The following is a 56,234-nucleotide window of genomic DNA, read 5'->3' on the forward strand; positions in this document are numbered from 1 at the left end:
ACCGGTCGAGGCGGGCCGGGGGCCGGGCTACCGGTCGAGGCGGGCCGGGGGCCGGGCCTGGCGGTCGAGGCGGGCGCCCGGTCCGGGCGGGGCAACCGGCCAGCGGTAGCCGGTCCCTGGGCAGCCGTCAGGGCGGGGCCGACTCGAAGTCAAGCCATCGTGCGCACAGTTCGCGCACAGTCATCTCCCGATTCCGCTTCGTTGTCAGTACCGTGGTGCAGACTCCCCGTCGTCGGCACTTCGTCTGGGGGAGGACAACGTGTTCAGGGGGATGGACGAGGTCGACCGGACCTCGCTGCGCCGCGCGTACGGCAGCGCGGAGGACGTGCCCGGGCTACTGCGGGGGCTGGCCTCCTCCGACCCGGCCGAGCGACAGACCGCGCTCGACGGGATGTACGCCGCCGTGCACCACCAGGACGATGACGTCCACGACTCGACGCTCGCCTGTGTTCCGTTCCTCCTCGCGCTCGCCGGCCGCGAGGAGGTGCGAGACCGGGCGGGCGTGGTGGAGCTCCTCGTCCGCATCGGGGACACCGCCGGTGCCCGCGACGACCGCGCGGCGAAGGTGCGGGACACCCTGCGCGCGGGTGCCGACGTCTTCGTGCGTCTCACCGGGGACCCGGACGCCGCGGTGCGACGGGTGGCCCCGGGCGCGCTGGTGCGGTCCGTGGACCAACCGGGGCGGGTGCTCGCCCTGTTGCGGGAACGGGTCACCGTGGAGCGGGACGACGGTGTCCTGATCGCCCTCGCGGAGAGCCTCGGCCTGTTCGCGCAGCTCCACCGCCCGGCCGGGAAGGCCCACACAGCAGAGGAGGCTCCCACAGCCGGGGAGGCTCCCACAGCCGGTGAGGCTCACGCAGCCGAGGCGGTGCGCTTGCTGACCGAGCTGAGCAGGCCGCCCTACGACCCCGGTCTCCGGCTCGCCGCACTCGGCCAGCTCGCGGGATGCGCCCCGGATCTGCTCCCCGCCGATCTCGTACCGACCGTCGTCGGGCTGCTCAGAGACAGATCAGGGAGGCGGGCCCGGGCGGGGGGCCCGGACGACTGTTCCGGTCCGGACACCCTCGCCGCCCGGCTGCGGCGGCTGCGCCCCTCGGACGAGGAGGGCTCCCGGCTGCTGCGGACCCTGCACGCCGCGCTCGGCAACCGGGTCGCCGACCGTGTCGCCCTGTTGTGCGGGCAGTTGACCAGCCCGGATCCCGTCGACCGGTGCAACGGGGTGTGGATGTCGGCCGGGCTCTTCCGTGAACGGCGCACCGGCCACACGGAGCCGGTCCTCCTCATCGGCAGTCAACTGGGCGCGGAGGAAGGCCGGTTGCATGACGCGGCGGTCACGGTCCTGGTGGAGCTCTCCGAGCTTGCCGCACCCGCCGCGGACCATCTCCACGCGTTGGTGACGTACCGTCCCGAGCTGCGTATACGGCATGGGGAGCGGGGTGGGCCGACCCTGGGCGGCCCTCTCAAGGCACTGGCCGGGACGGGGGACGCGCGGGCCGCACCGGTGCTGGCCGAGGTGCTGGCAGGTCCGGTCGTACCGCACGATCTGGGGCTGGTCGTACCCCACCTGGGACGCGCGGCCGTGCCGCTCGTCCCCGCGCTGCGGCGGTTGCTCGCCCGCCTGCCGCTCGACGCGTACGACACCTGCGAACGGGCCGTTCCCCTGCTGTCGGCCCTCGCCGCGCTGGGCGACCAGGCCTCCATACCCGCTGTGCTGCGTCTGCTGCGCGGCATGCCGGACGGGCTGCGGCGGCGCGACGCCGTCACGGAGGCAGCGGTTCGTGCCCTCGGCGCGTTCGGCGGCGCCGCACGCGCGGCGGTACCGGATCTGCGCGGACTGCTGGAGAGCGCCTGCGCGGTCGCGGCGGCGGACGCGCTGTGGTCGATCACGGGCGAAGCCCATGCCGTGCTGCCCGTCCTGCTGCGCGCGTTGACGGACACGCCGCCGGACGCGGACAGCGGTCGCCGACGCCGTGCTGCGGCCGTACTGGGGCGGCTGGGCCCGGCCGCGCGCCCCGCCCTGCCCGGGCTGCGCGACCTGGCCGACCACGGTGACGCGCGGACAGGGGTCACCGCCGCCTGCGCGGTGTGGCGGGCGACGGGGGAGCCGGAACGGTTCCTCCCCGGCCTTCGCTCGGCGTGGCGGGATCACCCGCGCACGCGCGCGACGATCGCCGAGTGCGTCTCGGCACTGGGACCGTCGGGAGCGCCCCTGCACGACCTGCTCCGAGCGGAACTCGCCTCTCCCCTCCGGCATCGCACCGACGCCGGAGGCAACGGCATACGCGAGGACCTGACGCTGCTCCAGGTGTGCGGTCAGGCGCTGGCCGGAGCGGGGCACCGGTAGGGCCGGCACCTGCGGGTGGCCGGTCGGGGCCGCCGGCAGGACCGGCACCTGCAGTTCGCCGGACGACGCCGCCGGCAGGGCCGGCGCCTGCGGAAGGACCGGACTGGCTCCCAGTAGGGCCGGCGCCTGTCAGTGGCCGGAGCGGGGTGGCGCGACGGCCTCACCCCGCCGTGCGCCCCGACGGCCTCACCCCGCCGCGCGCCCGACACCCGACGGCCTCACCCCGTCGTGCGCCCCCACATCGGGCCGAAGCGGGCCCACTCCGCGTCCCACTGGTCGATGCGGCGACGCTCCAGGCGACCGCGAAGGGAACGGCCGGCGACCCAGGGGACGGCCGCGGCGCAGAGACCTGCCGCGCCACCGATCAGGGAGGCCCGTACACGGGCCTGGGACTCGGTGACCGGCCTGGTGACCTGCCGGCCCTCGGGATCCGTCCACACGGTGATCGGGGCCCCCACGGCGCTGCCCGCCGGGACCCGCAGCTGGCCGGAGTGCCCGGACCCGTCCGCGGCGGTCCACCGTGCCGTCGCCCACACCGTCTCGGTGCGGGACACACGGCCGTTCGCGGGGGCCGCACCGGGCGCGCGTTCGGCGAGCCGTGCCACGAGGGGGCGCCACTCGGCTCGTTCCCGGGCCAGTCCGTCCTCGACGGAACGGCTCACCGTCGTCCCGGCGAGCAGCCCGGCGAACACGGTGAGCATCCACACGCCCAGGACGACCCAGGCCTCCACCCGGTCGCCACGGCGCTTGAGCGGATTGCGCCGCCAGCGCCACAGCCACACCTTCGGACCACGTAACGCCATCGAAGGCCTCCTCCTCACGAGCCCACGACCAATCCGCCGCCCTCCCCATACGGACGGCGGCGCCTGGATGCTCACTGCACCTACCCGGCGTGACGATCTCCACGGTCCCCCGCCCCGGCGAGCGCCCGGCCGGGGCGGCCCGCGAGACCCCGCGCCCGCCTTGCCGACACCCCGCTGACCTGGGACGCAGCGCACTCCGGGGGTGACTGTCAGTGGTCGGGTGCAAACTGGCCGGTGTTCGGGACGAGGGCGTCAACGACGACGCCGCGGAGGTGATCGGCATGACCGAGGTACTGCTCGCCGTGGGCACGCGCAAAGGCCTGTTCATCGGGCGCCGGCGAGGTGGTGGGGCCTGGGAGTTCGACGAGAGCCCCTACTTCAACGCGCAGGCGGTGTACTCGGTCGCCATCGACACCCGGTCCGGGACCCCACGGCTGCTGGTCGGCGGCGACAGCGCGCACTGGGGCCCGTCCGTGTTCCACTCCGACAACCTCGGCCGGACCTGGACCGAACCGGCCCGCCCGGCGGTCAAGTTCCCCAAGGACACGGGGGCGTCCCTGGAGCGCGTGTGGCAGCTGCACCCGGCCGCCGCCGAGCCGGACGTGGTGTACGCGGGCACCGAGCCGGCCGCGCTGTACCGCTCGCAGGACCGCGGGGAGACGTTCGAGCTGGTCCGGCCCCTGTGGGAGCACCCCACGCGCTCGAAGTGGGTGCCGGGCGGCGGCGGTGAGGGCCTGCACACCGTGCTCACCGACGGGCGCGACCCGAAGGCGGTGACGGTCGCCGTCTCGACCGCCGGCGTGTTCCGCACCCTGGACGGCGGCGCGAGCTGGGCGCCCTCCAACTCGGGTGTCTCCGCGGTGTTCCTGCCCGACCCGAACCCTGAGTTCGGCCAGTGCGTGCACAAGGTCGCGCGCGACGCGGCCACCCCGGACCGGCTGTACCTGCAGAACCACTGGGGCGTGTACCGCAGCGACGACGCCGGTGCGCACTGGACGGACATCGGCGAGGGCCTGCCGTCCACGTTCGGCTTCGCCGCGGCGGCGCATCCGCACCGGGGGGACACGGCGTACGTGTTCCCGATCAACGCCGACGCCGACCGGGTCCCGGCCGACCACCGGTGCCGGGTCTACCGGACGGCGGACGCGGGCAAGAGCTGGGAGCCCCTCTCGACGGGCTTGCCCCAGGAGGACCACTACGGCACGGTGCTGCGCGACGCGATGTGCACGGACGACGCCGACCCCGCGGGCATCTACTTCGGGAACCGCAACGGCGAGGTGTTCGCGTCGGCCGACGACGGCGACAGCTGGCAGCAGCTCGCCTCGCACCTGCCGGACGTGCTGTGCGTGCGGGCCGCGCTCGTCGGCTGAGGCAAGGGCGAGGACGGGGGACGAGGCAGAGCAACGGGCGGGGGACGAGGGTGCACACAGGCGTTGGCCACCGGTTGATCGCCGCTGTCCGTACGGCAGTAGGGTGACGCCCGTGGCACCACGACCCTTGCATGAGATCGTCGAAGCGGGCTGGGCGAAGGCCCTGGAACCGGTGGCCGAACGCGTCGCCGCGATGGGGGACTTCCTCCGCGCGGAGATCGCCGCGGGACGCACCTACCTCCCGGCCGGGCCGAACGTTCTGCGGGCCTTCCAACAGCCCTTCGACGACGTACGCGTCCTGATTGTCGGTCAGGACCCTTACCCCACTCCGGGGCACGCGGTGGGGCTGTCGTTCTCGGTGGCGCCGGAGGTGCGGCCGCTGCCCGGCAGCCTCATCAACATCTACCGCGAGCTGAGCGCCGACCTGGGGCTCCCCCAGCCGTCCAACGGCGACCTCACGCCGTGGACCCGGCAGGGTGTGCTGCTGCTCAACCGGGCGCTGACCACCGCCCCGCGCAAGCCCGCCGCACACCGGGGCAAGGGCTGGGAGGAGGTCACGGAGCAGGCCATCCGGGCCCTGGCGGGGCGCGGCAAGCCGCTGGTGTCCATCCTGTGGGGCCGTGACGCCCGCAATCTGCGCCCGCTCCTCGGCGACCTGCCCTCCGTCGAATCCGCCCACCCCTCCCCCATGTCGGCAGACCGGGGTTTCTTCGGTTCCCGCCCGTTCAGCCGGGCCAACGACCTGCTGATCCGCCAGGGCGGCCAACCGGTGGACTGGCGCCTGCCGTGACCGGGGCGTCGGAGGGTTCCGGGTTTCTCGCCGTGGACTCCGGCGGCTCCGGGCTCCGGGCCGTGATCGGGACCGCCGAACGCGGACCGCTGGCCCGCAGGGCGTCCGGTGAGCCGGTGCGCACGGGCGAGCGGGGCATCGATCCCGAGCACTTCATGGCGCAACTCGTGCCGTTGGTGAGCGCGTTGACCGCGGAGGCGGGAGCGGTGCCGCTGACCACCGTCGCCGTCGGCGCGGCCGGGATGGCCTCCCTGGGGGGCGGGCTGCGCGCCGAACTGCCCGGTGCGCTGGCCCGGGAGTGGGGGGTGCGCCGGGTCGCGCTGGCCGCCGATGCCGTGACCGCGTATGTGGGTGCGCTGGGGCCGCGCCCCGGTGCCTTGGTCGCCGGCGGTACGGGGCTGATCGCGGTGGGCACCGATCTGACCAGCTGGCGGCGTGCGGACGGCTGGGGGCATCTGCTCGGCGACTGCGGGGGCGGTGCCTGGATCGGCCGGGCCGGCCTCGAGGCCGCGCTGCGCGCCCACGACGGGCGCCAGGACGGCTCGGCCCGCCTGCTGGCCTGCGCCGAGGAGCAGTTCGGTCCAGTCGCGGGCCTGCCCGGCGCGCTGTATCCCCGTTCCGACCGGCCCGCCGTGCTCGCCTCCTTCGCACCCCGTGTGGCCGCCTGCGCGGACGAGGATCCCGTCGCCGCGGGCATCCTGCGTACCGCCGCCCGGCACATGGCGGACTCCGCGGCGGCCGTGTGCCCCTCCGGCGGTGAGCCGTGCGTCGCCGTCACCGGCGGCCTGTTCGAGTTGGGCGACCCGCTGCTGGGGCCCCTGGACGAAGAACTGGCCCGGCGGCTCCCGCGGGTGCGGCGGGTACCGCCCGAGGGCGATCCGCTGCACGGCTCGGTGCGCATCGCGGCCGAACTGAGCACCGGTTCCCTCACGCTGCCGGGTGACGAGAGGATGCTGTCCGTGACCATCAGTTCGGGTGATTGATCCGATCGCGTCCGATCCGTACGTAAGTCAATAGACAAAACGGGACGGATACCGCTCACCTGCACCCTCCCCGAACAGAGGAACCCAGGAAGCCAGTAACATGCGGCGCCATGAGTTCCCCCACTGGGCCCGCGGATGGCCTGCCCGTACGAATGCCGCGCCCCCGCCAGCCCGGACGGCACCGCCGTCCCGAGCCGCTGGTTGCTCCCGAGGGCGCGCCCGCGCTCGTCCTCGCCGTGCCGGGGACGCCCAGTAACACCACGCGCAGCCTCGCCGAAGAGGTCGTGAGCATCGCCCGCTCCGAGCTGCCCGGCCTCGACGCCCGCATCGGATACCTCGACGGGGACAATGCCGAGTTCCCCTCGCTGCAGGCCGTGCTCGTGCACACGGCCGAGGAGCGCACGGCCCGTTTCGAGCAGGCCCGTGCCGCCGGCCTGGACGTCAGGATGCCCGACGGCCCCGTCGCCGTCGTCGTGCCGCTGCTCGCAGGCCCGGACGGTTCGCTGCTGCGCCAGATCCGCCAGGCCCTCATGGAGAGCCGTGTCGCCGCCGAGCTGACCGACGTCCTCGGCCCGCACCCGCTGCTCGCCGAGGCGCTGCACGTGCGGCTGTCCGAGGCCGGTCTGGCCCGTGCGGACCGTGCCCGCCTGTTCACCGTGGCGACCGCCGCGGACGGCATCATCCTCGCTTCGGTGGGCGGCGACGAGGCCGTGCAGGCCGCAGGCATCACCGGCATGCTGCTCGCCGCGCGTCTCGCCGTTCCGGTGATGGCCGCGGCGCTGGACCAGGAGGGCTCCATCGCGTCCGTCGCCGAGCAGCTGCGCTCCTCGGGCTCGCAGCAGCTGGCGCTCGCGCCGTACCTGATCGGCCCGGAGATCGAGCAGGTCCTGCTGGAGGAGGCCGCGAAGGAGGCCGGGTGCTCTGCCGCCGAGCCGCTCGGCCCGTACCCGGCGATCGGCAAGCTCGCCCTGGCCAAGTACACGACGGCGCTCGGCATCGCGCCGCAGCAGCCGCAGGGCACGCCCGTGCGCTGACACCGGGCGCCGCGCAGGACACCGAGAAGGCCCGCTCCGGTTCGGAGCGGGCCTTCGTCGTCGAGGGGCGCGGGGGTGCGGGCGGCTCGGTGGCTCCCGCTCAGCCGAGGGTCACGTACGAGGCCGCCGTCACCCTGATCGAGCCGCCTCGTCGTGGGACGCCCGTGAGCGGGTCGACCGCGAACCAGGTCACGTCGCCGGAGCGCTCGTTGGCGACGTACAGAAAGCCGCCGTCGGCGGTGAGGGCGCGCGGCCAGTGGCCGCCGCAGGGCACCGTGGTGACGAGCCGCAGCCCTTCGCCCTCGACGGCGAGCACGGACAGGACATCCTCGCCGCGGGTGGCGGTCCAGACGAAGCGGCCGTCGCGTGAGGCGGCGATGCCGGACGGGTAGGCGTCGCGCGCCGGTGCGCCGGGCAGGACCGGGGTCTCGGACAACGGCGTCAGGGCGCCCTCCGCCGCGTCCCAGCGGCACACGGTGACGGAGGGACTCAGTTCGTTGACGATGTACGCGTGGCGGCCGTCCGGGTGGAAGGCCAGGTGGCGGGGCCCCGAGCCCGGGCGCAGGGCGGTCTCCCGGTGCAGAACCAGGGCACCGTCCGTCAGCGTGCACACCCGCACCGAGTCCGTGCCGAGGTCCACGCTGACGGCCCAGCGGCCGCTCGGGTCGGGCTGCACCTGGTGGGCGTGCGGCCCCTGCTGGCGGGGCGTGTGCGGACCGGCGCCGCGGTGCCGGAGCACGCGGGACGCGGACCGCGCGAGCGTGCCGTCGGGGCGGAGGGGGACCGCGGTGACGCTGCCTGAGCCGTAGTTGGCGGTCAGGACGTGCCCGGCGTACAGGCTGAGGTGGGTCGGGCCGCTGCCGTCGACCGGCACGGGCCGCCCGGCCGGCTCGGGCTTGTCCCCGTCCACCCGGTACGCGGCCACCGCACCCTCGGCGGTCTCACTGACCGCGTACAGCATCTCCCCGTCCGGCGAGAGGGTCAGACAGGAGGGGTCCGGGACGGCGTTCACGCTGCTCAGCACGGTCAGCGCGCCGGTGTCGGCGTCGACCTCCGCCGTCACGATGCCGGGCCCTCCGGCCGCCGTGAACGACCCGATGAACGCCCGCCGCCTGCCGTCCGCCACCGCTGTCCCCTCTCGTCCGCGCGGCCGGGTGGACCGCGCAGCCGATCATGCGCGGTCTAGACCAAACGGTCAAGGGTGCGTCGCCCGGTCGGCCCCGGGCCCGGCGGAGCGCGCAACGGCAGCGTGCCGGCGCAGGCCAAGTACGTCCTCACGGTCCCGTCAGGCGCCCACCAGCGGTGAGCCCGACGGGGCGCGCAGGGGGCGGGCCAGGTCGGCCAGGGCTCGCTCCAGGCCGTGCAGATGGGCCAGGGCGGGTTCCGCGTGGGGCGGGCCGTCCGCGTGGACCGCGATGTCCCTGCCCTCGGTGAGGGCCTCCACAGCGGCCTCCACCCGTCGGCAGGCCGTGGCGAGGCGGGCGTCGTGGGAGGCCTCCGGGTCCGCCGCGACGGCGACCAGACCACGGATCTCGCGGGCGCAGTCGTCGAGGAGGGCCAGCACGTGACGGGCCCGCCGCTTGCGGCCGAGCATCGGGTTCAGGGGGTGCACGAGCGGGGCGACCGAGAGCCGTACCCGGGCGAGGAGCTGCTCGAGCTCCGCCACCCGCGGGGCCGGGTCGGCGTCCCCCGCGCCCGCCAGGCGCCGGGCGGTCTCGACGGCGCAGGCGTGCACGCAGCGCAGGGCCCGCCGGATCCAGGCGTCGGTGATGCTGTGGGTGGTCACGGGCAGGACGAGGACCACGGCCAGGGCGGCGCCGAGCGCCCCGACGCCGGTCTCGGCGAGCCGCAGGGCGAGCAGGCCGGGGCCGAGCACGCCGAGGAGGCCGTAGAGCAGTCCGGCGAGGAGGGTGACCCAGAGCATCATCCAGGTGTAGGACACGGCGGCGGTGTAGAAGATGCCGAACACACAGACGGCGGCCAGCGCGGCCGTGACGGCCGGGTCGCCGTGCACGGGCATGGCCACCAGCAGGCCGAGGGCGATGCCGATGACCGTGCCGAGCAGCCGCCGGAAGCCGCGGACCAGGGTCTCGCCGCGCGAGGTGGTGTTGACGAAGATCCACCAGGTGGCGCCGACGGCCCAGTACCAGCGCTGCCCGGACACCAGCTGACCCACGACGAGGGCGAAGCCGGCCCCGGCGGTGGCCTGGATCGCCTGCCGGGTGGTCACCCGGGCCAGGCCGGTGCCGCCCGGCGGTACGGGCACGGCGGGCGGCGGCAGGCGGCGCTCGTAGCACCACAGGCCGAAGCGCACCGCGGCGGCGACCAGGACGGACAGCAGGACCGCGACGTACAGCTGGGGCAGCTGGTCGGTGGTGGCGTGCAGGAACTGCGCCACGAAGAAGGTCATGAACGCGAACACGCCGAGGCTGTGGCCGCGCGGGCCCCAGCGGCGCGCGTACACGCCCGCGCCGACGACGGCGAGGAAGGTGAGGTCCCTTGCCACCGGGTGGTCGTGCAGCTCGGCCGCGGCGGTGAGCACGGGCAGGCCGACGGCGGGCAGCAGCGCGGTCGTGACGGCCTGGCCTCGGACCGTGGCGTCGGTGACGGTGAACAGGGCGAGCAGGGCGGCGAGACCGCCGGTGACGGCACCCGCGAGGGAATGCCCCGCGAGGCCGCACACGGCGACCGCGAGCGCGATGCCGAGCACGGCCCGCGCGGCGAACCGCAGCCGCGTCCGCCCCGGATCCGGAGCCATGAACACCCTCTTCAGCACCGCTTACCGCCCCTCTCGCCGCACCGGCCATTTGCCCGCATGAAGCACGCATGAAAAAGGCGCCGCGGGGTCCGCAGCGCCATCGACGCACCCATATCAGCATCCCGGAGGCCAGTGGCTCAACCGGATCCTTCTAGACTGGGCCATTGGCGCAGTCCGAGCGGCCGATGACCGGCCGCAGCAGAGCCAACGGACGAGGAGGAGGCGTCATGCCCGTGGACGAGCTCGACACCCGCATCCTGCGGCTGTTGCTGGAGCAGCCGCGCACCAGCGTGCGCGAGTACGCCCGGATCCTGGGCGTCGCCCGGGGCACGCTGCAGGCCCGGCTCGACCGGCTGGAGCGCGACGGTGTGATCACCGGCACGGCACCGGCCCTCTCCCCCGCCGCACTCGGGCATCCCGTGCTCGCGTTCGTCCACATCGAGGTCACCCAGGGCCATCTCGACGAGGTGGGGGACGCTCTGGCGGCGGTGCCGGAGATCGTGGAGGCGTTCTCGATCACGGGTGGCGGGGACCTGCTGGCCCGGGTGGTGGCCCGGGACAACGCACATCTGGAGGACGTCGTCCAGAAGCTGATCAGCATGCCCGGGGTGGTGCGCACCCGTACCGAGGTCGCCCTGCGCGAGCGCGTGTCCCACCGGATGCTGCCGCTGGTGGAGTCGATCGGGCGGTCGGCGCGCGGATGATCTTTGAGAGCATGGCGACATGAGCAAGCTCCGCGGAATGTCAGTCATCTTCGATCTCGACGGAACACTCGTGGACAGCGAGCCGAACTACTACGAGGCAGGCCGCCGGACACTCGCCGAATACGGCATCGCGGACTTCACCTGGGCGGATCACGAGCGGTACGTCGGCATCAGCACGCAGGAGACGGTCGCGGACTGGAAGGACCGCTACGGCCTGCCCGCCTCGGTCGAGGAACTGCTCGCCGTGAAGAACCGCCACTACCTGGAGTTGGCCCGCAGCGCCACGCGCGCCTACCCGGAGATGCGGGCGTTCGTCGAGCTGCTGGCGACGGAGGGCGTGCCCATGGCCGTGGCCTCGGGCTCGTCGCCGGAGGCCATCGCGGCGGTGCTGACCGGAACCGGGCTGGACGCGCGGCTGCACACCGTCGTCTCCGCCGACGAGGTCGCGCACGGCAAGCCGGCTCCGGACGTCTTCCTGGAGGCGGCCCGCCGGCTGGGCGCGGCCCCGTCCGACTGTGTCGTGCTGGAGGACGCCGCTCCGGGCGCCGCCGCCGCGCACGCGGCCGGCATGCGGTGCATCGCGATCCCGTACGTCCCGGCCCAGGCGGACGCACCCGAGTTCGCGACCGCGGGCCTGCTCCTGCCAGGCGGCCAGGGGCAGTTCACGGCACGGTCGGCGTACGACTGGCTCGCCGGCTCGGCCGACCTGTCCTGATCTGGCCTCTCCCGTCCCGTGCGTGGAGCATGACGGGCGGGTTCTGACGAACTTTTTTGCGGCAGGGGTGATTGTTTCGCCCCCGGCGTCCGTACCTCTTGGTGTTGGGCCGTTCATATCCCAGGAGGCACGATGCGCATCTCGCGCAGCACGGCAGGAACCGCGTTCGTGGGCGGTGCGTTGATCCTTACGCTCACCGCGCTCGCCTACCCGAGCATGCTGGGCGTGCAGAACGCCGCTTCCGGCCAGGACCGCATCATCGCCAACACCCAGTGGGGTCCGCTGACCGAGGCGGACCGCGACTTCGTGGTGCGCGTGCGCGCTGCCGGACTCTGGGAGTACCCGCTCGGACAGATGATCAAGGAGCGGAGCACGTCGCCGGAGATGCAGGAAGTCTCCAAGCACCTGCTCGTGGGTCACGGCCGGCTCGACGCCGGCTGCCGCAAGATCTCCACGGACCTGGGCATCACCCTGCCGAACGAGCCGTCGCCTCAGCAGCAGCAGTTCGTGGCGACGGCCGAAGGCAGCACCGGCAAGGAGTTCGAGTCCACGGCCGTGACCATCATGCGCGTCGCGCACGGGGGCATCTTCCCGACGATCGCCAAGATCCGGGCGACCACCCGGAACAGCCTCGTGCGGGAGCTCGCCGACACGACCAACGACACCGTTCTGGACCACATCACGGTGCTGGAGAAGACCGGCCTGATCAACCAGGAGCAGGTCAGCTTCCAGATCACCGCCCCGCCCAAGCTGCCCGGGGACCAGACGACACCGCCGCCGCCGCAGCAGGGTGCGCCGGTCCGCGTGCTGCCGATTCCCGAGGACCTGAAGGATTTCCAGACGGTCGCCCCCAATCCGTCCTACGGGGCGCCGGCGCCTTCTCCGTCGGCAGGCTAGGCAGACCCGGGTACGCGTCCGGGGCTGCGGTCCGTCCGCCGGCCCCGTGTCGCGAACCACTGCCGTCCCGGTGTCAGGAACGACGGTCGGCGCCGTACCTACGAACGGCGGCGGGGCTTTCCGCGCCTGGTGCCCTTGGGCGCGCCGCTCCCGCTCTTCCCCGTGCGCTTCGCCCCCGCCGACTTGCCGGGCACCGGCTTCCGCCGGGCGTCGCCCCGGGCCGCGTCCGTGGACCGGGTCCCCGCCGGAGGCTGCTGACGGCCCCGTGTGCTGTTGACCGTGCGGCCGCGGACGATGCCGATGAAGTCCTCGACCTGGTCCGTCTTCGCGTCCTCGGGCCAGGCGAGGACCACGCTCGACTCGGGTGCGTCCGTGAGGGGCCGGTGGGTGAGGTCCTTGCGGTGGTGCAGCCGGGCGAGCGACAGCGGGACCACGAGGACGCCGATGCCCGCCGCGACCAGTTCGACGGCGTCGGCCGTGGTGGCGGGCCGCTCCAGGGCGGGACGCCCGGGGAGAGTCTCCCAGTCGAGGACGTCGTCGAGCGGGTGCAGCACGATGTCGTCGGCCAGGTCCTCCGGCGCCACCTCGTCAACCGCCGTGACCAGGTGGTCCTTGGGCACCACGACGACCGTCTGCTCGGTGTAGAGGGCAATCGCGCTGAAGGCCGTCCGGTCCACCGGCGTGCGGACGAGGCCCGCGTCGGCGTCCCCGCCCAGCAGTCGCTCGGCCACCTCTCCGGCGGGCACCTGCGTGAGGATCAGCGGGACATCGGGCTGCCGCTCGTTCCAGATGCGCACCCACTTGTCGGGCATCACCCCGGGGACGTACGCGAGCCGGAACGAGGGGGTTTCATCCGAGCCTGTCACCTCGCCAGGTTACCGGGCGTGGTCAGGGGTCGTGCACACGCTCGATACCCTGGGAGCCATGACGTCGCACCAGAGCACCCAGACGATGAAGCCCGCGACAGCGGCGAAGAAGCTGGGTGTGTACCTCGAGGCCACACCCACCGAGTTCCAGGAGGGTGTCGTTTCGCGCGCCGAGCTGAACGAGCTCCAGACGAACCCGCCGCAGTGGCTGCAGGACCTGCGGCGCAACGGCCCGCACCCGCGCCCGGTGGTCGCCGCCAAGCTCGGCGTCTCCATCGCCGGTCTCGCCCGCGCGGGCGTCACCGAGCCCCTCACCACCAAGCAGATCGAGGCGCTGAAGCAGGAAGGCCCCGAGTGGCTGGAGCGGGAGCGCGCCACCCAGGCGGAGGTCCGCAAGGAAGCGGAACGGATCAAGAAGAAGAACGCCGAACGTCAGGCCTGACCTCAGCACCCTTCGTTTTCGGACGGCCCCCACCGGATGATCCGGTGGGGGCCGTCCCTGTTCCCCCGGCGTTCCCGGGCGTCGTGTGGCATCGGTGAAATGTTTCGGCCATGTCTTGACATGGCGAGGAAGCGATCCGTAGCTTGGCCGATCATTTAGATTCGTGAAGCGGGTTCACGAATATGAACGGAGAACCATCCATGCGGGATCGCCGACGAAGTCTCCGCCTGGCTGCAACGCTCACCGTCTCAGGACTCCTGTTGGGAACGGCCGGCTGCGGCTCCGGTTCCGGCAGCGCCCGGGCCGGCGACCCGAACACCCTGGAGGTGTGGACCCGGAGCGATCCGGAGTCCGCCAAGACCTACGACCGGGTGTTCGCCGCCTTCACCAAGAAGACCGGCATCAAGGTCGACTTCCAGCCGGTCATGAACTTCGACCAGCAGTTGCAGAGCCGCGCGTCCGTCAAGGACCTGCCGGACGTCATGATCAACGACACGGCCCTGATGGGCAGTTACCAGTCCCAGGGACTGCTCAAGCCCATCACCCCGGCCTCGATAGCAGGCCACGACGAGATCACCGCCAAGTCCTGGGCGTCCACGGTGGGCCTGGACGGCAGGCACTACGGCATCCCGTACTCCCGCCAGGCCATGACGCTGTTCGTCCGCAAGGACTGGCGCGAGAAACTCGGCCTGCCGCAGCCGAAGACCTGGCAGGACACACTCGCGCTCGCCAAGGCGTTCGCCACCCGTGACCCGGACGGGGACGGCAGCAAGGACACCTACGGCATGGTCGTCCCGGGCAGCGCCCAGAACGGCTACGTCGCCTGGTGGGGCGCCAGCTACCTGTGGCAGGGCGGGGTGCGGATCCTGAAGAAGGAGGGATCGGGCTTCCGGCCCGCCATGGACTCGGCCGCCGCCGTGCGCACCGTCACCTGGATGAAGAAGAACCTCTTCTGCGGCGACAAGGGCGTCATCCAGCCCAGCGCCCTGACCTCCGTCACCGCGAACACCACCAACTTCCAGGACGGCAACGCCGGGATGTACCTCACCGGCCCGTACAACATGTCGACGTTCGACGAGGCGCTCGGCAAAGGCAAGTACGAGGTGCTGCCGGCTCCCGCGGGCCCGGCCGGCAACAACGACGTGCTGGCCGACGGCGAGAACATCTACTTCGGCGCCAGGACCGGCAAGGCGAAGCAGGAGCAGACGCTCGCCGCATTCCTCGTCTCCCCCGAGGGCCAGGAGCTCGCCATGACCGGCGACCACCAGCCCGTCGTACGCATCCCGGTCAACTCCACGCTCGACGCGGCGAAGGTGCGCCACGACCCCCGCTGGAGCGTGGTGCAGAAGGCGTACGAGACCGCCTCGGTGCAGTTCCCCAACGCGCCGAACTTCGCCCCGATCAAGCAGGACACCGCCGACGCGCTCAACGCGATCTTCACCTACTGCGGCAGCGACGTCCGCTCCGGCCTGAAGGAACTCAACGACACCCTCGCCGGTGACCTCAAGGACCAGGACCTGTTGAAATGACCGCGACCGTGACGACACCCGGGCCGCGCAGAGCCCGGATCATCAGCAAGAAGGCCGTACTGCCCTGGCTGTTCCTCGCCCCGGCTCTGCTGCTGGCCCTCGTCTTCAAGTTCCTGCCGATGGGCAAGGGCGTCTGGCTCAGCTTCTTCGACGTGCGCCCCTTCCTCGGTGACAAGTGGGTCGGCCTCGACAACTACACGCGGGTCCTGACCGATCACCGCTTCCAGGACGCCATCGGCCACACCCTGCTCCTCGGCGTCGGCATGTCCCTCGGCGGGATCGTCGTCGGCTCAGCGCTGGCGCTGCTGCTGGAGGGTCAGGCCCGCTCGCTGAAGATCATCCGAACCGCCGTGTTCCTGCCCGTCGTCACCGCCACCGCGGTGGTCGGCGAGATGTGGCGGCTGATGTACTACCCGACCTCCGACGGCCTCATCAACAGCGGTCTCGGTCTGTTCGGGCTGGGTCCGGTGCCCTACCTGGACAACCCCGACACGGCACTGTGGGCCACGATGGCCATGGGCATCTGGATGCTCGCCCCGTACAACATGGTGATCATCCTCGCCGGCCTCGCGGGCGTGGACCGCTCGCTGTACGAGGCCGCCGCGATGGACGGCGTCTCGCTGTGGCAGCGCCTGCGCCACATCACCCTGCCCGCCATCCGTCCCGCCCTCGGCATCGTCCTCACCCTCGCCGCCATCCGCGGACTGCGCGTCTTCACCGAGGTGTACGTCCTCACCGGCGGCGGTCCGGCCGGCTCCACCGACGTGTGGATGACCCGCGCCTACACCCTCGGCTTCACCCGTAACGACATCGGCGGCGCCTCCGCCGCCTCCGTGGTCCTGCTCTGCGTGACGCTGCTGCTCACCGTCACGGTCAACTACCTCCGCAAGAGGGGAGACGTGAAATGAGCGCCCCTGCCATCGATTCCGTCCGGACCCCGGTGACCGCCTCCCCCGCGCGCAAGTCCGGCGGCAACCAGCGCACCACGCCCGCCCGCTTCGACACCGCCCTCGGCTGGAACGACCGGCCGGGACCCGCCTGGGCGCTGCGCGTCCTGCTCTGTCTGCTCGCCCTGGGGGTCTTCGCGGCCCCGTTCCTGACGATCTTCTCCGGTTCCTTCAGCGAGAAGGCCAGCGGTTCGACGCTGTCGTTCCTCCCCCATCACCCGACCCTGCTGAACTTCGAGGTGGCGGGCGAGCGCGGCATCTGGGACTACTTCGGCAACTCGCTGGTCATCGCGGGCGGGGGGCTGCTGCTCCAGCTCGCCGTGTGCACACTGGCCGCGTACGCGCTGGCCCGGCACCGGTTCCGCGGGCAGGCGCTGGTCCTGACCCTGTTCATGCTGACGATGATGCTCCCCGAAGAAGTCATCGCCATCCCGTTGTCGCTCGTCCTCGGGCACGTGCCCGTGCTCGGCCTCGACCTCAAGGGCACCGTCTGGGGCGTGATCCTGCCGCTCGGCGCGTGGGGTTTCTCGGTGATGCTGCTGACCGAGTTCATGAAGGACATCCCCACCGAGATAGAGGAGGCGGCCCGCATCGACGGCGTGGGCGAGCTGCGGATGCTGTGGCAGGTCGTCCTGCCGCTGTGCAAGCCGGCCCTCGGTGTGGCCGGAGTGCTCGGCTTCATCATGATCTGGGACCAGTACCTGCTGCCCCTGATCGCCGCCAAGGACCCCACCGACTACACGGTCACCGTCGCCCTGTCCATCCTGCGCACCGACCCCCAGGTTGGCTCCGGGGTGGTGCTGGCCGGTGCGGTCATCGCCCTGATCCCCAGCCTGATCGTCTATCTGCTCCTCCAGCGCTCGCTGGTCACCGGCATCGCCGCCGGGGCCACCAAGGGCTGACCACCCACCCCCCCCCACGTTTGAGGGAGACATGAAGTTCCACGGAGTGCTGTTCTTCCCGGTCACGCCGTTCGCGGCGGACGGTTCACTGGACGAGGAACGGCTGGCCCAGCACATCGAGTCGGGTGTCGCCGCGGGCGCGGGAGGTGTGTTCGTCGCCTGCGGCACCGGCGAGTTCCACGCGCTGTCGACCGAGGAGATCGAGCGGGCCACCCGGGTCGCCGTGCAGACCACGGCCGGACGCGTGCCCGTCCTCGCGGCGGCCGGCGGCCCCACACCGGTCGCGCGCGACCAGGCCGCCCGCGTCGAACGCGCCGGCGCCGACGGCATCCTGCTGCTGCCGCCCTACCTCGTCAGCGCCCCGCAGCAGGGCCTGGTGCGCTACGTCGAGGAGGTCATCGCCGCCACGGACCTGCCGGTGGTCTTCTACCAGCGGGGCACCGCCCGGCTCAGCGCGGAGACGGCCGCCGAGATCGCCGCCCTGCCCGGTGTCGTCGGCTTCAAGGACGGTATCGGGGACATCGAGCGGATGCACCGCATCGTCCGCGCGGTGCGAGCCGTGCCGGGCACGGAGGACTTCCAGTTCTTCAACGGGCTGCCCACCGCCGAGATGACCGCGCCCGCCTACCAGGGCATCGGCGTGGAGCTGTACTCCTCGGCGGTGTTCGCCTTCGCCCCGGAGATCGCCCTGGCCTTCCACCGGGCCCTCGCCGAGGACGACGACGCGCTGGTCTCGCGGCTCCTCGACGAGTTCTACGGCCCGCTGGTCGCCCTGCGCGACGAGGTCCCCGGGTACGCCGTGTCGCTGGTCAAGGCCGGTGTGACCCTGCGCGGACTGGATGTCGGCGGTGTACGGGCGCCCCTGATCGACCCGACGCCGGAGCACATCGCCCGGCTCGCGGAACTCCTCGACCACGGCCTGGAGGTGGCCGCCGCATGAGTGCCACGCGCATCCGTGAGCTGATCATCACCCCGATCGCCTTCGGCGACCCGCCGCTGCTCAACTCCAACGGCGTGCACGAGCCGCTCGCCCTGCGGATCATCCTCCAGCTGGTCCTGGAGGACGGCACGGTGGGGATCGGCGAGTCCCCGGGGGGCGCGGCCCGCCTGGAGCGGCTGCACGCCGCCGCGAAGGTCGTCGTCGGCATGGACGTCTTCGACACCACCGCCGTGTCCGCCGCGATCGACGCGGCGCTGCTGCCGACCGTACCGAGCTCCCACGAGCGCGGCTGGACCACCTCGGCGGTCGAGGTGGCCTGCCTGGACGCGCAGGGCAGGCTGCTCGGCCGTCCGGTCAGCGACCTGCTGGGCGGGAAGGTCCGTGACGCGGTGCCGTTCGCCGCCTACCTCTTCTACAAGTGGGCGGAGCACCCCGCGCTCGACGGCCGTGCGGCGATCGGCGACGACTGGGGCGAGGCCCTCGATCCGGCCGGCATCGTCGAGCAGGCCCGGCTGATGCAGGAGCGTTACGGGTTCCGGTCGTTCAAGCTCAAGGGCGGTGTCTTCCCGCCCGACGAGGAGATCGCCGCGATGCGCGCCCTCGCGGAGGCCTTCCCCGGGCAGCCGCTGCGGCTCGACCCGAACGTGGCCTGGACGGTGGAGACGTCGAAGTACGTCGCCCGTGAACTCGACGGCGTGCTGGAGTACTTGGAGGATCCGACCCGGGGCATCCCCGGGATGGCGGAGGTGGCGAAGGACTCCCCCATGCCGCTCGCGACCAACATGTGCGTGATCGCCTGGGAGCATCTGAGGCCGAGCGTCGAGCAGGGCGCGATCCAGGTCCTGCTCACCGACCACCACTACTGGGGCGGGCTGCGCCGCACCCGGGAACTGGCCGCCGTGTGCGAGGCGTTCGGGCTCAGCCTGTCGATGCACTCCAACTCGCACCTGGGCATCAGCCTCGCCGCGATGACCCACGTCGCCGCCGCCATCCCGAACCTCGACCACTCCTGCGACACGCACTACCCGTGGAACTCCGCGGACGACGTGATCGTCCCCGGCGCGCTGGAGCTGCGCGACGGGGAGGTCAAGGTGCCCACCGGGCCGGGATTGGGCGTCGAACTCGACCACGACCAGCTGGAGCGACTGCACCGGCGGTACGTCGACTCGGGGAAGCGCAGCCGGGACGACACCGGTTACATGCGGCGGTTCCGGCCGGAGTACGAGTTGAAGCTCCCCCGCTGGTGACAACCGTGCGTGACGCGCACGAAGTTGAACGCGGTTGTGCGGAACGTGCCTTCCGCTGCCCTCGTTCGACCGGGACCGGCAGGCCCCAAACGCCACACCGCGCCACCCCTTCCGACGCGTAGAAATATCTACGAGCATGGCTACGTCCGGGCGGCACGCGGAACCCCGCGGGCCACCGGCCGTGTCCAGCGCGCGCCCGACCGCGGCGCCACCGACTGTGCCTGGGGTGGCCATGCAGAGCGTCATGTGGAAGCAAGCCGTCGAGTGGCTCGCCGCGGCCGCCACGGACCCCAAGGAGTGCAAGCGGGAGTGGGACTACGGCGCGGGGACCATGCTCGTGGAGGCCGGGCGGTACTGGGACGTGCTGAGCGTCCCCGACCGGCTCGGCCTGCTCGCGTTGGACATCCTGTGGCGCGATCCGCTGAAGGTGCCGGGCCCCACTCTGGTGGACTGCGCCGCGCGCAGAGTGGGGTTCTTCCTGCCGCCCGATCCGGTCAGCGAGTGGATCGGCTTCGGCGTACGGCATGTCGGCCGGGGCTCCTGGGTCGCGGTGCCGCCGCCGTACCGTCCCGCCGGCCGGCTGGAGTGGCTCGTGCCGCCGGACGGGACCGGCGCCCTGCACACCCCCGGCCCGCTCGAATCGGCCCTGCGGGAGGCCAGCGGAACCCTCGCGGTACTGGCACCGGTCAGCGCGGAGCCGGTGGTGACGGACGGCTGGTGAGGCGAGCGCCGGACGACGGCCCGGCTGCCCCCGGGTGCCGATCGGAGGCGGGGCGGGTACCTGCGGGCGCTGCCGGGCCCGGGCGCCGGCCGGCCGGCGGGTGAGGGGTGGCAGCCGGGTGAGGGGTGGCAACCGGGTGAGGGGTGGCAGCCGGACGGGAGGGGCCGGGAACGACCGGGCCCATGTGCCGGCCGGCGGTCCATGAGGGAACGGCGGTCCAGGTTTCGCTGTCGGCCGGCGGGCCCATGTGCCGGCCGGCGGTCCACGAGGGGACGGCGGTCCAGGTTTCGCTGTCGGCCGGCGCGGCGAAGGAGACCCACTGGCCGTCGCGGTGCTCCGGGACCGCGTGGCCCCGCGCCACCCACTCGGCGACCAGAGCCGCGTAGATCGGCGGATGTCCCGCGTATCCGCTGGTGAGTTCGGCGTACGAGCGGGGCACCGCGTCGTTCCCCGGACGGCGTCGCGCCGTCTCCGTGCTGTCCATGCCAGGGGAACGCGGCGCCGCGCACCGGTGGTACGCGGGCCGGACCCCGTCCGTCGGGTCGAGTGAACCCGTCACCCGGACGGCGGCATGCGGGCACCGGACAAACATCCAGTCAGGCGGTCGCCCGTTCAGAACGTCTCACCCCGGCCGCGACGGAGTTCTCGACCGGGGCCGACGCGTCCGGTAACACTGACCTCACCCCGAGAAACCGGTACGACGGCAGGGAGAGGCCATGTCACAGCGCCCTGACCTCATGCAGCGCAGGGCCGTGCTGGAGCACGAGTGGTCCCGCTGGGTGCCGCGGCTGAGCGTCCCGGGCACGCGGCCCGGCGGCACCGCCGCACTGCGCCATGAGGTGAGCGAGTCCTGGGCGCGTTCGCTGGGCAGCGTCGACCCGGGCCGCGACAGCGCACCCGTCACCGACGACGGCCGGGTGCACCAGCGCTGGACCTCGTCACCGCTGTACGGGCCGGTCTCCGCTCTCACCGGGGAGCTGCACAGCATCGCCGAGGACGCCGGGTTCGTCTCGGCGGTCACCGACGAGTCCGGCACCATCCTGTGGACCTGCGGCGGCCCGACCATGCGCCGCAGGGCCGAGCGGGTCAACTTCGCGCCGGGCGGCCGCTGGGACGAGCAGGCCATGGGCACCAACGCGCTGTCCCTCGCCCTGCGCACCGGCCGCCCCAGCTCCGTGTTCTCGGCCGAGCATCTGGTGTCGGCCCTGCACGGCTGGGTCTGTTACTGCGCGCCCGTGCACGGCAGGGACGGCAGCGTCCTCGGCGTGCTGGACCTGTCCACGACCTGGGACCGGTCGCACCCGCTGGCCATGTCCACCGTGCGCACCCTGGTGTCGACGATCGAGGCCCGTCTGACCACGGAGGTGTCCCGCCCGGCTCGGCTGCGGCTCACGTGCCTGGGCACCGAGCGAGCCGTGCACGACGGACGGTCACTCCCCCTGCGCCCCCGGCAGTTGGAGATCCTCACCCTCCTCGCGCTCGAACCCGACGGCTTCTCCCCGGAACGGCTGCGTGCGGCCCTGTACGGCGACCGGCCGGTCACGGCGTCCACCTTCAAGGCGGAGATCTCCCACCTGCGCCGGGCGCTGGGCGGCGCGATATCCCCCCGCCACTACGCCCTCACCGCCCCCGCGTCCTGCGACGCCGCAGACGTCCTGCGCGCGCTGGAGCAGGGCGACACGGACACCGCCCTGGGTCACTACGGCGGCCCGCTCCTGCCCCGCTCCGCGGCCCCCGGCGTCGAGGAGTGGCGCACCCGCCTCGAAGTGGCGGTACGCGAGGCCGTTCTGGCGAGCACCCGCCCGGAACACGCCCTGCGCTACGGCGAACGGGCCCCGTACGACGCGGAGATACACGAGCACGCACTGCGGCTGCTCGGCCCCGAAGACGCACGCCGCGCCATCGCGCAGGGCCGGCTGACGACGGCCCTGCGCGACTGACGCCCTGCGCGACTGACGGCCTGCGCGACCGGCACCCTGCGCGGCTGCCGTGTCGTCTCCGCACGCCAACCTTGCGCCAACCTCCCGGGAGCACAGTGAGGGACGTCGCGACCGTCCCGCACCGTCCTTCACCGAGGAGAGCCGCCATGGTGTACGCGCAGCCAGGAACCGAGGGCAGCATCGTTTCCTTCGCCCGCCGGTACGACAACTTCATCGACGGCGACTGGGCAGCACCGGTCGAGGGCCGCTACTTCGAGAACCCGACACCGGTGACCGGCAAGGCCTTCTGCGAGGTCGCCCGTTCCACCGCGGCCGATGTCGACCTCGCCCTGGACGCCGCGCACCGGGCGGCCGACGGCTGGGGCCGTACGTCCACGGCGGAACGCGCGAACGTCCTCAACAGGATCGCGGACCGCATCGAGGAGAACCTGGAGAAGATCGCGGTCGCCGAGACGTGGGAGAACGGCAAGCCGGTCCGCGAGACCCTGGCCGCCGACATCCCGCTGGCCGTGGACCACTTCCGGTACTTCGCCGGAGTCGTGCGCGCGCAGGAGGGCAGCATCGCGGAGATCGACGCCGACACCGTCGCGTACCACTTCCACGAGCCGCTGGGCGTGGTCGGTCAGATCATCCCGTGGAACTTCCCGATCCTCATGGCCACGTGGAAGCTCGCGCCCGCGCTGGCCGCCGGCAACTGCGTGGTCATCAAACCGGCGGAGCAGACCCCGGTCAGCCTGCTCTACGTCATGGACCTGATCGCCGACCTGCTCCCGCCGGGCGTGGTCAACGTGGTCAACGGCTTCGGCGTGGAGGCGGGCAAGCCGCTGGCGTCCAGCCCGCGGGTGGCGAAGGTGGCGTTCACCGGCGAGACGACGACCGGCCGCCTGATCATGCAGTACGCGAGCGAGAACATCATCCCCGTCACCCTGGAACTGGGCGGCAAGAGCCCGAACATCTTCCTGCCCGACGTCATGGCCGCCGACGACGACTTCCTGGACAAGGCGGTCGAGGGCTTCGTGATGTTCGCCCTCAACCAGGGCGAGGTCTGCACCTGCCCGTCCCGCGCCCTGATCCCCTCCTCCATCTACGACGACTTCATGGCCCGCTGTGTCGAACGCACCGAGGCGATCGTCGGCGGCGATCCGCTGGACCCGGCCACGATGATCGGCGCGCAGGCGAGCAACGACCAGTACGAGAAGATCCTCTCCTACCTCGACATCGGCAGGAAGGAGGGCGCGGAGGTCGTCACGGGCGGCAGGCCCCGCGCGGTGCCCGGCCTCGAGGGGGGCTACTACATCGAGCCGACCATCTTTCGCGGCACCAACGACATGCGGATCTTCCAGGAGGAGATTTTCGGCCCGGTCGTCTCGGTCACGACGTACGACTCGGTCGACGAGGCGCTGAAGATCGCCAACGACACGTTGTACGGCCTCGGCGCGGGCGTCTGGACCCGCGACGGCAACACGGCCTACCGCCTGGGCCGCGAGATCAAGGCGGGCCGCGTCTGGACCAACTGCTACCACGCGTACCCGGCCCACGCGGCGTTCGGCGGTTACAAGAAGTCGGGCATCGGCCGCGAGACGCACAAGATGATGCTGGATCACTACCAGCAGACGAAGAATCTTCTGGTGTCGTACGCGCCGAAGAAGCTGGGCTTCTTCTAAACACCTGCGAAGGTGTAGTCGTGGGAGGAGTTAGGAGTTAGGAGTATCCAGGTGGCTCGACTCAGTCATTGAGACTCCTCATGATCGATGCGGGCCAGGACCAGGATGTTGTCGGCGGCGGCGCTCCAGTCGGCAGCCTCCAGAGCCATGAGAGCGACGTGGGCCTGGCTGCCGGTTAGGACGGCCTGCACGGCGCTCGGGTGAGTGGGGTGGGTGTCGAGGCGGACGTGGGCGTCGATGGCGGGAGTTCCCGGGGCGGACCCGGCCGAGTGCGCCCGCCGCGCCGGCCAGAGCATCGGGTTCTCTTTCTGGTCTATCGAAGAGCACCGAGGCCCTTGTCTTGCCTGTGCAGCTACCGTCGCCTCGCCGTGCAACGGCGGTTCCCCAGTGATTTCGCCGCCGAAGATCGACGATGATGGAGCCCCTCTCACCAGACGACGACAAGGGGTGGGGACGTGGCTAGCCTGATCAGGCGCCAGGAGTATCCGGTGAATGTCGACTACCACGGGTGGGCCTTGCAGGACTTCGACGACACGCAGGTTCCTGTGCTGTTCCCCGAGGGTTTCGAGAGCGGCACGTTCCTCACTGATCATCCTGGGCGCCTTGATTTCTACAGTGCCGGGCACACCCACACCGCGTCCCTGACGGTGGAGGTCTGGGACGGAGAGCCGGCAGTGCCGGCCGGAGAGTGGGACGAGACAGCTCTGGCGAGCATCGTTTGTTCGGGCAAGTTGCGCGCCAGAGGTATGGCGGCGGGACCGATGCCAGAGGTGATCGAGTTGTCGGACGGGCCGGGTGTCTGGACGGTGCGCGTGGTGTGTACCGGCCGTGAGGCGGCATCTGCGCAGACCCGGCACGCGGTGGTGCACGGAGTCGAGCGCTACATCGCACAGTTCTGGCCGAACGCCTGAAGTGCTGGGGGCGGCTCCTCTCTCCGAGCCGCCCCCGCACCTGTCAAAGTCGCTCCGAAGTAATCTCGACCCAGAAGCCGTCGTCCGGTCCGTCTATGACCCTGTTCTTGCCACTCGTGGTCGGGGAGACGGTCGTGTAGCCCCCACGTCAACCGGACGTGTGATCCTGCGTGCTCGGCAGCCAGGGTCAAGTCGTCCTCAAGAGAGCGCCAGATCTTGGTTCCGTTCCATCCTCGGAACTCCTCTGCCAGTTCGGCAAGGAAGACGTCGAGGCCGTCACCGTCCCAGGTCCTCACCATGACCTCGATCCGCGCCGACTTACCTTGAGCTGTCACGAGGAAGTCGTGCATCAGGTCATCACGCTCTTCCGGGAAGGAACGTGTCAGCTTGTGGAAGCGCAGGCTGATTGTTCGATACCGGTCACCTCCGACGCGGACAACCGGGTTGGTCTCGTCTTCCTCCATCACGTGTGCAGGCTACGGGCACGGGATCCCCTGTGACCAGGAGTTTTGCCCCTCCTGCCTGACACCGGACGTCGGAGGAAGCCGAGCACAGCTGCGACGCGGTCATTCCGTTAGGAGCTATGAGTGGAGTTGGAAACCCTGATCACGGTCGCTCTGCAGCGGGAAATCTCCTCAGAGAGCGCGGCACAACTCCTTGCCGTAGCCGTTGATTGAGGCACCGGCGTCGAGGACGAGAACACACTGCTCTACTGCAGGGTCTGATCTTCATTGAGGCGAGGCAGTAAACAGTCCGGTACGGACAAACCCATACGCGGGCCGCTGTGCCCGGTCCGGCGCAGAGGGTCGCGGCAGAGGCCGGCGTACTGCTCCGCAGTGTGTGGGGTGGCTGGGTGATCTACCACCCGTCTCAAGCCCCGACCGCCGACCTGGACGGCTCTACGTCGGACACATCCGCGATGCGCTCCGATCAGCGGGAGGGCTGGGGCGAGAGGCCGTTGACGACGTACGTGATGTGGTACAGGAAGCGTTTCGGATTCTTCCAGGGTGCTTGGAGTGGGCGCCCTAGCTGGCGATTCGCCAGCTAGGGCGCCGTCATCTCCGTCGCGCGCACAGCACCCCGGCCGACCTGGTCAGCCGACGAACTCGACCATGGCGGTCGCCGTGCCGGGCACATGCCGGGCGTCGCCCGCGTAGGTGACCGTGTAGTGGGGATAGGTGTTCCAGTCGGGCGGGATGTCACTGAAGCCGAAGGTGCCGTCCCGTCGGACCTTCACGTCCGGCAGTTTTACGCCGTCGCGCGTCACCGTGACCGCCCTGTGCTTAGGGAAGGGGAGCAGCGAGGTCAATTTCCCCGTCACGGTGACCGGCGTGCCAACGGGGTTCGTCGGCGGGGCGGACAAAGTGATCGTGCTGGATGCCTTGGCGACGTCGGTGACGATGTCGAGAACGACGTCGCCCGAGTAGGGGAAGCGGGTGGTGAACAGCCTGTTGCCGTCAGGCGCCCAGGCCACGCCCCGGTCGAGCAGATCCGCGTACCCCTGCGACAACGCGACCGTGCGGTATGCGGCAGTCTCTCCCGGGCGGTAGACGTAGACGTCCCACTCCCCTCCCGCCACAATCCCCGCGGCAACCGTGCCGTGGGAGTCGACGGCGACGGAGTTGGGGTAGGGGCCGGTGTCGTACTGCGCCTCCTCCACCAGGTCCGACAGGCGCCACCGCTGGTGGTAGTAATTGGAGCCGTTCGCGGTGATCACACTGCTACCGTCCGGCGTCACCGCAACGTCCTCGACATCGGCGACGGCGTCGCTGTAGGCGGTCTCCTTGAGCGTGCCGGAGCCCACGTCGTACACGCGCATGCCCAGCGCGCCCTGGCTCTCAGCAGCGACGAGGCGGTCGGGCGCGCCCGGCGACGAGGCGAGTCGCGGCTTTCCGTACCAGACAGGGTTGTCGTCCAGGCTGACGGTCGGGGTCGCCTCGGCGATGGCGACCGAACCGATGCCGGCGTCGAAGACGGTGGCCTGGTAGCCGAAGAACAGCCGGCCGCCGGCGAGGGCGAGCGTCTCCGGTTCGGTGTCGGCCCCGGTTGAGATGCGCTGCTTCTCCGTCAAGGTTGCGGTGTCGATGACGGAGATCGCGTCAGCGTCCGGGAGCGCCACGTACAGGGTGGACCCGTCGGCCGACTCGGCCATGCCACGCGCCCCGTCGAGACCCTCCATCTTCTTCACGACCTGCCCGTCGTGGTCGGTGGCCAGCACCGCGTCGTCGCCGGGCGCGCTGACGTATACATGGCGGCTGTCGGCGAGGGTCTGCCAGTGCGACCGCACGGGCAGGACAATGCCGGCCAGGGGCTGTGCCGTTGCCGTTCCGGGGGCACCGAGCAGATTTAATGACGCGGTCACCAAGACCAGCGCGACACCCGCCGCACGTCTTCGTATACGCACTTCAGGACTCCTTCGGGAACGGATCCGGCCGCACGGCGCGGTCGGCGGAGCAACTGTACTTATCCGCAATGACATTGGGCCCGCAGGATGATTGCGTGCAGAGCGCACGCGAGGCCACGCCGCAGCCCCCGCCATCTGGCACTGCACATGATTGACCGGACAAGTCCGGACCGTGACCGGAGCCGCGCGGCTCCGGCAAGTACCCGTGGAAGCGGTGCTGCGCAAGGCCCACCCCGGCGCCGTCTGGGCGAATCTCGGCCGGCAGAGCAACCCGTTCAAGGAGATCCTCGACACCGTTCAGGCACTGGAACGGACAGCACCGGTGCTCCCGATGCTGCCCGGTGTCCCCGAGCGGCGCAGTTTCGACTACATCCGGCACGGGACCACCGATCTGTTCGCGGCGCTGGACATCGCCACCGGGAACTGGGCGGACCCGCGGTGGCGATGCTGGCCTGCGCGCTCGGCGGGGTGATGTCCGGCGTGATCGGCAAGGTGTCAGCCCGTCACGCCGCCGAGGACCTCCGCGACTTCCTGGACCTGCTCGACCACGAGGTGGAGCCCGGCCTGGCCGTGCACGTGATCTGCGACAACCTCTCCGCCCACAAGGCGCCGGTCGTGCACGAGTGGCTGGCTGCCCACCCACGTTTCGCCCACCTACTCGTCGTGGATCAACCATCTGGGCGTGGGGCTGCCCCGGGTGGTCGGGCTGGGATACGGGGCTCGGCCGAGAGCTGAGCGGAACCGGCCGCGCCCGGTACGGCAGCAGGGCCCGGACCGCGCGTCGCGGTCCGGGCCCTGCCCCGTGCGGTGCCGCCCTGCGGCGGCGGTGCGTCAACTCTGTGCGGTGTCGTCGCCCGTCTGCCCGGCGCCCTCGGCTGCGCCTGCCTTTTCGCGCATCTTGCGCACCAGCTCCGCCTTCCGGTCGGCGGCACTTTGGCGGTCGAGGTTGCGGTGCGGACCGTTGTTCTGCCGTTCGGCGCGGGACAGCTTCTTGCGCTTGCCGCCGCCCATGCCCACAGGGTTGTTGATGTTCTTGCTCACGGGTTCTCCCGGAATGAGGTGAAGTGATCTACGGATTCATCGGTGGGGGACGGGCGCGGCGGCGTCGAAGGACATCCGCAGGGGCCCGTCACGCTCTCACTCGCAAACCGGCGTCTGGAAGAACATGACCAAGACGTTACCCGGTTCCGTCGGCCCCGCACACCAAGTTTGCCGCCGTCCCGGCGTCGGCCGGGGCCTCGGCGATCACGGGGCCCGGCCAGATGGAGGCGAGCCAGTGGGGGTTCTGCACCGCTATTCCTGTCACGCCGCTATCACAAACCCCACGGACGCCCTCACGTCACGGGGCTCTGACCTGGACCTACGTGCTCGCCCTGGACCACCTGGACGCCCAGAGACGACTTCTACGACCTGTGCCATGTGGTACCGGGCCCACTCACTAGCACCACGTACCACTCATCAAGATCCGGACCAGGTGCGGACCGAATCAGCCTGGCACTCGACGTTTCCACTCTTTGTCGCAGGTCAGAAGCGAGGTCAGGCGTGTACCACCAAGAGACGAAGAACCTGCTGGTGTCGTACTCGCCGAAGAAGCTCGGCTTCCTCCAGGCACCTTCGGCGTGGTCTACAGCGCCGCGAACGGTGTGTGGCCCGCCTTCCCACGGCGAGATGTCACGACCCGGGTAGCCCGGTGAGACCGTCCTGGTCATCGGGCCTCGGCCGGTCGGCCCCGTGGCCGCCCAGCCCGCCTGCGCGATGGGCACCGTGCGGGTGCTGGGCACGGACCTGGTCGCGGAGCGCCGCGCCCTCGCCGCCGCCCTGGGTGTCGAGCCGGTCGAGGGCGCCGGCGCACGCTCGCCATACGGGAAATGACCGGCAGACGCGGACCGGGGCCGTGGGCTCGGACGCCACCATCGAACTCCTCAACCAATGCCCGTCGCCGCCCGCAACCGGCGTCGAGGATTCCGCAGTCCCGGGGTCGCGGCTCGGCCGGCTCAGCCGAGCAGTTGCGCACTGCTGACCGGTTCGCTCCGCTGCTGTCCATTGATGCGGTGCCGCTCGATGGAAGAGCGCCGGTACACCTCCTGCCGCACCCGCTGGATCTCGCCGATGGGCCGGTGCTCCTCTCGTGAGCGCCACGGTGTGATCGACGTGGCGTCGGCGGCCGCCAGGTTGTCGTCCCCGCCGATGTCCTGACGCGGGATGTCCACACGGGCGACGGTCACCCAAGGGGACAACTCTTCGGGCCACTTCACGGAGGTGTTGTCCACCGGCATACGAGCCAGATCGGTGTTGAGCTGCACCTGGAGCTCGAAGGAGTGGTCGCGCTCAGCGGCCTCGGCAACCAGGGTGCGGCGGAACGCCTCGTTGTCCGCGTGCACGTCCACGATCTGGTGCGTCAGCGCAGCCAGGGACCCTGCCGTCGGCACGGTGCGGATCTTGGCGATGTGATCGCCGTACCGGAAGGCACCCATGCTGTTGTAGGTGTACGACAACAGGTTCCTGCGCGGGACGGTGGTGAACGAGAGCATGGCGAACAGCTCGTCCCACAGCCAGCCGTCGGGATCGGTGAGCGCACCCCGGCGGGTCAGGAACTCCGCCATCCAGGTCTTGCGGCGGGAGGGGTCGGCCAGGCCCTCGGGCAGTTCCGCGAACAACTCCTCGATGACCATGTAGTCGTAGGCGGTGTTCGCGAAGAAGACCTCGTTGTTGATCAGGTTGAGGTCGAAGGTGCCGGTGTCCGGTTCGTCGGACAGCAGTGTGGGGCCGGGGACATCGAACATCTTGACGCCCATCCCACATGCCGCGCCCAGCTGGTGGTCGGGACGCTGGTGGCCCAGACCGTTGGAGTAGCGGACGACCGCGTCGTACTCGGCGGGCCGGGCGAAGATGCCCTGCCCGTGGAAGCCCGGGTTGTCACCGACGGTAACCGTGGCCTTGAGGAGGCCGTACGTCTTTCCGTGGGCCGTGCGGACGGCGCGGCCGACGGCCTCGCGCTCGACCGAGGCGCCGGTGCGTTGTGCCACCTGGGCGACCACTGCATCCAACTCCTCCTGATAGCTCGCCCGTTCGGCGGGGCGGTAATCCTCGTAGTGGACAGGATCCATGGTGCTGCCTCCGGTGATGAGTCGCTGATCTCAGACGCTAGCCAGCAATTAAATTGTGCACAACATAACCAGCTGTGATGAACCCCACGCCGACGTGCCCGCAGCGGACAGGGGTCGAGCCCTGACCCGTCGGCCGATCTCCACCCAGGGGCCACATCAATCCCGAAACGTGACCCACGGCAGGCTTTCGGACATCCCAACCAGTCGGTATGGTGCGCCGCCTGTAGCACTCTTCTCTGTTCACCGCACGGATCCGAGCCGTAGTGGAAGGCCAGGCGATGACGTACGCCGACGAGAACCGGTACCCACCATCAGCACCCGCGGGATGGCCGCCGCCGCACCTCGAACCTCATGGGATCCGCTCCGGGCACGAGACGTACGGGCAGAGTTCGTGGCCGGAGTCGTACGGCCACGACGTCCCGCGATACGACTCGTACGGACGGCAGGCCCCCTGGGACGCCGCCTACGCGCACGGGACGCATCAGTATGACGACGACCTCGCCGCCCTCCGCTCGGCCTACCGCGTGCTCCGGCGGATCTCCACGCTCACCGCGCTCGGCTCCTTCGTGGTGTATGTCGTGCTGTCCTGCTACGCGCCCGGTCTGATGGGTTCCAAGATCATCGGAGAACTGAGTCCGGGCATGGCCTGGGGAGTCCTCCAACTCGTCGTCACCTTCGCGGCCGTCTCCTGGTACGGACGCAGCGCACAACGTTCGGTGGATCCGCTGGCCCGCGCCGTCAGGGAGCGAGCGGTACCCGCCGGCCGGAACGCGGGGGCGACGAGATGACCGAATTCAGCTCCGGGGCGCAGGCCATCGTCCTGGTTCTGTTCACCACGCTGGTCACCGTCACGCTGATGATGTGCGTCATGGCGGGACCGGACCGCGACGACCTGGCGAACTTCTACACCGGCTACCTGTCGCTCACCCCGCTCAGGAACGGCCTGGCGATCGCCGGCGACTACATCTCAGCGGCCACGGTGCTGAGCACGACCGGCATCATCGCGCTCACCGGATACGACGGCTATGTCCTCGCGGTCAGTACCGCCCTGTCCCTGGTGCTGCTGATGTTCCTGCTGGCCGAACCCCTGCGCAACGCCGGTAGGTTCACCATGGGTGACGTCCTGGCCCGCAACATGCCCGGACGGGCCGTGCGTATCGCGGCCTGCCTGGTGACACTCTCGGCGACGCTGCCCTTTCTGGTCGTCCAGCTCTCCGGAGCCGGATCGCTGCTCACCTTCATCCTGAACATCCCGCACGCGGCGGGCGCCAGGACGGCGTCCATCGTCATCGTCGGCACTCTGATGATCATTTATGCGGCGATCGGCGGTATGAAGGGCACCGCGCTCATCCAGATGATCAAGATCGTGCTCCTCATCGGCACCAGCGTCGTCGTCGCCGCTCTCGTACTGAACCGCTTCGACTGGAGCCCCGGCGCCGTCCTCAGGGCCGCCCAGCACGGCAGCGGTGCGGGCCCCGCATACCTTCAGCAGGGCCTGCAGCTCGGCACTTCGGCCGGTGGCCGACTGGACTTCGTCAGCTTCCAGATCACCATCATCCTCGGGGTGGCCTGCCTGCCCCACATCACGATGCGCCTGTACTCCGCGCAGGACGTACCGGCCGTGCGTCGCTCCATGTCATGGGCAGTGGGCACGGTCACCACGTTCTGCCTGCTCGTGATCATCATGGGTACGGGCGCGGCGGCCCTGGTGGGATCCCAGCACATCACCGCGGCCGATCCTCACGGCAGAACGTCGCTGCTCATGCTGTCCCAGATGCTCGGCGGAGCCCCCGGCTCCGCAGGCGCGACGATGCTCTACTCGGCCGTGGCCGGCATGGTGTTCATCACTCTGTTGTCGTCGGTCGCGGGGATGACCCTGGCAGCGGCCTCGTCACTCGCCCACGACCTGTTCGCCCATGCGGTGCGGCGGGGACGGGCCGAGCCGCGTACCGAGATGACGGTGGCGGCGTGGACGAGCGTGGTCGTGGGGATCGTTGCCATCGGGCTCGCCACCACCGTGCAGAACTGGGACGTCGGCGTGCTGACCACTCTGGCCGTCTGCATAGGAGCATCGGCGGTGGCACCCGCGCTCACCTACTCCCTGTTCTGGCGGGGCTTCACGCGCACCGGCCTGCTCGCCACCCTCTACGGCGGCGCGGCCGGCGCCCTGCTGCTCATGGTCTTCTCCAAGGCCGTTTCGGGCACGCCGTCCGCCGTCTTTCCGAATGCCGACTTCGACCTGTTCCCGATGCAGACCACAGGACTGGTCTCCATTCCGTTCGGCTATCTCGCGGGCTGGCTGGGCAGCCTCCTCGACCACCGGCGCCGCGCAGCCGACAGCCGTGAGCACCGGCGCCTGTACGAGGAGAGCGAGGCACGGTTGCTCGCGGCAGCCGAATGAGTACGGCGGCGCGGGCGGGCCGACCCCAGGGGGCCTCCCGCGCCGGCCGGGAAGACGGTCAGACGACCGTGCCGGTCAGTGGTTGTTCGGTCCACACGGTCTTGCCCTCCCGGGTGTAGCGGGTACCCCAGCGTTCGGTCATCTGGGCCACGAGGAACAGGCCCCGCCCACCCTCGTCGGTGGTACGGGCGTGGCGCAGGTGCGGTGAGGTGTGGCTGGTGTCGCTGACCTCGCACACCAGGCACCGTTCACGGATCAACCGCAGGGTCGCAGGACCGCCGGCGTAGCGGTAGACGTTGGTGACCAGTTCGCTGGCGATCAACTCGGTGGTGAACGCCAGGTGCTCCAGACCCCACTCGGTCAACTTGGCCGTGGTCAGCGCCCTGGCCCGGGCGGCGCCGGCAGGCCCGTGCGGCAGACGCCAGGAGGCGACATTGTCCGACGGCAGCATGCGCGTGCGGGCGATCAGCAATACGACGTCGTCGCTGGGGCGCGAGGGCACGAGGGCGTCGACCACCGCTTGGCATGTGCGTTCCAGCGCGCCCGCGGGGTGGGCGAGCGCTGCCCGCAGCTTCGCCAGGCCGATGTCGGCATCGATGTGGCGTTCGCCGATGATTCCGTTGGTGTACAGGCACAGCAGACTTCCCTCGGCCAGTTCGATGTCCCGGGCCTCGAACGGCAGGCCGCCCAGGCCGAGCGGTGGGCATGCGGGCAGGTCGAGCAGAGACACCTGGCCATCCGGAGCGGTCACCACCGGCGGTGGATGACCGGCGCGGGCCACGGAGCAGCGTCCGGAGACCGGGTCGTACACGGCGTACAGGCAGGTGGCGCCGACGACCTGCTCCCCCACGGGCCGTTCGCCGACTGCTTCCTGTTCGGCCGCCAGCAGGTTGACCAGGTCGTCGAGGCGGGAGAGGACCTCGTCCGGTTCCAGGTCGAGGCTGGCGAGCGTGTGGACGGCGGTGCGCAGCCGGCCCATGGTCGCGGCAGCATGGATGCCGCGTCCCACCACGTCGCCGACGACGAGCGCGACCCGGGCCCCAGACAGGGGAATGACGTCGAACCAGTCGCCGCCCAGACCCGGGCCGGCGCTGGCCGGCAGGTACCGCAGGGCCACCGCGACGGCCGACTGGTCCGGAACCGCCCGGGGCAGAAGGCTGCTCTGCAAGGCGAACGCGGTCTGCTGCTGCTGGGTGAAGCGCCGGGCGTTGTCGATGGCGACGGCGGCGCGCGAGGCGAGTTCCTGAGCGAGGGTGAGATCGTCCGCCTCGAAGGCATCGGGGCGGCGCGAGCGCCACAGGGTCATCACACCGAGCACCAGGCCACGCGCGGCAAGAGGTACCACGATCAGGGAGTGAGCGCCCGGATCCGGAGCGTGTGCACCCTGACGGTCTTCCGCCGAGAACCAGTCGGGCGGGACAACCGGCTCCAGGACGGGCCGTCCCTCGGCCAGACAGCCGGCCTGTGGCGTACCGGGCCCGAAGGCCACGGGCTCGCCTTGGGGGTGAGGCGGGCCGGGTTGCTGGGCACCGATGCTGCAGGTCCCCAGTCGGACCACGGGCCCGGCAAGGGCGCGAGTCGGTTCCTCACCTCGCGTCACCGCCTGAAGCAGGTCCACGGACGCATGGTCGGCGAGGTGCGGCACCATCACCTCGGCGAGTTCCCGGGCAGTCTCGGCCACGTCGAGAGTGGTTCCGATACGGCTGCCGGCCTGGTCGAGGAGTGCGAGCCGGCGCTGGGCCCGATGGCGTTCGGTGATGTCCTCGATCATCTCGGCCACACCCAGGACGCGGCCCGAGGGGTCTTCCAACCGGAAAGACGACACCAGCGCGACCTGCTCGCGTGCCGGATCCTGCTCCAGGCGAGCGAACTGCTCGGAGTAGACCAGGGGTCTTCCGGTCTCCATCACCTCGCGCACCCGGTCCACAGCCTTGCGCGCGTCGTCGGGGAGGAGCATCCGCCCGGTGGGCAGCCCCCGGAAGTCCGCTGCCGGGACGCCGCTGAACCGTTCGATGGCGCGGTTGACCCGCAGAATCCTCAGGTCGGGGCCGTGGACGACCAGGCCGATCGGGCACTGCCGGTACAACCCGTCGAGAACCGCGTGGTCCCTTTGCCGTTCGAGGACGTCATCCGCGAGTGCCCCCGCAAGGAACCACTCGCGGACCCGGCCATCGCGGGACAGTTCGTGAGCCCTGACCCCCAGCTCCACAAGCCGCCCGTCACGGTGGCGCAATCCGAGCACGCCGACCCATCCGCCGGCACTGCGGCACCTCGCCGCGGCATCAGTGACAGCCGGCCGATCACGAGGAGCGACAAGGACCTCGACCGCCGGACGACCGATCACGGCTGTGTCCGGGTGACCGAGCAGTTCCTGAGCCCGCCGGTTCCATGCGACCACCACTCCCCGGTCGTCGAGCACCGCCGAGGCAGCCAGGTGCGGGGCGAACGGATCGTCGTGGCCCGCGCTGAGCTCCGTCATCCGCTTCTCCGCCCATGGACACCACCGTGTACCGGGTCGCCGATGTCCGCGGGTCCTGACCGTGGCCGGTGACCGGCATGACGGCGTTCGTGGCGCTGGCTCGGCGTTCCCGCATGCACACGAACTGCTGACCATGCAAGCCTATTGAAATCCCGCGGAGGACGCCCGCCTCGCCCGTCGCGTCGCGTGGCGTGGCGTGGCGGGCATGAGGGATGACGTCGGGCACGGCGGCCCCCTCAGGACGAACCGTTACGGGACTTCGCCCCGCGCAGCCCCGCCGGACCCGGTAGCGGTGTCCCCGCCCCGCGGCACGCTGCGGGCCGCTTCACGGATGGGCGTCCCCGGTCCGGTGTCCCCGCATCCCCGAGGCGGGGCTGCGCAGTCGCCCGCCTCTGACAGTTCCCAGGGCAGGCTTGTCGGATCTCACCCGCCGTGTCGGCGAGGAGGGTGCGCCGCATGGGATCCGCGCCGACCCGGTCGTCGTCCCGGGCCTGATCGACATGCCCCCGGGCCGCGAGGCCCCGGCCCGGCGGGCGTAGCGTGCCACCTCCTCGCATGCCGCCCGGCCGCCGGGGCGCCGCTTGGCAGGTCGCCGCAGCCGTCAAGATCTCCGGCGGCCTCCGGGCGGGGGCGGTCCCGAGAGGTCAGGGCATCGACCGGGACCGCCCCCGCCGGCTCACTTCGCCAGCGGGCCGAACTCCTTGCGGGTGTCCACCGGCTTGCCGAACAGCTGCCACCGCTCGCCCTTGAACCGCATCAGCTGCATCGTCTCGATCGGGAAGGCGTCATCGGGACCGGTGGAGAGGGTGACACCGGGCAGCAGCATGTCCACCTTGACGTCCTTGAGGTTGCGCACCGCGTCCCGCAGCCCCTCCCTGGTCGGGCACTTCATCGCGTCCAGGGCCTTGTGCAGGCTGGAGGCGGCGGCCCATCCGTAGGCGTTGAACTGGTTGGCCGGGTCGGAGTCGGGCGCGTACGTGCGCAGCGCGTCCTGGTACGTCTTCATCTCCGCGTCGTCGGCCCACTGCGGATCGGCGGGGTCCTTGAAGTAGGTCGCCGAGACCACGCCCTGGACGTTCTTGAATCCGACGGGCTTGAGCACGGTGGCGGACGAGGAAACGTTGTTGACGATGTGCAGCGGGTTCCACTTGGTGTTCTTGGCATCGGCGGCGAGTGCCTGGCTGCCGAACTTCGGCGTGGTGATGTTGAGCAGCACATCCGCCTTGGACCGGGCGAGGCTCGTCATCTGTGCCGAGACGGACGGGTCGGTGACCTCGTAGCTCTCCTCGGCGGCCACCTTGATACCGCCGCCGGCGATGGCCGCCTTGAACCCGCCGAGCAGGTCCTTGCCGAAGTCGTCGTTCTGGTAGAGGACGGCGACCTTGGCCTTGGGCTTCTCCTCCTTGAGGTACTTGGCGTACACCCGTGCCTCGGCGATGTAGTTGGGCTGCCAGCCGGAGGTCCACAGGTGGTCGCCGTCCGTACCCCAGACGGAGGCGCCGGTGGCGACGAAAGGCTGCGGCACCTTGCGCTTGTTGAGGTAGTCCCACACGGCGGCCGTGGACGGGGTGCCCAGGGTCTGGAAGACAGCGAAGACCTTCTCCTGCTCGACGAGTCTGCGGGCCTCCTCGACCGCCTTGGGCGGCTGGTAGCCGTCGTCGCGGACGACGAACTCCACCTTGCGGCCGTCTATGCCGCCCTTGTCGTTGACGTGCTTGAAGTAGGCGCTCACGCCTTTGCTGATGGTGCCGTACGCGGAGGCCGGTCCCGACAGGGGGTAGATGCCACCCAGCCTGATGGACTTGTCGGTGATACCGGTGGTCTGCTGGCCCTGGCACGCTCCGTCGGCGGCGGCGTCCTTGTCGTCCTGCCCGCGCTGGCTGTTGCAGGCGGTGGCGAGGAGCAGGGCGGCGGCCGCGGCCGCGGCCGCCCGCAGAGTGGTCGTCTTGCGCATGTGGTTCAGTCCTTTTCCGTGCGGGGCTGTGCGCCCACGGGTTCGGCATCGACAGGTGCTGGATCCGCCGGGGCGGGGGACGCGGAGGGTTCGGAGTCGGGCGTCCGGTCGTCGGCGGCGGGCGGGGTGGTGCGGGTGAGGCGACTGGCGGCGACACCGCGGAGACGGCCCGCCAGGCCGGCCAGTCCCGTCGGTGCCACGAACATCACCGCGATGATCAGCAGGCCGAACACCACACCCGGTGCCGCGTCGCTGATGTCCTGGGCCACGCTCGGCACGTACATCACGAAGGCCGCGCCCAGCAGTGGTCCGTACAGCGAGGCGAGCCCTCCGACCACCAGGCCGGCCAGGAGCGTGATGGACAAAACGAAGCTGAACGAGTCGGGTGAGACGAAGCCGATGACCCAGGTGTAGACGCAGCCGGAGACACCCGCGAACAGCGCGCTCCACGCGAAGGCGAGGGTCTTGTGCAGCGACAGCCGTACTCCCATGACCTCCGCGGCGCTCTCGTTGTCCCGCATGGCGAGCAGTGCCCGGCCGACCCGGGAGCGCAGCAGGTTGCGGGCGAGCAGCAGGGCCACCGCGGTGACGGCGAGGACGACGAAGTACGTCCACTGGTCCTCGGCGAGCCCGCTCCACGCGGGCGCCTGCAGCTTGTCCACGGTCAGTCCCATGGAGCCGCCCGTCACCGGTTCGAGCCGTTTGAGCAGCGGTGGCAGGAACACCGCGAACGCGAGCGTGACCAGGGCCAGGTACAGCCCGCGCAGACGCAGGGCGGGCACACCGAAACCGAGACCCAGCAGGAAGCATCCGACGGCCGCGACCGGCAGCGTGGCCAGGTGGCCGGTCTCGTAGCGGTCGAGCATGACCGCCGCCGTGTAGGCCCCCGCCGCGAAGAAGGCGCCGTGCCCGAGGGAGATCTGCCCGCCGAATCCGACCAGCAGGTTCAGTCCGGCCAGCGCCACGGCGTAGAGCAGCACCATGGTCAGCTGAAAGACCTGGAAGGGGGCGAAGTAGAACGGTGCGCCGAGGGCGACACCCGCTGCGAGCAGCGTGGTGAGCGTGGCCCGCAGGCGGCGGGCGCGGCCGGTGCCCAGTGTTGCGGTGATCGTGCTCATGCGCGTTCCACCGCCGCCCGTCCGAAAAGGCCCTGGGGCCGCACCAGCAGCACCGCCAGGATGATCACCAGGGGGACGCCCACCTTCAGATCGGCACCGATCACGTCCACGTACGCCCCGGCCAGCGTCTCGGCGACGCCCACGAGCAGGCCGCCGACGACCGCACCGACCGGGCTGTCGAAGCCGCCGAGGGTGGCCGCGGCGAAGGCGTAGATCAGTACCCCGCCCATCATGTTGGGCTCCAGGAACAGCACCGGCGCGACGAGCACGCCCGACACCGCGCCGACCGTCGCGGCCAGCCCCCAGCCGAGCATCAGCACGCGGCCGACCCTGATACCCGACAGCCGGGCGGAGGCGGGGTTGCCGGCGACCGCCCGCATCACCAGGCCGACGGAGGTGTGCTGGAACAGCACGTACAGCAGGCTCATCACGACGGCCACCACCGCGATGATCCCGAGGCTCGACCAGTCCACGCGCACCCCGCCCAGGTCGATCCCGCCGTCGGGGAACGGCTGCGGAAAGTCCTTCACGGTGAACGACCAGATCAGACCGGCCATCGCGTTGACGAAGATGAACAGGCCCACCGTGACGATGACCATGGTGAGTTCGGGCGCGTTCTGCACCGGGCGGATGACGATCCGTTCGACCAGCATGCCGCCGGCGAAGGACACCGCAAGGGTCACCGGCAGTGCCAGCCAGAACGACATCCCGGACGCCACGAGTTGCCACGCCACGTAGGTGGAGATCATGGCGAGCTCGCCCTGCGCGAAGTTGACGATCCCGGTGAACCGGTGGATCAGTACCAGGGCCAGCGCCAGGCTGGCATAGACCGCGCCGGAGCCGACGCCTTCCACCACTTGCTGGAGCAGTTCGGTCACGGCGCTCATCCGCCCTTGCCGGAACGGACGGAGACACCGAGATACACCTCGGCGACCTGCCCGTCCTCGCGGATCTCCTGGGACGGCCCGGACAGCACCAGGCGGCCGGCCTCCAGTACGTGGGCCCGGTGCGCGACATCCAGCGCGAGTTGGGCGTTCTGTTCGACGACGATCACGGTGGTGCGTTCCTCCTCGTTGACGGCACGGACGATCTCGAACAGCTCGCGCGTGACCAGCGGCGCGAGGCCCAGCGACGGCTCGTCCAGGAGCAGCAGCGAGGGCCGCAGCATCAGCGCCCTGCCGATGGCGAGCATCTGCTGTTCGCCGCCGCTGAGGCTGCCGGCGGCCTGGCGGGAGCGCTGGCGGAGCTTGGGGAAGTAGCCGTAGACGCGCTCCAGGTCGGCCGCGACGGCCGTGCGCTCGGTGCGGCCGTCGCGACGCCACCGGCCGGTGCGCAGGTGGGCGCCGACGCGCAGGTTCTCCTCGACGGTCAGGTCGTTGAAGGTGCCCCGGCCCTCGGGTACGTGCGCGACGCCGAGACGGGCGGTCTGCTCGGGCGAGCGGCCCAGCAGCTCCGTACCGTTCAAGGTCACCGAGCCGCGTCCGCGGACCATGCCGCACAGAGCTCGCAGCGTTGTCGTCTTGCCCGCGCCGTTGGGGCCGAGGATCGCGCACACCTCGCCGCGGGCGACGGAGAAGTCGAGCCCCTGAACCACGCGGGCCTGGCCGTATCCGGCGTGCAGGCCGGCGACCTTCAGGAAGTCCGGCTCCGCGGTCGCCTGCGCGGCCTCGGTGCTGTCGGTTGCGGGTTCCGTCATGCCGCCACCCCCAGGTACGCCTCGATGACCGCCGGGTCGCGCTGGATCTCGTCCGGTGTGCCTTCGGCGATCTTGCGTCCGAAGTCGAGGCAGACGACCTTGTCGCACAGGCCCATCACGAACCCCATGTGGTGTTCGACCACGACGAGCGTGAGGTCGAACTCCTGGCGCACCGACCGGACCAGATCCGCGAATTGGTCGACCTCGCCGTGGCTGAGTCCGTTGACGGGTTCGTCGAGCAACAGAAGCCGGGGCCGTACCGCGAGCGCCCGGGCGAGTTCGACCCGTTTGAGGGTGCCGAACGGCAGCCCGGAGGCGGGGTGGTCGGCGACATCCGCCAGGCCGAGACGCCGGAGCAAGTCGTCCGCCTGGTCACGTAGTTCCCTCTCCTCCCGCCGGACGTGGGGCAGCCCGAGCGCCGCGGCGAGGTGTCGCGTGCGCCCCCGGCTGTGGGCGCCGACCATGACGTTCTCCCGAACCGTGAGCTGTGGGAACAGACCGAGGTTCTGGAAGGTGCGGGCGATGCCGCGCCCGGCCACGGAGTGCGGCGGGAGGGCGAGCAGGTCCTCGTCCTCGAACCGCACCGTCCCCGCATCAGGGGTGCAGCGCCTGGTGAGGCAGTTGAACAAGGTGGTCTTGCCGGCTCCGTTCGGTCCGATGAGCCCCACGGCGGTGCCCGGCTCGACGGTGAACGCGACACCGTCCAGTGCCGTGATCCCGCCGAAGCGCACGCTGATACCGTCGACCGCGAGCATGAGTGACGCCCCTTCCGAGGTACTGGGGGGTAGGCGAGCGTCACAGTAGGTGGGGGCCTTCCGAGCGCACATTGGGTGTGAGCACCCAACTTCACGGCCTCCGACTTGTGCGCCGCGCCCATCTCGCCCGACCTGTCGCCCGCCGAGCCTGTTGACGGGACACGAGGAGTGCAGCGACCATCGGCGCCATGCCTCGCGGACCCGCCCCCGGCGCCCCCGCCCTGACCGAACCCCTCAGCCGGGAGCGGCACCGGATCCTGCACTCGGTCCAGGACCGGCTCGAGGACGTGGCGAAGACCGCCGTCGCGGTCATGCGCACGGAGATCCCGTCCTACGCGCTGCAGGACGAGCGGTTCTTCGACGACGTACGGGACCAGGTCCTCGCGCACTACCGGATGCAGCTGGCCGCGCTGGCCGGCGACCGGGACATCGCCCCCGAAGACCTGGTCTTCAGCCGTGCGGCAGCCATGCGCAGAGCACGCGCGGGGTTCGCCCTCGAGGACTGGATCAGTGCCTTCCGGGTCGGCCGGCAGGTGCTGTGGGACGCGCTGCTGGACTGCGCGGGCATGTCCGCCGAGGCACAGCAGGCCGCGCTGTCGCTCGTCACACCGCTGATGCGGTATGTCGACTACGCCAGCACCCATGCCGCGCAGGCCTATGTGGAGTACGAACAGCACGTGGTAGCCGACGCGGACCGGGAGCGCCGGGATCTCCTGGACCAGCTCCTGGCCGGCACGGCTCCGGCACGCGGTCCGCTGCTCGCGGCGGCACAGGCGTACGGCATCGGACCGCACTCGCCGATGATGGCGGTCGTGGCGGTGTGCGTAGGCGACACCCGCACCGGCGACCCCACCTCGGCCGAGCACGGCTACGCGACCAGCGCGTCCATCGGCATCGCCGGGCCCTGGGCCGGCCGAACCCTGGTCGTCGTACGCCACGGCGAGGTGGTGGCCGTGCCCGTGGTCCGCACCGGCATGGACGCGGAGGACATCTGTACCCACTTCGAGGCGGTGCAGCGACGGCTCGCGCGCGAGGGAACCATGCTCGCCATGGGCATCAGCACAGTCGCCAGAGGCGCCGGTGAACTGCCGCGCGCCTACGAGGAGGCACGGGCCGCCCTCGACCTCGTGCCGAGCGATGGCGGGGTGGCGGCACTGCCGCGCCTGTCCCCCTTCGACTACCTGGCGCTGCGCGCGGACGACCTCGCCCGCCAACTGGTCGATCCCCGCGTACGTGCGCTGCTGGAGGACGACCGCAGACGTGGCGACACGCTGGCGGCGACCATACGGGCCTTCGCGGAGGCCGATCTCAACCTGCGGCTGGCTGCCGACCGGCTGCGGGTGCACCACAACACGGCCCACTACAGACTGCGCCGGATCGAGGAACGCACCGGGCGCAATCCGCGCCGGATCGCCGACCTCCTGGAACTGCTGGTCGCCCTCGCCATCCGCGACGGCGCCGGGGAAGGTGAGGATCACCAGTGAGCGGCATCGTGGAGCCTGCGGGGACCGGGACGGCGCGTCGGTTGCCGGACCCGCAGGACGGCACCGGTCTGCCGGAGGCACCCACCGGACAGAACCGAACGATCCGGAACGCGCTTCTCGACGCCGCGCTGGAGGTGTTCACCGAGCGCGGTTACGCCGAGGCCGGTCTCGCCGAGATCGCGACGCGCTCCGGCATCCCGGTGGGCAGCCTCTTCCAGCACTACGGCGGAAAGCGAGGGCTCTACCTCGCTCTTTGGGAGGAGTTCCGGGAGGAACAGGAGCGCCGGACCGCGGCCACGCTGTCCGCCGAGCGTGGCCTTGGCGTGGACGACCCCATCACCCTTTTCGTGGCGGGAGCCAGGGCCTATCTGGAGGGCGCCTGGGACAACCGGCGGTTCGGCAGACTCCTCGTGGAGGATGACGGCCCCACAGGCTTCGACGCCCTGCGACGCCAGTGGGACCGCGCCTGGGTGCGGCGCAACGCACGGCTCCTCGAAGTCGACGAGAAGCGCCGCGCCGGCCGGGTCCGGGTGCGGGTGCTGACCACCGTCATCGGAGGGGCGGCACGCGAACTGGGCGACTGCACGGACGAGGGAGAGGCCCGGGAGATCGTCGACGAGGTGTGCGGCATTCTCACGCACCTTTCGGCTGCGCCCGGCTGAGAAGCCCGGCGCACGGCTCGGTGCGGGGCCTCACGAGAGCAGCACCCATCTGCGGCCGTCCTGGTCCCCTACGAGATATGTCAGATTCGACTGGCCCAGCCCGATCCGCTCGAAGGCCAAGGGCCCGGCGAAGTCGACGCCGAGGGTCGCGAACCAGAGGCTCACCGCCCCGGCGTCGATTCCGACGATGTCCGCGCTAGACACCGATGCCGGCCCCTTGCCTGAACTGGGGCGCGTCACCGAGCAGTTGCCCCCCGTCGATCACCATGGTCTCGCCGGTGATCCAGCTCGCGGCGTCCGAGACGAGAAAGGCGACCGCGGAGGCGATGTCGGCAGGCTCCCCTATGCGGCCCAGTGCCACCGAGGCGGACACGGCCTGCTCGTGCTCCTTCCACAGGGCCTCGGCCAGCTTCGTGCGCACCACACCCGGTGCCACCGCGTTGACGCGGACCTTCGGCGAGAGCTCCAGTGCCAGTTGCCTGGTGAGATGGATCAGTGCGGCCTTCGAGGCGTTGTACAACCCGATGTTCGCCTCGGAGACCATGCCGCCTACCGACGCCGTGTTGACGACCGCCCCGCCGTGCTCACCCATCCAGGCCCGGTTGGCCAGCCCCGTCCACAGGACGGGCGCCCACAGGTTCACGTCGAAGGTCTTCGCGAACCGGCCGTGGTCCTGGTCGATGACCGGCCCGAAGGCCGGGTTGGTCCCCGCGTTGTTGACGAGGATGTCCAGGCTGCCGAAGCGCTCGAGCGTCAGATCCACGCAGCGCTGGGCCGCCTCTTCGTCGACCGCGTGCGCACCGACGCCGACCGCTGTGCCCCCGACCTGGGCCGCGGCGGCGTCCACCGCCTCCTGGGACCGGGACGTGAGGACGACGTTCGCGCCGACCGCGGCGATGGCCCGGGCGATCGCCAGCCCGATACCGCGTGAGGCCCCGGTGACGACGGCGGTGCGACCGGTGAGATCGAGTCCCGCCATCTCAGCTCACCGCCGCCGTCGCCTCGTCGCGGTACTGCCGCAGTTCCTGCCTGGCGATGGCCCGCTTGTGAACCTCGTCCGGACCGTCGGCCAGCCGCAACGTCCGCAGACCCGCGTACATCATCGCCAGGGGGAAGTCGTCGGTCACTCCCGCTCCCCCGTGCACCTGGATCGCACGGTCGACGATCTTCAACGCGATGTTGGGGGCGGCGACCTTGATGGCCGCGATCTCGGTGCGCGCTTCCTTGTTCCCGACCGTGTCCATCAGATACGCGGCCTTCAGCGTGAGCAGGCGGATCATCTCGATGTCGATACGGGCTTCCGCGATCCAGTCCTGGATGTTGGACCGTTCGGCAACCGGACTGCCGAAGGTCACCCGTGACTGTGCGCGTCGGCACATCAGTTCCAGCGCCCGCTCGGCCGCGCCGATGGCCCGCATGCAGTGGTGGATACGACCGGGCCCGAGCCGGGCCTGGCTGATCGCGAAACCCTCGCCCTCGCCCTTGAGCAGGTCCTTGGCCGGCACCCGGACGTTCTCGAAGATGATCTCGGCATGGCCCTCGCGATCCGCGTACCCGAACACCGGGAGGTTCCGGACCACCGTGACCCCGGGGGCGTCGATGGGGACGACCATCATCGACTGCTGGCGATGTGGGGCCGCCGTGGGATCGGTCTTGCCCATCACGATGAGCACCTTGCAGTTCCTGTGCATCGCGTTGGAGGCGAACCACTTGCGGCCGTTGAGCACGTACGCGTCGCCGTCGCGCTCCATCCGCAGTTCGATGTTGGTGGCGTCGGAGCTGGCGACACGCGGCTCGGTCATCGCGAAGGCCGAGGCCATCGTTCCGTCGAGCAGGGGCTTGAGGTACTTCTCCTTGTGCTCGTCGCTGCCGAACAGCGTGAGCACCTCCATGTTGCCGGTGTCGGGCGCGTTGCAGTTGCACGCCTCGGAGGCGATGTGGCTGCGGCCCATGATCTCCGCCAGCGGCGCGTACTCGAGATTCGTCAGACCCGGGCCCCACTCCGGGTGCGGGTGGAAAAGGTTCCACAGTCCACGCCTGCGCGCCTCCGCCTTGAGCTCCTCGAGAATCGGCGGGTGGAAGTGCGGGTCACCCGACGCGCTCATCTGCTCGTGGTACACCGCCTCGGCTGGGTAGACGTGCGCATCCATGAACTCGAGCAGATCCGCCCGGTATTTCTCGGCGCGGTCCGAGATCTCAAAGAGGGACATCAGAACTCCTGACGGGTAGGGAAGGAAAGTCGGGCGGGCGCTTGTCCAGGTGACTGGCCACGCCTTCCACGACGTCTGACCCGCGGAAGGCCTGGAACATGAGGCCTTCCGCCCGGGTCACGGAATCGGCGTAGGTGCCGTCCGCGTCGTTGCTCAGTTGGCTCTTGATGGTGGCCATGGACGCCGGGGAGCAGAGCCTCGCCAGATCCGCGGCGTACGCGACAGCGGCATCCACCACGCTGCCGGTGAGGACCAGGTGGTCGAGGAGTCCGACACGGAAAGCCTCCTCGGCGTCCACCATGCGGCTGGACAGCAACTGGTCCGCCGCCCGGCTGTGCCCCACCAGCCGGGGCACAGCCAGGAGATCCCGTACTCGGCGATCAGCCCGCGTCGCGCGAATGCCGTGGTGAACCGGGCCGAGGACGAGCCGAAGCGAACGTCGTGGTAGAGCGCCTCCACCATGCCCAGGCCGGCGGGCCGCCCCCGGTGACGACGGCGACTCTCTGTGCAACGTTCACGGCAACCCTCTCCGTTGACCGGCGTGCGATGCGTCCCACCTGTATAATTGAATCCGACGTCAAGTTCAATAACTCCGGGCACGGAACCACATGAAAAATGCCGCCCACCCCCAGGGGGATGAGCGGCTACGAGACAGGCGGATCAGCGGTGGCCGGGAAACCGTAGGGCGTTCGCCCAGAGCCGCGTCACCGTGGACACGAGCTCCTCGAAGTCCACCGGCGTACCTTCTTCCTGCCGTTCGCCGAGCACGAAGGCGTTGTAGGCCATGACGCTGACCATGCCCGACAGCGCACGGGAGGCCATCATCGGATCGACCTCCCGGTCCGCGACACCCCGCGCCTGCAGGTCGGCGATGCCACGGGCATTACGGCGGATGAACGCGTCGGCGCGCCGCGTGCGGAACTCACGGAACTCCGGCTCCACTTGGGCGACCTGCTCGAGCAGGCCCATCAACTTGGCGTTCCGCTTGTACGCCTCGAGGTACGCGCGATTGCTCGCCTCCAGCACCGCATGGGGATCGTCGGTGCCCTGCACCCGGCCCATTCCGGGGTGCATCATGTCCTCCTGCGCCTCCAGCAGGACGGCGGCAAGCACCTCTTCCTTGTTGGCGAAGTAGGTGTAGAAGGAACCCGCCGCGCACTGAGCCTCTTTGGTGATGTCGGTCAGGCGGGTGTCGAGGTAGCCGTCCCGCTCGAACACCTTCCGTGCGGCCTTCACCAGAGCGGCCCGTGTCCGCGCTCCACGCTTCGTCGTGGGGGGCTCACGAAGGTGCGAGAGGGGCGCCACGGGCGGTGCCTGCTCGCCGTCCGGCTCCTCGGGCGCAGTGGTCTCCATCCCGGGAACTGTACTTGAATCCGACACCACCATCACAAACCAGGGGAGCAGACGCTCAGCGCCGACGGGCGGCAACGTCGGCGGGCGCCATGTCACGGGTCAGGGCCGTACGGTCGACGGACCGCTTGAGGATCTTCCCGGTCGGGCCCTGTGGCAGCGCGTCGACGAACCGGACGATGCGCGGGATCTTGTAGGCGGACAGCCGCTCTCGTGCCCAGCTCGACACCTCGGCGGCATCGAGCTGCGAACCGGGCCGGGCCGCGATGAGCGCGGCGACCTCCTCGCCGTAGTGCTCGTCGGGAACGCCGATCACGGCTGCCTCGACGATGTCCGGATGCTCGTAGAGAACTTCCTCGACCTCGCCGGGGTAGACGTTGTAGCCGCCGCGGATGATCAGGTCCTTGATGCGGTCGACGATGCGAAGGTCGCCGTCCGTGTCCGTTTCACCGAGGTCGCCGGTCCGGAACCAGCCGTCGGACGAGAGCGCCGCGGCGGTGTCCGCGGTGCGGTTCCAGTAGCCGCGCATCACCGTGGGCCCCTTGATGTGGACCTCTCCCACCGTACCCGGCGGGCATTCACTGCCGTCGTCGTCACGCACCTGAACCTGCATCTGCGGCACTGCCCTGCCGGTGTACCCGGTCTTGCCGCCGCGGTCGAGGTCGTTGAAGGTGCCGAAGGCGGTGGTCTCGGTGAGTCCATACCCTTCGAGGATGGTGCAGCCGAAGCGGGCCTCGAAGGCCCGGGCGATCTCGCCGGGAAGCGATGCGCCGCCGGAGACGGCGACACGGAGCCCGGCGAAGTCCGCCGGGTCGGTGTCACCCGCCGCGTGCAGCAGCGCGTTCCACATGGTCGGCACACCGGCCATGATGGTGAGCCGGTCGCGGCGCAACATGTCCAGCATCGACGCCGGGTCGAATCGGGCCAGCAGCGACATCGAGCCGCCCACGGTCAGGGTCGCCATCATGACCGATGCCTGGCCGAACACATGGAACAGCGGGAGCCCGGTGCCGGTGCGGTCGGCGCTCGAGGCACGGCTGCACTCGGCGCCGATCTCCCCGGCGGACAACAGGTTCCCGACGGTGAGTTGGGCCCCCTTCGGCCGCCCGGTGGTTCCCGAGGTGTACAGGATGGCCGCGGTCTCGTCGCGGTCCCGGTCGACACCGCCGGCAGGGGCAGCGGCGACCTGCGCACCCGGGGACAGCACCCAAGAGGGCACCGAGAGCGCCGCGGCCGCCTCCGCGACGGCGGGGCCGAGGACGTGCCATGCGATCGCCAGTGAGCATCCGGCATCGCCGAGAACGTACTCGGCCTCAGCCCGGGTGGACATCGTGTTGACCGGAACCACGACACAGCCCGCGGCCTGAATCCCGAGGTAGGCCACCACGAACTCGGGCACCGACGGCGCCGCGAGCAGCACCCGGTCCCCCGGGGACAGACCCGCGGCTGCCAGGGCGCCCGCGTACCGCGTGCTCGCGTCCCGCAGCTGGAGATAGGTCCACTGATCCGTGGCACCGCGCAGTGCGATGTTGTCGGGAGTGGCGGCCGTGTGACGGCACACTGGATCGAAAACGCTGGGCATGGGCGGTGCCTTCCGGGATGTGAGCAGGTAAGGGTGCAAGTCGCACCCTCTTCGATGGGTTGATCTGGCCCCGCTTCGGCAACAAGTCCTCGGGCGGTGTGGCCGGATGACCGACCTCGCTGCGCCCGGTCGCTGGATCGTCAGGTGGTCATCCCGAAGTGTTCGGCGAGTTGGCGGCGGGTGTCGGCGGCGCTGATGTGCAGTACGCCCCCGATTCCGATCCGTGCCGCTCCGTCGAGGTTCTGCCGCAGATCGTCGATCATGACGGCCTCCTCGGGGTCGACGCCAAGGCGTTCGCACGCGATCGCGTAGATCCGGCGGGAGGGCTTGCGGATCCCGACCTCACCGGAGATGACGACCACATCCGCGACAGCATCGAGTTCGACGCCGTCGTAGGTTCCGGTACCGAACGAATTGGACACGAGCGCAACGGGACGGCCGGCTGCTCGGAGATCACCGAGCAGCGCGAGCATGTCCCGGTCGATCCACATTCCCGCCTGCATGCGGGCCGTGAGTCCCTCGGCCGCCACGTCGGCGCCGTGCGCACGGAGCCGTTCGGCGAATCCTCGCTCGAAGGCTTCGGCGTCGATACGGCCGCACTCGTGGTCGGCCAGGAGGGTGCGTGACGCCTCGTCCCGGCCGAGGAGGTCCAGCGGCAGGCGCGGGTCGCCGCCGAGCGAGGCGCCGAAGTCGGTGAAAGCCCGCAGCACACTGGACGTGATGACCCCGCCGAAGTCCACGAGGACCGCGGTTCGCGCCTTGTCCGTCACGCTCGACACCTCAGGCGACCTCGAACAGACCGGCCGCGCCCATTCCGCCGCCGATACACATCGAGATCACCACATACCGCACGCCCCGGCGCCTGCCCTCGATGAGGGCATGCCCCACCAGCCGGGCACCGGTCATTCCGTACGGGTGACCGACCGAGATGGCGCCGCCGTTGACGTTGAACCTCTCCGGGTCGATGCGCAGTTCGTCCCGGCAGTACAGCGCCTGGGAAGCGAACGCCTCGTTGAGTTCCCACAGGCCGATGTCGTCAATGGTGAGAGCGTGCTGCTTCAGCAGCTTCGGAATGGCGAACACCGGACCGATGCCCATCTCGTCCGGCCCACAACCGGCAACGGTCATACCCCGGTAGACGCCCAGCGGTTCCAGCCCGCGACGTTCGGCCTCCTTCGCCTCCATCAGCACCGACGCCGATGCCCCGTCCGACAACTGCGAGGAGTTGCCCGCCGTGACGCTGGATCGCGCGCTCACCTGACCGTCCGGCAGGACCGGCGCCAACCCGGCCAGGCCCTCGAGCGTCGTCGACGCGCGGTTGCCCTCGTCGCGGGTCAGGGTCACGGCCTCGTCCCGGACCTCCCCGGACTGCTTGTCCAGGACCTTCTTGACGCTGTCGAGCGCGACGATCTCCTTTTCGAACCGACCGGCCTCCTGCGCCGCCGCGGTGCGCTGCTGTGATATCAGCGCGAACTCGTCCTGACGCTCCCGGCTCACGCCATAGCGTTCGGCGACGATTTCCGCCGTGTGCAGCATGGGCATGTAGATGTCCGGCGCATGCTCGGCCAACCAGGGATCCGTCATGCGATGGGTGTTCATGTGGTCGTTCTGCACCAAGGAGATCGACTCGACACCGCCGCCGACAGCGACCTGCATTCCGTCCGCGACGATCTGCTTGGCGGCCGTCGCGATGGCCATCAGACCCGACGAGCACTGCCGGTCGATCGTCATCCCCGACACGACGTCCGGAAGTCCGGCACGCAGAGCGGCCTGACGCGCGACATTGAAACCCGAGGATCCCTGCTGCACGGCGCAGCCGAAGATCACGTCCTCGACCTCACCTCCCTCGAGCCCGGCCCGCTGCACCGCGTGCGAAAGGGCATGCCCGGCGAGCTCCTGCGCCTGGGTGTCGTTGAACGCGCCGCGGTAAGCCTTTCCGATCGGTGTGCGTGCCGTCGAAACGATGACTGCTTCCCTCATGTCGCCTCACTGCTTCCTGTTGGCCCGGTTCCGTCGTCCGCCGGTTATATTTGAATTCGGCGTCAGGTTCAACCACGCCCCAGCCCTTGACACTCCGCCCCCTCACCTGAAGGGTACCGACCAGTCGGTACGAAGAGGTGGGTCGTGACTCAGCTGAGCATCTCCACGGGTACGGGCGCGTTCGACGCGATCGCGGCGGGTCCGCCCGAGGGCCGCCCGGCGCTGCTGCTGCACGGCTTCCCGCAGACAGGGCTGGTGTGGCAGCGGCAGATCGAGGCGTTGGCCGCACACGGCTACCGGGTGGTGGCACCCGACCAGCGTGGGTACTCCCCCGGCGCCCGCCCCCAGCGGCCCGAGGACTATCGCATCAGCCTTCTCGTGGACGACGTGGTCGCGATCACCAAGGCACTGGGCTGGGCGGCGTTCGACCTCGTCGGCCATGACTGGGGAGGCGCGGTGGCCTGGTGGACCGCGCACGCCCACCCCGGCCGCGTGCGCACTCTGACGGTGATCTCGACTCCGCACCCCGGTGCTCTGGCCACCACCCTGCGCACCGACCAGGATCAGCGCAAACGCTCCCACTACATGATCGACTGGCGCGAAACACCGGCTACCGAGGAGCGCATGCTCGCCGACGATGCCAAGGAGCTTCGCGCCGCCTACGCCGGAAAGGTCCCGCAGGACAGCGTCGACGCCTACGTGTCGCGCCTGTCCCAGCCGGGCGCTCTCACAGCGGCGCTGAACTGGTACCGGGCCGGCCGTCCCGACGGCGCGATCGGCGTCATCGACGTGCCCACGCTGTACGTCTGGAGCACGGAGGACAGCGCGTTCGGCCCGGCAGCCGCTCAGGAGACCGAGCAATGGGTCAATGGGCCGTACCGGTTCGAGACGCTCCAGGGCGTCAGCCACTGGGTCCCCGAGGAGGCGCCCGAAACGCTGAGCCGCCTGCTGCTCCAACACCTGCAAGCGCACGGCGAGTAGTGAACCCGCAACGATTGTCCCGTTCGTCGACTCTCCGAAGAGGTGACCCGATGCAGACCGCCCGCGCGGCCTGGCGCCGTCTCGAGCCCGTTCACGGCATGATCTACTTCGTCCCCGAGGCAAGGCGACGGTACGCCGACCTCGGCCTGAGCGGTCGCGCCGGGTACTTCACCTCCAGGAGCGCCGCGTTCGGCCGGGCTTCCGCCGAGCTGATCATCTCGACCTTCTACAACTTCAACCCCGATGTCGTGCGACAGGCGGTCGACGGGGCCTGGGACGCGACGACGCCGGAGCAGGTGCTGGACGCACGGTACGCCGCGGCGGGCGAAGCCCTGCGGCGGGCGGGAATCCACGAGTTGCCGGCCTTGGACGAGGTCTGGGCGCTGACCCGCCGGGCCGCCGAGGCGGCCTGCGCGCACGCGCAGGGCCGCCCGCTGTTCGCCGCCCATGCCGCACTGCCCTGGCCGGAGGAGCCGGTACTGCAACTGTGGCATGCCCAGACACTGCTCCGGGAGTTCCGTGGAGACGGCCACGTCGCGTGCCTGCTGAGCGAGGGTGTCGGAGGCTTGGAGGCGCTGATTCTGCACGCCGCGACCGGTGAGGTCCCCGTCGACTTCCTCAAGGCGAGCCGTGCATGGCCCGAGGAGGAGTGGGCCGACACCCAGGAGCACCTGCGCGAGCGAGGTCTCCTGGACGGCGACTCCCTCAGCCCGGAAGGCGTACGCCTGCGCCGGCACATCGAGGACCGCACCGACCGCCTGGCCCTGCCCGCCTACGCCGCCCTGGGTGACGCCGGCTGTGAGCGTCTCGCCGAACTCGCGAGCCCCTTCGGCCATGCCGTCGTCGAAGCCGGCCTTCTCAAACTGGGCTGACCGGGCCCTTCCCTTCCAGCGGTCGACGGGCGGGCGGCAGGGCTTGAAGCGGCGGCTCCTTGTGCTCCAGCAGTTCCATGTGCTCCCGTCGGCTGATTCCCACTCCCCCTGAGTGATGACATGGATGCGCCCGGCGGTTGACGCCCCTGGGAGCAGTCGTGAACGAGGCTCGAACTCCGGAGCTCTGATGGGAAGTTCAGGTGGATCGGTGGGATCAAGGGTGGCCGTCACTGCGCTGGAGAGACCCGGCGCATCAGCCTCTGCGTTTCGGTAGGGAGTGATCAGCCGGGCTGATCGCGGCGAACCGTGGTTGTTGGCCGCTTGCCGTCGGGCGGGCATGGCTGAGGCCCGACGCTCGGGTCGGGTGCTCCAGTTCCTCGGGTCGTGGGTGGGCGGGGACGGTGCGCCGGTCAGGTCGCTGGCCGTGGCAGGGTGGGGAGGCGGGCGACCGCTCTGACGAACTCGTCTCGCCAGGGCCAGGTAGCGGAGATCCGCAGGTAAAGGCGGCGGCCGCCGCGGGTGATGCGGGCGGCTGCGTGCAGCAGCCGGTAGCGGAGCTTCTTCGGCTCGGAAGTGAAACGCGGAGGCTCATGCCGAGGTACACGTGATGGTGCGCGCCCCGGCGGGCTACGGCACCGAATCTGACGGCCGGCGGCACGTATCAGGTGGTCGAGGCAATTGCTCGGGTGACGGCCGTGATCGCCGGGGTGGGGCGGCCGGGGAGCCGCGCCACGAGAACCCGGCGGATCTCGGGAGGTGCGCCTTCGACGTGCAGCAGGCTCACCCCGGGCGGCAGCATCGGCGAGAGCCGCGAGGGCACCGTTGTCACCCCGAAGCCACCGGCGACCAGCTGAAGCTTCGTCAGCCAGTCGCGCGCGCAGTGGACGATGTCCGGCCGTCCGGGCAGGCCAGGCCAGACGCCGAGCAGCGGCTCGGCGTTCGACGCCGGGGCGGCAATCCACGGGGCGTCGATCAATTCGTCGACGTGCACCGCGGTGCGGCCGGCGAACTCTCCGGTCGAAGGCACCGCCACGACAAGTTCGGTGTCCATGACGGTCTCGACGTGCAGGCGCGGCGACTCGCCGTCCAAAGGCCGGTGGGGCGGGCGGGACGTCAGCACGGCAAGGTCGATCGAGCCCGCGCGCAGTGCCCGGACCAGGGAGGGCGTGGTGCCCTCGGTAGTCGTGACCGTGATCTGCGGGTCGGTCGCCGCGAGGCGGGTGAGTGAGAGAGGCAGGATGGCCGCGCCCGCGCTCAGGAACAGTCCGAGCCGCACCAGTTCGGTACGCGAGACGGTGCCGGTGAGGTCGCGCTCGGCCGCCGTCAGACAGTCCAGGATCGTGCGAGCGTGGCGCAACAGAGTCAGACCCGCGGGGGTGAGCCGCACTCCGTCAGGTCGGCGTTCGAACAGGGCGGCGCCCGCGCTTCGTTCGAGGGCGGCGGCCTGGCGTGAGACCGCCGACTGTGTGTAGCCGAGCCGGGTGGCTGCTGCGGTGAAGCTGCCGGACTCGGCGATCTGCCGCAGGACCCGTAGGCCTGTGCTGGAGATGTCCATGCGAGATACGCATACCACAGATGCTTGATCGTCGCTTCCCGCATGCCCGCCGGGTTCCTAGTGTCGATCCCGACGAACACGGACGAACACGGAGGTCATCAGGTGCGAGCAGCAGTTCTGACGCAGTTCGGTACCCCGCTCACGGTGCGGGAGGTTCCCGACCCCGAGGCCGGCGGCGGCGAGGTGGTGGTCGAGGTCCTCGCCGCCGGCGTGGCGCCCTACGCGGCTGAGGTCTTCAGCGGCGAGCGCAACTACCCCCTGGTCCCTCCCGTCGTGCCTGGCATCGGCGGCGTGGGACGGGTCGTCCACGTGGGCCCCGACGCCACCCGGCTGCGCCCCGGCGACCTGGTGTGGTGCGACCCGACGGTGCGCTCACGTGATGACGCCCTGACGCCCGACATCACGCTCCAGGGCTGGAGTTCCCGCAGCGAGGGCGGCGCGCGCCTCGCCCGGTACCTGCACGACGGGTCGTTCGCCGAGCTCATGCGGGTCCCGACGGAGAACGTCTTCCCGCTCCCCGCAGCGGCGGGGGACGACCCGGCCCGCTGGGCCGCGCTCGGCATGCACGTCATCCCTTACGGCGGGCTGCTGGCCGGCCGGCTCGCAGCCGGTGAGACGCTGCTCGTCAGCGGGGCCACCGGCAACCTCGGCAGCAGTGCGGTTGCGGTGGCGCTTGCCATGGGGGCGGGCCGCGTGGTCGCCCCAGGCCGCAACCAGGCCGCGCTCGACCTCCTCGCCGATCGGTTCGGTCCGCTCGTGCGCCCGGTTCCGCTCACCGGGGACGAGGCCGGCGACCGCGCGGCGATGTCCGCGGCGGCCGACGGCCCGATCGACATGGTGATCGACCTGCTACCGCCGAGCGCACCCAGCTCGGCAGCGCGCACGGCAGCCATGACCGTGCGCGAATACGGCCGCGTCGTTCTCATGGGCGGCGTCGGCATGCTCGGCGGCGACGACCTCGCCCTCCCGTACCCATGGATCATGCGCAACTCGATCACCGTGCGCGGCCAGTGGATGTACCCGCGTACAGCGAACGTCGGCATCATCCGGCTCCTCGCCTCGGGCACCCTGGACCTCGCCACCGAACGGGTCCGGTCGTTCGGCCTCGACGCCGTCAACGAGGCCGTCACGTACGCCGCCTCACATGGTGGCCCGTTCGACCGCACCACCCTCACCCCACCGGCTCGCTGACAAGACCGACTGATCCCCACATGTCAGCGCCACGTCCCCGCCCTCACGAGCGCAGGCCGCCATGCTGCTGCTGTTTCTCGCGAACAACCATGAGCCTCAAGATCACCAACTGCTGCCCGAACGGACGAAGATTCGCTGCTATTTGAAATGAACGAAGCCACTTGAGCCTGCTTCGTCCTCCGGACCTGCTCCCAGGACAGACACGCACAGGTCTGTTGGCCCTGATGCCGAATGTGGACGGAGTAGGGCGACATTCCCTGCATCCGTAGCCAGCTTCCGGACAAAATCCTTGCAGCTGGTCCTGGTCCGATGTGATCACTTCCGTCGGTGTCCATGCCCCTCGTGCTTTGCTTCTTCATTGGCGGAGGGGGGCATGCACCGTGCGACGGTGTGCTTCGCTGCGGGAGTCAGGGGGTGTGCGGTGAGCGGCGCGTCTCTGCCGTCACGTATCGGCCCGTTCCTCGTCGAGCGGCCGCTCGGCGCGGGCGGGATGGGGGAGGTGTACCTCGCCTACTCGGTCGCGGGGGAACCGGTCGCCGTGAAGGTGATCCGGCCCGACCGCACGGACCCGCACACCCGCGCCCGCTTCGAACGCGAGGCGACCATCGCGGCATCAAACCGCTGATCGCCCGACGCGGCGTCGCCCACGGTTCCGCGGCGAAGGTGCGTTGGGTAGTAGAGCGCGCCTTCGCCTGGCTGCATCAATTCAAGCGACTCCGCATCCGTTGCGAGCGACGCGCTGACCTCCATCAGGGCCTACTCGAACTCGCCTGCAGCATCATCTGCTTGCGACGAATCCGCACTTCATCCTGAAATGATCAGTAAGTGCCCGAAACAGGATGTGTGTCAGGTGCCAGGGCGAGCACGCCACGCATCCTGGAGCGCCGGCTGCACGTCTTCCCCGAGAACGAGGTGTGTCGTCCTGCCCGGCAGGGTGGGCAGCTCAGCCCAGTGAGTCACCGTGTCATGGTCGGCAAGACCGTAGGGCAGACGGACATATCCGTCCGAGTCGACGAAGCAGTCCCTGTGTTCCGTTCCGTCCTCACTGAAGTGCCGAGTCGTGAAGTACATCGGCCTTACCAGCCAGAACGCCTCCTCCACCGAGTTCTCGGACTCAGCGCTGTCAGCTGGGTACCGGCCCGTGATCGCCGCTGCCACCGGTACACCGTCCCGCGGCAGTCTTTCACGTGCGTCAATCCAGGTCGTCTGCGTGTTCAGATTCGCCATCCCTCTCCTCGGTTAAGCGTTCGGATGCCTGTTTTCTGCCTATGCGCCCGCACATCGGCAAGACCGTTGTAACCGCTCTCGGCATCCGGTAGGACTGCCCAGCGCTTGCGCAGGTTGCGTGAGCCGGGACGAACGCGGACCGAACACTCCCGACTGTCTGCCCTCCCTCTCGGATCGCCGCAGATCACCAGCCGACACCGCGACCTCATTTTGCAACGATCAGTAAGAACTCCGGCCAGGGCTTCGCCGCCGTGGTCTCGGCGGCTTGCAGCCAGGCGACATCCCGGGCGGTGGCTCTGGCCGAGCGCAGGCGCGCGAGTGCAGCCGAATCGATGCCGGCCAGCAGGCGCCAGGCGGTCGTGCCCGGTGCCACGCGGTCGCAGTGGACGCAGTGCGTCCGTGGAGGCGCTGGTCAGGCTGGTGACATTGGAGAGATCGGCCAGCAAGCGGGATCCGGCGTGGCCGACCACCCCGTGGCCATCGGCCGACACGACGAGCTTGGGACGCGACTGGGTAGGGTGCACGCAGAAAGTGCCTTCCTGCTGCGATGACCGAGACCTTCGACAAGCCTCATCTTCCCAGCTCAGAAGGCAACTTTCGCCTTTCCGCTCAAGGCTTCGGACACCCCCATAAGCGAAACGCGCAGACTGGTGCGCACCGAGGGACAGAGCAATGCCCGTGCGACCACAGGGAGTTGAGGGACCGTACAACCGACCCCC

The 56,234-nt window shown here is 70.5% G+C and carries 55 protein-coding genes and 3 pseudogenes; 31 read left to right on the forward strand and 27 right to left on the reverse strand.

The window, feature by feature from the left end; translation table 11 throughout:
* Positions 1-259 precede the first annotated feature (259 nt).
* Positions 260-2,344 (forward strand): PBS lyase, encoded by a 2,085-nt coding sequence (locus tag FDO69_RS37470; protein ID WP_104787787.1) that lies wholly within the window; start codon positions 260-262, stop codon positions 2,342-2,344.
* Positions 2,345-2,562: 218 nt separating this feature from the next.
* Here the strand turns inward: FDO69_RS37470 and FDO69_RS37475 are convergent, their stop codons facing one another.
* Entirely contained in the window at positions 2,563-3,147 is a 585-nt protein-coding gene (locus FDO69_RS37475) for an Rv1733c family protein (RefSeq protein ID WP_104787790.1), read from the reverse strand.
* Positions 3,148-3,359: 212 nt separating this feature from the next.
* On the opposite strand from FDO69_RS37475, the gene FDO69_RS37480 reads away from it, so the two are divergent.
* From FDO69_RS37480 to FDO69_RS37495, 4 genes are all read left to right on the forward strand, one after another.
* Entirely contained in the window at positions 3,360-4,517 is a 1,158-nt protein-coding gene (locus FDO69_RS37480) for a WD40/YVTN/BNR-like repeat-containing protein (RefSeq protein WP_104787793.1), read from the forward strand.
* Positions 4,518-4,629: 112 nt separating this feature from the next.
* Positions 4,630-5,307 (forward strand): uracil-DNA glycosylase, encoded by a 678-nt coding sequence (locus tag FDO69_RS37485; RefSeq protein ID WP_104787796.1) that lies wholly within the window; start codon positions 4,630-4,632, stop codon positions 5,305-5,307.
* A complete protein-coding gene (locus FDO69_RS37490; protein WP_104787799.1) occupies positions 5,304-6,290 on the forward strand; it encodes an N-acetylglucosamine kinase in 987 nt (328 codons plus the stop codon). Before FDO69_RS37485 ends, FDO69_RS37490 begins: the two co-directional genes overlap by 4 nt.
* Positions 6,291-6,400: 110 nt before the next feature.
* Complete coding sequence (locus FDO69_RS37495) at positions 6,401-7,324, forward strand: sirohydrochlorin chelatase (protein WP_104787802.1); 924 nt, start codon at positions 6,401-6,403, stop codon at positions 7,322-7,324.
* A 100-nt stretch (positions 7,325-7,424) separates the two neighbouring features.
* On the opposite strand, the gene FDO69_RS37500 is transcribed toward FDO69_RS37495, so the two are convergent.
* Positions 7,425-8,450 (reverse strand): lactonase family protein, encoded by a 1,026-nt coding sequence (locus FDO69_RS37500; RefSeq protein WP_104787804.1) that lies wholly within the window; start codon positions 8,448-8,450, stop codon positions 7,425-7,427.
* Positions 8,451-8,609: 159 nt separating this feature from the next.
* Positions 8,610-10,100, reverse strand: a complete 1,491-nt coding sequence (locus tag FDO69_RS37505) for an FUSC family protein (protein WP_104787807.1) — start codon at positions 10,098-10,100, stop codon at positions 8,610-8,612.
* Positions 10,101-10,309: 209 nt separating this feature from the next.
* On the opposite strand from FDO69_RS37505, the gene FDO69_RS37510 reads away from it, so the two are divergent.
* From FDO69_RS37510 to FDO69_RS37520, 3 genes are all read left to right on the forward strand, one after another.
* A complete protein-coding gene (locus FDO69_RS37510; protein WP_031111300.1) occupies positions 10,310-10,786 on the forward strand; it encodes an Lrp/AsnC family transcriptional regulator in 477 nt (158 codons plus the stop codon).
* A 19-nt stretch (positions 10,787-10,805) separates the two neighbouring features.
* Complete coding sequence (locus FDO69_RS37515; RefSeq protein ID WP_104787810.1) at positions 10,806-11,501, forward strand: HAD family hydrolase; 696 nt, start codon at positions 10,806-10,808, stop codon at positions 11,499-11,501.
* Between the two features lie 132 nt (positions 11,502-11,633).
* Positions 11,634-12,398 (forward strand): DUF4142 domain-containing protein, encoded by a 765-nt coding sequence (locus tag FDO69_RS37520; RefSeq protein ID WP_104787813.1) that lies wholly within the window; start codon positions 11,634-11,636, stop codon positions 12,396-12,398.
* Between the two features lie 98 nt (positions 12,399-12,496).
* Here FDO69_RS37520 and FDO69_RS37525 read toward each other — a convergent pair whose 3' ends face one another.
* Complete coding sequence (locus FDO69_RS37525) at positions 12,497-13,264, reverse strand: LysR family transcriptional regulator substrate-binding protein (protein ID WP_104787816.1); 768 nt, start codon at positions 13,262-13,264, stop codon at positions 12,497-12,499.
* 58 nt (positions 13,265-13,322) lie between these two features.
* Between FDO69_RS37525 and FDO69_RS37530 the strand changes: the two genes are divergently transcribed.
* The 9 genes from FDO69_RS37530 (at position 13,323) to adh (ending at position 23,596) form a co-directional block, all read left to right on the forward strand.
* Positions 13,323-13,706, forward strand: coding sequence for a DUF5997 family protein (locus FDO69_RS37530; protein WP_104787819.1), 384 nt, complete (start codon positions 13,323-13,325; stop codon positions 13,704-13,706).
* Between the two features lie 200 nt (positions 13,707-13,906).
* Positions 13,907-15,235: an ABC transporter substrate-binding protein gene (locus FDO69_RS37535; RefSeq protein ID WP_104787822.1), complete on the forward strand. Its 1,329-nt coding sequence runs from the start codon at positions 13,907-13,909 to the stop codon at positions 15,233-15,235.
* Positions 15,232-16,143: a carbohydrate ABC transporter permease gene (locus FDO69_RS37540; RefSeq protein ID WP_104787825.1), complete on the forward strand. Its 912-nt coding sequence runs from the start codon at positions 15,232-15,234 to the stop codon at positions 16,141-16,143. The genes FDO69_RS37535 and FDO69_RS37540 overlap by 4 nt, the downstream gene beginning before the upstream one ends.
* Positions 16,140-17,084: a carbohydrate ABC transporter permease gene (locus FDO69_RS37545; protein ID WP_104787827.1), complete on the forward strand. Its 945-nt coding sequence runs from the start codon at positions 16,140-16,142 to the stop codon at positions 17,082-17,084. Before FDO69_RS37540 ends, FDO69_RS37545 begins: the two co-directional genes overlap by 4 nt.
* Before the next feature lie 31 nt (positions 17,085-17,115).
* A complete protein-coding gene (locus tag FDO69_RS37550; protein WP_104787830.1) occupies positions 17,116-18,024 on the forward strand; it encodes a 5-dehydro-4-deoxyglucarate dehydratase in 909 nt (302 codons plus the stop codon).
* Positions 18,021-19,271, forward strand: a complete 1,251-nt coding sequence (locus FDO69_RS37555; RefSeq protein WP_104787833.1) for a glucarate dehydratase family protein — start codon at positions 18,021-18,023, stop codon at positions 19,269-19,271. The genes FDO69_RS37550 and FDO69_RS37555 overlap by 4 nt, the downstream gene beginning before the upstream one ends.
* Positions 19,272-19,503: 232 nt before the next feature.
* Entirely contained in the window at positions 19,504-19,992 is a 489-nt protein-coding gene (locus tag FDO69_RS37560) for a hypothetical protein (RefSeq protein WP_104787957.1), read from the forward strand.
* Between the two features lie 716 nt (positions 19,993-20,708).
* Complete coding sequence (locus FDO69_RS37565; protein ID WP_104787839.1) at positions 20,709-21,932, forward strand: sigma-54-dependent transcriptional regulator family protein; 1,224 nt, start codon at positions 20,709-20,711, stop codon at positions 21,930-21,932.
* A gap of 146 nt (positions 21,933-22,078) precedes the next feature.
* Complete coding sequence (gene adh, locus FDO69_RS37570) at positions 22,079-23,596, forward strand: aldehyde dehydrogenase (protein WP_104787842.1); 1,518 nt, start codon at positions 22,079-22,081, stop codon at positions 23,594-23,596.
* A gap of 74 nt (positions 23,597-23,670) precedes the next feature.
* Here adh and FDO69_RS37575 read toward each other — a convergent pair.
* A pseudogene (locus tag FDO69_RS37575) lies at positions 23,671-23,892 on the reverse strand (hypothetical protein); the annotation flags it as partial.
* Positions 23,893-24,051: 159 nt separating this feature from the next.
* Here FDO69_RS37575 and FDO69_RS37580 point away from each other — a divergent pair.
* On the forward strand, positions 24,052-24,507 hold the full coding sequence (locus tag FDO69_RS37580; RefSeq protein ID WP_104787844.1) for a hypothetical protein: 456 nt from the start codon (positions 24,052-24,054) through the stop codon (positions 24,505-24,507).
* Here FDO69_RS37580 and FDO69_RS37585 read toward each other — a convergent pair.
* Positions 24,477-24,971, reverse strand: coding sequence for a DUF6228 family protein (locus FDO69_RS37585; protein WP_234388277.1), 495 nt, complete (start codon positions 24,969-24,971; stop codon positions 24,477-24,479). The genes FDO69_RS37580 and FDO69_RS37585 overlap by 31 nt on opposite strands.
* A 629-nt stretch (positions 24,972-25,600) precedes the next feature.
* Entirely contained in the window at positions 25,601-26,794 is a 1,194-nt protein-coding gene (locus tag FDO69_RS37590; RefSeq protein WP_234388272.1) for a hypothetical protein, read from the reverse strand.
* A 289-nt stretch (positions 26,795-27,083) separates the two neighbouring features.
* Here FDO69_RS37590 and FDO69_RS43175 point away from each other — a divergent pair, with 289 nt between their 5' ends.
* Together FDO69_RS43175 and FDO69_RS42525 are read left to right on the forward strand one after the other, a co-directional pair.
* Complete coding sequence (locus tag FDO69_RS43175; RefSeq protein ID WP_420878574.1) at positions 27,084-27,383, forward strand: hypothetical protein; 300 nt, start codon at positions 27,084-27,086, stop codon at positions 27,381-27,383.
* Positions 27,350-27,646 carry a hypothetical protein gene (locus tag FDO69_RS42525; protein WP_234388273.1) on the forward strand — a complete coding sequence of 99 codons (297 nt, stop codon included), beginning with the start codon at positions 27,350-27,352 and terminating at the stop codon, positions 27,644-27,646. Before FDO69_RS43175 ends, FDO69_RS42525 begins: the two co-directional genes overlap by 34 nt.
* 96 nt (positions 27,647-27,742) lie before the next feature.
* Here FDO69_RS42525 and FDO69_RS37605 read toward each other — a convergent pair whose 3' ends face one another.
* On the reverse strand, positions 27,743-27,952 hold the full coding sequence (locus FDO69_RS37605) for a DUF6243 family protein (RefSeq protein WP_104787853.1): 210 nt from the start codon (positions 27,950-27,952) through the stop codon (positions 27,743-27,745).
* Positions 27,953-28,642: 690 nt separating this feature from the next.
* Between FDO69_RS37605 and FDO69_RS42530 the strand changes: the two genes are divergently transcribed.
* On the forward strand, positions 28,643-28,783 hold the full coding sequence (locus tag FDO69_RS42530) for a hypothetical protein (protein WP_234388274.1): 141 nt from the start codon (positions 28,643-28,645) through the stop codon (positions 28,781-28,783).
* Between the two features lie 122 nt (positions 28,784-28,905).
* Here the strand turns inward: FDO69_RS42530 and FDO69_RS37615 are convergent, their stop codons facing one another.
* Positions 28,906-30,018 (reverse strand): catalase family protein, encoded by a 1,113-nt coding sequence (locus FDO69_RS37615; RefSeq protein ID WP_104787855.1) that lies wholly within the window; start codon positions 30,016-30,018, stop codon positions 28,906-28,908.
* A gap of 278 nt (positions 30,019-30,296) precedes the next feature.
* On the opposite strand from FDO69_RS37615, the gene FDO69_RS37620 reads away from it, so the two are divergent.
* Together FDO69_RS37620 and FDO69_RS37625 are read left to right on the forward strand one after the other, a co-directional pair.
* The gene (locus FDO69_RS37620) at positions 30,297-30,806 is read left to right on the forward strand and encodes a DUF485 domain-containing protein (protein WP_104787858.1); all 510 of its coding nucleotides are present in this window, start codon (positions 30,297-30,299) and stop codon (positions 30,804-30,806) included.
* Positions 30,803-32,419 (forward strand): sodium/solute symporter, encoded by a 1,617-nt coding sequence (locus FDO69_RS37625; RefSeq protein ID WP_104787860.1) that lies wholly within the window; start codon positions 30,803-30,805, stop codon positions 32,417-32,419. Before FDO69_RS37620 ends, FDO69_RS37625 begins: the two co-directional genes overlap by 4 nt.
* Before the next feature lie 58 nt (positions 32,420-32,477).
* On the opposite strand, the gene FDO69_RS37630 is transcribed toward FDO69_RS37625, so the two are convergent.
* The gene (locus tag FDO69_RS37630; RefSeq protein ID WP_104787863.1) at positions 32,478-34,898 is read right to left on the reverse strand and encodes a SpoIIE family protein phosphatase; all 2,421 of its coding nucleotides are present in this window, start codon (positions 34,896-34,898) and stop codon (positions 32,478-32,480) included.
* A 413-nt stretch (positions 34,899-35,311) separates the two neighbouring features.
* Here FDO69_RS37630 and FDO69_RS42820 point away from each other — a divergent pair, with 413 nt between their 5' ends.
* A complete protein-coding gene (locus FDO69_RS42820) occupies positions 35,312-35,437 on the forward strand; it encodes a hypothetical protein (RefSeq protein WP_267896273.1) in 126 nt (41 codons plus the stop codon).
* 137 nt (positions 35,438-35,574) lie between these two features.
* Here FDO69_RS42820 and FDO69_RS37635 read toward each other — a convergent pair whose 3' ends face one another.
* From FDO69_RS37635 to FDO69_RS37655, 5 genes are read right to left on the reverse strand one after another with little or no spacing between them, the layout of a single operon-like run.
* Positions 35,575-36,852, reverse strand: a complete 1,278-nt coding sequence (locus tag FDO69_RS37635) for an ABC transporter substrate-binding protein (protein ID WP_104787866.1) — start codon at positions 36,850-36,852, stop codon at positions 35,575-35,577.
* A 5-nt stretch (positions 36,853-36,857) separates the two neighbouring features.
* Positions 36,858-37,970 carry a branched-chain amino acid ABC transporter permease gene (locus FDO69_RS37640; RefSeq protein ID WP_104787869.1) on the reverse strand — a complete coding sequence of 371 codons (1,113 nt, stop codon included), beginning with the start codon at positions 37,968-37,970 and terminating at the stop codon, positions 36,858-36,860.
* Positions 37,967-38,857, reverse strand: a complete 891-nt coding sequence (locus FDO69_RS37645) for a branched-chain amino acid ABC transporter permease (RefSeq protein WP_104787872.1) — start codon at positions 38,855-38,857, stop codon at positions 37,967-37,969. The genes FDO69_RS37640 and FDO69_RS37645 overlap by 4 nt, the downstream gene beginning before the upstream one ends.
* A complete protein-coding gene (locus FDO69_RS37650; RefSeq protein WP_104787875.1) occupies positions 38,854-39,666 on the reverse strand; it encodes an ABC transporter ATP-binding protein in 813 nt (270 codons plus the stop codon). Before FDO69_RS37650 ends, FDO69_RS37645 begins: the two co-directional genes overlap by 4 nt.
* Complete coding sequence (locus FDO69_RS37655) at positions 39,663-40,421, reverse strand: ABC transporter ATP-binding protein (protein WP_167526766.1); 759 nt, start codon at positions 40,419-40,421, stop codon at positions 39,663-39,665. Before FDO69_RS37655 ends, FDO69_RS37650 begins: the two co-directional genes overlap by 4 nt.
* Before the next feature lie 188 nt (positions 40,422-40,609).
* On the opposite strand from FDO69_RS37655, the gene FDO69_RS37660 reads away from it, so the two are divergent.
* A complete protein-coding gene (locus tag FDO69_RS37660) occupies positions 40,610-41,905 on the forward strand; it encodes a PucR family transcriptional regulator (RefSeq protein WP_104787880.1) in 1,296 nt (431 codons plus the stop codon).
* Positions 41,902-42,567: a TetR/AcrR family transcriptional regulator gene (locus FDO69_RS37665; RefSeq protein ID WP_199838357.1), complete on the forward strand. Its 666-nt coding sequence runs from the start codon at positions 41,902-41,904 to the stop codon at positions 42,565-42,567. The genes FDO69_RS37660 and FDO69_RS37665 overlap by 4 nt, the downstream gene beginning before the upstream one ends.
* Positions 42,568-42,597: 30 nt before the next feature.
* Here the strand turns inward: FDO69_RS37665 and FDO69_RS37670 are convergent, their stop codons facing one another.
* From FDO69_RS37670 to FDO69_RS37705, 8 genes are all read right to left on the reverse strand, one after another.
* Entirely contained in the window at positions 42,598-42,771 is a 174-nt protein-coding gene (locus FDO69_RS37670; protein WP_199838358.1) for a hypothetical protein, read from the reverse strand.
* Complete coding sequence (locus FDO69_RS37675) at positions 42,764-43,546, reverse strand: SDR family oxidoreductase (protein ID WP_104787883.1); 783 nt, start codon at positions 43,544-43,546, stop codon at positions 42,764-42,766. The genes FDO69_RS37670 and FDO69_RS37675 overlap by 8 nt, the downstream gene beginning before the upstream one ends.
* A 1-nt stretch (position 43,547) precedes the next feature.
* A complete protein-coding gene (locus FDO69_RS37680; RefSeq protein ID WP_104787886.1) occupies positions 43,548-44,777 on the reverse strand; it encodes an acyl-CoA dehydrogenase family protein in 1,230 nt (409 codons plus the stop codon).
* On the reverse strand, positions 44,764-45,132 hold the full coding sequence (locus FDO69_RS37685) for an enoyl-CoA hydratase-related protein (protein WP_199838359.1): 369 nt from the start codon (positions 45,130-45,132) through the stop codon (positions 44,764-44,766). Before FDO69_RS37685 ends, FDO69_RS37680 begins: the two co-directional genes overlap by 14 nt.
* Positions 45,133-45,437: 305 nt before the next feature.
* Positions 45,438-46,130, reverse strand: coding sequence for a TetR/AcrR family transcriptional regulator (locus FDO69_RS37690; RefSeq protein WP_104787888.1), 693 nt, complete (start codon positions 46,128-46,130; stop codon positions 45,438-45,440).
* Positions 46,131-46,185: 55 nt separating this feature from the next.
* On the reverse strand, positions 46,186-47,709 hold the full coding sequence (locus FDO69_RS37695; protein WP_104787891.1) for an AMP-binding protein: 1,524 nt from the start codon (positions 47,707-47,709) through the stop codon (positions 46,186-46,188).
* 140 nt (positions 47,710-47,849) lie between these two features.
* Positions 47,850-48,479: an HAD family hydrolase gene (locus FDO69_RS37700; protein ID WP_104787963.1), complete on the reverse strand. Its 630-nt coding sequence runs from the start codon at positions 48,477-48,479 to the stop codon at positions 47,850-47,852.
* A 10-nt stretch (positions 48,480-48,489) separates the two neighbouring features.
* Positions 48,490-49,689 (reverse strand): acetyl-CoA C-acyltransferase, encoded by a 1,200-nt coding sequence (locus FDO69_RS37705; RefSeq protein ID WP_104787894.1) that lies wholly within the window; start codon positions 49,687-49,689, stop codon positions 48,490-48,492.
* Between the two features lie 153 nt (positions 49,690-49,842).
* On the opposite strand from FDO69_RS37705, the gene FDO69_RS37710 reads away from it, so the two are divergent.
* Both FDO69_RS37710 and FDO69_RS37715 read left to right on the forward strand, forming a co-directional pair.
* Positions 49,843-50,670 carry an alpha/beta fold hydrolase gene (locus tag FDO69_RS37710; RefSeq protein WP_104787966.1) on the forward strand — a complete coding sequence of 276 codons (828 nt, stop codon included), beginning with the start codon at positions 49,843-49,845 and terminating at the stop codon, positions 50,668-50,670.
* A 50-nt stretch (positions 50,671-50,720) separates the two neighbouring features.
* The gene (locus FDO69_RS37715) at positions 50,721-51,542 is read left to right on the forward strand and encodes an SCO6745 family protein (RefSeq protein ID WP_104787897.1); all 822 of its coding nucleotides are present in this window, start codon (positions 50,721-50,723) and stop codon (positions 51,540-51,542) included.
* Between the two features lie 410 nt (positions 51,543-51,952).
* Here FDO69_RS37715 and FDO69_RS37720 read toward each other — a convergent pair.
* Both FDO69_RS37720 and FDO69_RS37725 read right to left on the reverse strand, forming a co-directional pair.
* Positions 51,953-52,114: pseudogene (locus FDO69_RS37720) on the reverse strand (transposase); the annotation flags it as partial.
* An 89-nt stretch (positions 52,115-52,203) separates the two neighbouring features.
* Entirely contained in the window at positions 52,204-53,097 is an 894-nt protein-coding gene (locus tag FDO69_RS37725; protein WP_104787899.1) for a LysR family transcriptional regulator, read from the reverse strand.
* A gap of 102 nt (positions 53,098-53,199) precedes the next feature.
* On the opposite strand from FDO69_RS37725, the gene FDO69_RS37730 reads away from it, so the two are divergent.
* The 3 genes and pseudogenes from FDO69_RS37730 to FDO69_RS37740 form a co-directional block, all read left to right on the forward strand.
* On the forward strand, positions 53,200-54,288 hold the full coding sequence (locus FDO69_RS37730) for an alcohol dehydrogenase catalytic domain-containing protein (RefSeq protein WP_167526767.1): 1,089 nt from the start codon (positions 53,200-53,202) through the stop codon (positions 54,286-54,288).
* 421 nt (positions 54,289-54,709) lie between these two features.
* On the forward strand, positions 54,710-54,913 hold the full coding sequence (locus tag FDO69_RS37735) for a protein kinase family protein (RefSeq protein ID WP_234388279.1): 204 nt from the start codon (positions 54,710-54,712) through the stop codon (positions 54,911-54,913).
* Positions 54,862-55,101, forward strand: a pseudogene (locus tag FDO69_RS37740) (transposase); the annotation flags it as partial. The gene FDO69_RS37735 and the pseudogene FDO69_RS37740, both read left to right, overlap by 52 nt.
* Before the next feature lie 33 nt (positions 55,102-55,134).
* On the opposite strand, the gene FDO69_RS37745 reads toward FDO69_RS37740, so the two are convergent.
* Positions 55,135-55,515 carry an AQJ64_40280 family protein gene (locus FDO69_RS37745; RefSeq protein ID WP_104787902.1) on the reverse strand — a complete coding sequence of 127 codons (381 nt, stop codon included), beginning with the start codon at positions 55,513-55,515 and terminating at the stop codon, positions 55,135-55,137.
* A gap of 205 nt (positions 55,516-55,720) precedes the next feature.
* Positions 55,721-55,888 (reverse strand): hypothetical protein, encoded by a 168-nt coding sequence (locus FDO69_RS43180; protein WP_199838360.1) that lies wholly within the window; start codon positions 55,886-55,888, stop codon positions 55,721-55,723.
* Between the last annotated feature and the right edge of the window lie 346 nt (positions 55,889-56,234).

Source organism: Streptomyces tibetensis (assembly GCF_007655005.1).
Classification (GTDB): Bacteria; Actinomycetota; Actinomycetes; order Streptomycetales; family Streptomycetaceae; genus Streptomyces; species Streptomyces tibetensis.

Coding starts and splice junctions, on each gene's coding strand:
- FDO69_RS37510 (WP_031111300.1), top strand. CDS start 10,310: ATGCCCGTGGACGAGCTCGACACCCGCATCCTGCGGCTGTTGCTGGAG.
- FDO69_RS37645 (WP_104787872.1), bottom strand. CDS start 38,857: ATGAGCGCCGTGACCGAACTGCTCCAGCAAGTGGTGGAAGGCGTCGGC.
- FDO69_RS37475 (WP_104787790.1), bottom strand. CDS start 3,147: ATGGCGTTACGTGGTCCGAAGGTGTGGCTGTGGCGCTGGCGGCGCAAT.
- FDO69_RS37540 (WP_104787825.1), top strand. CDS start 15,232: ATGACCGCGACCGTGACGACACCCGGGCCGCGCAGAGCCCGGATCATC.
- FDO69_RS37520 (WP_104787813.1), top strand. CDS start 11,634: ATGCGCATCTCGCGCAGCACGGCAGGAACCGCGTTCGTGGGCGGTGCG.
- FDO69_RS37615 (WP_104787855.1), bottom strand. CDS start 30,018: ATGGATCCTGTCCACTACGAGGATTACCGCCCCGCCGAACGGGCGAGC.
- FDO69_RS37625 (WP_104787860.1), top strand. CDS start 30,803: ATGACCGAATTCAGCTCCGGGGCGCAGGCCATCGTCCTGGTTCTGTTC.
- FDO69_RS37705 (WP_104787894.1), bottom strand. CDS start 49,689: ATGAGGGAAGCAGTCATCGTTTCGACGGCACGCACACCGATCGGAAAG.
- FDO69_RS37655 (WP_167526766.1), bottom strand. CDS start 40,421: ATGCTCGCGGTCGACGGTATCAGCGTGCGCTTCGGCGGGATCACGGCA.
- FDO69_RS37715 (WP_104787897.1), top strand. CDS start 50,721: ATGCAGACCGCCCGCGCGGCCTGGCGCCGTCTCGAGCCCGTTCACGGC.
- FDO69_RS37560 (WP_104787957.1), top strand. CDS start 19,504: ATGCAGAGCGTCATGTGGAAGCAAGCCGTCGAGTGGCTCGCCGCGGCC.
- FDO69_RS37495 (WP_104787802.1), top strand. CDS start 6,401: ATGAGTTCCCCCACTGGGCCCGCGGATGGCCTGCCCGTACGAATGCCG.
- FDO69_RS37635 (WP_104787866.1), bottom strand. CDS start 36,852: ATGCGCAAGACGACCACTCTGCGGGCGGCCGCGGCCGCGGCCGCCGCC.
- FDO69_RS37585 (WP_234388277.1), bottom strand. CDS start 24,971: ATGGAGGAAGACGAGACCAACCCGGTTGTCCGCGTCGGAGGTGACCGG.
- FDO69_RS37620 (WP_104787858.1), top strand. CDS start 30,297: ATGACGTACGCCGACGAGAACCGGTACCCACCATCAGCACCCGCGGGA.
- FDO69_RS37660 (WP_104787880.1), top strand. CDS start 40,610: ATGCCTCGCGGACCCGCCCCCGGCGCCCCCGCCCTGACCGAACCCCTC.
- FDO69_RS37690 (WP_104787888.1), bottom strand. CDS start 46,130: ATGGAGACCACTGCGCCCGAGGAGCCGGACGGCGAGCAGGCACCGCCC.
- FDO69_RS37535 (WP_104787822.1), top strand. CDS start 13,907: ATGCGGGATCGCCGACGAAGTCTCCGCCTGGCTGCAACGCTCACCGTC.
- FDO69_RS37545 (WP_104787827.1), top strand. CDS start 16,140: ATGAGCGCCCCTGCCATCGATTCCGTCCGGACCCCGGTGACCGCCTCC.
- FDO69_RS37725 (WP_104787899.1), bottom strand. CDS start 53,097: ATGGACATCTCCAGCACAGGCCTACGGGTCCTGCGGCAGATCGCCGAG.
- FDO69_RS37515 (WP_104787810.1), top strand. CDS start 10,806: ATGAGCAAGCTCCGCGGAATGTCAGTCATCTTCGATCTCGACGGAACA.
- adh (WP_104787842.1), top strand. CDS start 22,079: ATGGTGTACGCGCAGCCAGGAACCGAGGGCAGCATCGTTTCCTTCGCC.
- FDO69_RS37695 (WP_104787891.1), bottom strand. CDS start 47,709: ATGCCCAGCGTTTTCGATCCAGTGTGCCGTCACACGGCCGCCACTCCC.
- FDO69_RS37650 (WP_104787875.1), bottom strand. CDS start 39,666: ATGACGGAACCCGCAACCGACAGCACCGAGGCCGCGCAGGCGACCGCG.
- FDO69_RS37550 (WP_104787830.1), top strand. CDS start 17,116: ATGAAGTTCCACGGAGTGCTGTTCTTCCCGGTCACGCCGTTCGCGGCG.
- FDO69_RS37565 (WP_104787839.1), top strand. CDS start 20,709: ATGTCACAGCGCCCTGACCTCATGCAGCGCAGGGCCGTGCTGGAGCAC.
- FDO69_RS37675 (WP_104787883.1), bottom strand. CDS start 43,546: ATGGCGGGACTCGATCTCACCGGTCGCACCGCCGTCGTCACCGGGGCC.
- FDO69_RS37630 (WP_104787863.1), bottom strand. CDS start 34,898: ATGACGGAGCTCAGCGCGGGCCACGACGATCCGTTCGCCCCGCACCTG.
- FDO69_RS37745 (WP_104787902.1), bottom strand. CDS start 55,515: ATGGCGAATCTGAACACGCAGACGACCTGGATTGACGCACGTGAAAGA.
- FDO69_RS37680 (WP_104787886.1), bottom strand. CDS start 44,777: ATGTCCCTCTTTGAGATCTCGGACCGCGCCGAGAAATACCGGGCGGAT.
- FDO69_RS37640 (WP_104787869.1), bottom strand. CDS start 37,970: ATGAGCACGATCACCGCAACACTGGGCACCGGCCGCGCCCGCCGCCTG.
- FDO69_RS37530 (WP_104787819.1), top strand. CDS start 13,323: ATGACGTCGCACCAGAGCACCCAGACGATGAAGCCCGCGACAGCGGCG.
- FDO69_RS37555 (WP_104787833.1), top strand. CDS start 18,021: ATGAGTGCCACGCGCATCCGTGAGCTGATCATCACCCCGATCGCCTTC.